This is a genomic window from Nitrosomonas communis (genome assembly GCF_001007935.1).
GTDB lineage: Bacteria > Pseudomonadota > Gammaproteobacteria > Burkholderiales > Nitrosomonadaceae > Nitrosomonas > Nitrosomonas communis.
In genome coordinates, this window is the sequence record NZ_CP011451.1 from 346,030 (window position 1) to 403,700 (window position 57,671).

Sequence of the window (57,671 nt, forward strand, 5' to 3'; positions counted from 1 at the left end):
ATCGCATACCACCTCCTCTGCAGTTTTGTTTGCCACTGGTAGGGCAAGGCGTAGCTTGGATTTGCGCTCATCCAATGGTCGAGTAAGCCGGAGGAGTTTCACCTCCAGCTCCTCACAGACTCCGTACGTGAACCTCTCGATTCATACGGCTCCTGTCGGCCATTCTATTAGCACCTCTCAATGCCAATACTACAGGCAAAGCATACGCTCTTCCCCGAGCCGGGTTGGCAAATGCTTAGTCTGAGCCAACACATCCCCTTCACTCCATTTCCATTACAGAAACTTCATCGCTAATACGGGATAATCCGCCCCTCATACATGCATCGATATTTTCCCCCTTCGCGGGTTTCGCTTATAAGGTTTTCTCTTAACATCACGTATAAGGTTCCCACGTTCCATACAAACGCCCAGACTAAGCTCATGCCCTCTCTACACCGGCAGCCATCCAAACAGTAAACAGGTATCCTTTGGACTTATCTCAGGAGCCAATTAAGGTGATTTCCGAGAAAGGCTATTCCCATTGAGGTAGAATTGGGCTTCCACTTGTTTAACCGCTGAGCTTGATCATGCTGTCCGCCTCTGCCCCGACTGTTGCGCCCCTGAGTACGTCCCAAATCGAAGACCTGAGACTGGCGAGTTCGAAAATGCTCGGACCGGAACGCCGATCCTTTCAGGCGACGATGACGTTGAAATATTGCCGGGGCAATCCCCGCCAGGCGGAGCGGGTGTTTGGCTGGAATCGCGACACGATCGAACTCGGGCTGAATGAATAGCGCACGGGCGTGATTTGCCTGGGGGCGCAAGCAGCGTACTGCGGAAACCGCCTCTGGGAGGAGAGGCACTCTGACGTGGCGCAGGTCCTATGGACATTAGCGGAATCGCACTGTCAGTAAGACCCGACCTTCCGTACGGCGCTATCGTATACTCGGCTGACCGTAGCGGTGGTGTTGGATCGATTACGTGCCCAAGGTTTTCCGGAGGGTGGCCTACCATCATCCAGCACGATGGCCGAAGTGCTGAACCGAAATGGCTACTGCCTACGCAAGGTAGTCAGGGCCAAACCCCAAAAAACTCCCGGAAACGAATGCCATCTTTGCCAATATCGCAGACAAGGGCGGAAAGCCCATAATGGACCCAGCGGTTTGGAAGTTAGGCAGGTCATGCGCCTGAGCATCGACTGCAAGGCCACTGTGAAGATCGGGGAATACTCACGGGGTGGGAAAACTCGCGGTGACACCCAAGCCGCCGATCACGATATGGGCTGCGAGGAAAAGCAGGTTCCGTTTGGGATCGTGGAAGAGGATAGTGGGCAGTTGCATCTGACGTTTGGAAGCTCCTTCAAGACCAGTGACTTCATCGTGGATGGCTTGGAGGACTGGTGGCAGGCTATCCCCAGGGAAAAGCAGGCCGTGATGACACACGTCCAACTCAAAGTGGACAATGGCCCGAAAAGCAGCGGGGTGCGTACCCAGTTCCTCAAGCGCATGGTGGAGTTCACCGATACGACCGGCAAAATCATCCAACTGCTGTACTATCCGCCATACCACAGCAAGTATCATCCCATCGAACGATGTTGGGGAATTTTGGAACAGCATTGGAATGGAGCCCAACTGGTGGATACCGCAACCATGCTGGCATGGGCGAAAAGCATGACCTGGAAAGGTAGCCACCCAGTGGTAAAATTGAGCCGTAGGCTCTACCAGAAAGGCGTTTCTCTATCCAGGAAAACCATGCGGGAGAGATCGAAACCAGATGGGAGCGCAACCCCTTTTGCCCAAATGGGACATTCTGATTCGGCCTACCTGATGGGGATGTTTACTTTCGGAAATCGCCTAAGCTCCTGATTTTGACTACACATACAGACGTTTCGATGCTTGCAAGGGTTCACTTATTGTTCATCTTTTTAATCCTCACCTGACACTTTCAAAAGTGCCTTTTCCTTAACGCTCACGACCCAGGCTTTTGACAAGAGCCGCTTAAGGTGGTTTGAAACCTCCTCCTGTAAGGTGATTCCGGAGGGCCTTCCTCCATCATTTGTATAGTTACGGACAGTTTCCTATCCTCGTGGCACGCTAACTCCTCACCCCATACTTAAATCTGAAACGAAAAGATGAGTGATTTATCTTAGCTGCTCCAGTCTCGAATCGGAATTGATATTTTCTTCAATATCAGCCAAATACCTGTTATACAGAGCTTCTCCAAGATTACCAGCTATCGGCATCATGTAAGATGGGATACAAAAAGCAATTATATTTTGTGAAAACCTACTCGCTAGTTGCCGCTGCAGGTTGATTCTAAACAAATCAGCAGGAACCGCTTGAAATGGTTTTTTATTGATTGGGTAACCATCCGTTTGACGAAAAATTTCAACAATAACGCCTATTTCCTTCTGATTATCAACAGCAGCTTGCTTAAAAGCGGCAAGATAATTAGGTAGCTTAGAGAAAGTTAATTTATTCACCCCAATTCCGTCCTGAAATAAAGCCAAATTAATTCTTGTTCGCTTAAATAATTGATCCCAAAATTTTTTAAATTCAGCAATCTTAATTTGCCCGTTACAAAATCCTGAAATTGCAATTTGATAGCCAGGTGTCAACTTCTCTAACGCACTACTTAATTGTCCCAAATAAGCAAACAGAAGTTCTTTTTTGTCAACTCGCCTCCAGTTTATATCATCCACTTCCTCGGTAATATACCATCCATTAAATGATTTATATTTTATGGCAATTGGGGCTATTTGCTCAGCAACGAATGTAGAACGATTCAGCAATTCGTCCAAATAGACCTTCACTTGATGTGGATTTTTAGTAATCTGATTCCAATATTTGTCATCGTAAACTAAACCGATATTAATTTTTATATCAAGCTGCTCGGCCAGTTTTAAAATGGTTTCTAGTGGAGGAAACTTAACAGACTGAAGCGAGCTACTGGAAAAAAAAGCGTGTGTATCTGCAACAGTCCATTGCAAGTATAAATCAGATATTTTTAGCTTTTTAAGATACGAAAAAAAAATCAACCAATCATTTTCTTTCCATTGTCCATGCGAGTTTTCAAGAAGCTGAATAAACGTCCCTCGAATTGGATAAATTGGTTCTGGTTCTTTTAAAAAAAGCGCTCGACTGAAAATAATCATTATTATTATCAAACAACCTATCCATACCCAGTAAAAACGTCTTACGCTGTAATTCTCCGATATACGGCTCAATATCTGAAAATCCCAATTGCATTAAAACCACTTTCAATATTTACAATACCAGCCTTATACTGAAATAAAAATTCAATATAAGATTTAGGAGCTGAGTATCTGGTTTGATTAAAGTAATATTTCAACGATAATCCACCGCCAGCTTCTAAATAGGATAGGTTACTCTGATCTTTTGTCTGAATTCGACCATCAATCACTGCGTGCGGCGTTAAAACTATGTTGTTCCATAAGTTATAACTGATTCCTTGACGAGCCTCACCGAAGAAACTCAATATATCAGGAGATTTAACAAAATAACCTAAGTCGCCAAATAATGTTGTGTAATTCCAGTATTTTTTCCCGAAATTGATGTCAAATCCATTTGTCCAGCCATACATTCCTCTAATCAACCAGTTATTTTGAGAACTATCTCCAATCTTGATTAGTTTTTCTACACTTAAATTAAAATTATGTGTTTTAAAGGGCTTATACCTGATTCCAACAGTAGACTGAAATGTTTCTGAATCTACCTTAAATGAATCAGGCTCCATAGACCAGAGCAAACGTGAAAACAATGTGAAGGTGCGCCCATCACGCAATCCGATAACAGGCGGTCGATAATTCAGTTCAACACCACCTTGGGAAGGAATAACACCACCAAGAATTCCCGGAGCTCCAGTTGGGTTTACGGTATTATTGTTTTGTCTATAGCCAGAATAAACAGTGAAATTAAAATTATCCTCTAACTCCCTCACTTCTCTTCTTAAACTGGCAAACTCACTATCCTTGTTTATTACATCGAGCTGATTACTGCCTAATTGTTCAGTCCTCACATCAATGGCTTGTTTAAACCAATACTTACTTGCTTCATTATCTGAATTTCTCAGACTAAGGTAAGCCAGATCTTTATTCAACCCAAGATTTTCAGGATCTTTCTCTACGACATTTTCAAGCATTTGTATGCTCTGATCAGGTTGCTCATTATTCGAATAAGCATAGCCTAATGCAGCTACAAAAAATTTATTATCAGGATCTTTATCAACAGCAAGCTTAAACTGTTCGAGAGCTTCTTTATTCTGCTTATTAGACTGAAAATAATTTCCCAACCTATAGTGCCGCTCTGCTGTTTTTATAAAATCAAGCGCTTTTATCTGAGCACTAATTGCGGTTGAAAACTGTTTTCTTTTTGCATACTGTTGGGCGATAAAATCATATCGTTCAGCATTCAGCTCCACAGATAAGCTATTTCTATCAATTGACTCTAATTCGCTTAAAGATTGATCATCATCAAATTCAGAACTAAGCAGCATAGCCAACCGCATTCTGATAACCGGATCGTCTTTGATTCGCAAAGATCGCCGCCATCTCTCTGCGGCCTGTTCATATTCTTTTTGATTCGCTAAAAAATAGCCAAATGTATCAAGAATTGTCTTTTTCTCCTCGGAGTTAACGCCATCTTTATCTGCTTGCTCCATCGCTCGTTGAAAATAATCAGTAGCAATGTCGTTTTTATTCAGCTTGCCATTAGCTTGGGCAAAGTTCAACAAATTTTCCAAATTGTTTTGTTTTGATAATGCAGACCGATACTGTACAAACGCTTCATCCCACCGATCAAAATGGGCATATGCGTTACCCAGGATTCGGTTGCTCACCCAGTTTTGCTCATCCATAGAAGCTGCTGCTTTTAGATAATCAAGTGCCGGTTGCTCTTGCCCTTGGTCGAGATACAATAACCCCAGATTTGTTAACGCATCGCTTTTTTGCTTTGAATTTAAATTATTAAGCTGAATTAAATGGCGATATATTTCAGCTGACTTCTCCCATTTTCCTAGATTTTTTTCAACTTCAGCCAGCATAAACAAGGTATGAACCGATTCCTTTATTTTCAGACTTTTCTTTAAAGTGTCTGAAGCTTCATCTAAGTGACCTGTTTTTAAACTTGTTATAGCCGATGAATTCATTAATTCCAGATCAGCTGAATCAATTTTTGCTGCTAACCCCAGATCAGCTGAATCAATTTTTACTGCTTTTTGAAAAGCAATTTTAGCCTGTGCATATTTTTTTTGCTGGTAAAGCAATTCACCTTGAGATCGATACACCATTTTTTGCTGTTCTTTAGATGCGCCAGACTGAAGTGCTAACTCTAATGATCGTAAAGCATTATTCATATCGCCAGAACTGATATAAAGATTACTTAATTTAATATATGCTTCTGGGCTTTTTTCTTTATTTAACCAATCGCGATAGACCTTAATTGCTTTGACAACATCACCTTTATTTTCCAATGCATTGGCTAAAGATTGCATAACTTCACTGGATTGGTTTATTTCAGCAGCATGCTGAAAAGCTTTAGCTGCCATATCATACTGCTTTGCATTACTATAGGCATGACCTATCAACATATAAGTACGATATAAACCAGAATCCTGTGTTTGTTTCAAGAGTAATGTTTCATATGATCTTGCTGCGGATAAATAATTTTGGTTTGCAAAAAAAAGATTGGCCAGAAATTCCTGATCATCATCATGATATCGCTGTTTCAAAAGCACATTCATCATATCAATGGCTTTATCCAGATGACCCAAATCGTAATATAGATAAGCTAATGACCGTAATATCTCAGGATTGCTTTTATCAATTGCTAATGCAGCTTGATATGCACTTTCTGCCAAATCAGGCCTTTTGCTTTTTTGATAAATGTTACCTAATGCCAAATAGACCTTTATAGATTCATTCTTAGTTTTAGAATGTAATAAAGCCTTATCAAGCATTTCCCTAGCCAAATCATATTTACCTAAACCTTCTTTTGCTATCGCATAACGCATAAAATAATTAAAATCTTTTTTTTGAGCAGGGTATTGATCAAAAAAAACCAAAGATTGTCGATATGCTTTTTGTTCTAGTAAGATAATTAATGACATTTCTAGTGCAAATAGTTTATCTTCCTCCAGAACATCATTACTTACGATTATTAAGTTAAAATCCTTAAGCGCTTGCTCATTATTTCCAGAGGCATTATGAGCTAAAGCACGATATAGAAGAAATGGTACACTATAGCCAATTTGTTTTAATGCTAAGCTCGCCTGTTGAATCACCTCCTGATATTCTTTGATTTTATATAACATGATGGCATAAGCCATTCTTGCTTTAATATCCAATGGATCGATTTCAAAAAATTTCTGAAACTCGATCTTGGATTCAGGATATTTATTTTCATCCATTAAACGATAGGCTTTATCCAAATGTGGAAAACTACGAAATTTTCGTATTACTGGCTCCAAATAACGCTCAGACCGTTCAATGACTATTTTATCTAAATAATAGTCTTGTTTATTTTGACTTAATGCTGGATCAGCAGCATGGCTGGTAAATATAACCAGTGTAGACATCAAGCTTCCTATTACAGCAAAAAATAACCTTAATTTTAATTTGAACATCCAGGTTAATACCATTTCTCAGCCTTATTTTTGACCTTTACCTGACAACATTTAATCAAGTAAAAATTGCTATATATTCCTTGCTTCCGCATTTCTATCATAAACTGCTGCGTATTTTATTTATGACAAAGCGCATAAAATTCTTTTAAAGTAGGACCATGCGTTAATCTCCCAGATTAAATGTCAAGCCTTTGTAAACATATTTCTCACTGAATTGAGCGCAATTTCAGATAGCCAACTGTTGGTCCTTTAATATGTGGCGTCACCATAAAACCTGTTTTTCTGTTCTTTCAGAATTCCTAATGATATGCCTTCTTTGAGGAGCATGTGCTTCATATAAACCTACTTTTTCTTGCTGACTTATTCGGGATAAAAAATTACTTATTTATTATTCATTTTACAAATAAAAAAACAATTTACGCTAAAAAATCAAACCAATAGCATAATCCTATAATTTAGCCATTATAGATCCTATTTTTTCATCATATTTTTTAATTTATAAGCAATAAAATTTACTACATATTTTCTATGATCAATTCCAGCTGGACTTTTTGTACATAACCCAGCTCACTCAAAATGTCACCTAATAAGCGAGGCTGTTCTATTTGTGTTGATAACGCATTATCTAGTTGTTCTTTTGTAATAATTCCTGCGCCAATCAAGAACTCTCCTAATTTCGGTTTAAATACATTCAGAGCATTATCTTCTGGATAAACATGATCAGTTTTATCCCAGCCAATTGTTTTTTTGGTTCTTAAATAGGTCATATATTGTGACAAAGCCCTGGTAGTCGCAAAAAAATTAATCACATTGCCCCACACCATTCTTGGGAATGAAAGAAAAGCCTGAGTCCAGCCATGGAGTTGCTTAACACAGTAGCCACGGTGAAAAATTCTAAGCCCTAGAAAAAAAGCATTGATTGCAATCAGGTACCATAAAAATGTCCCTTCCTCGACCAAAGGGGGATATTGGTAAGCATTGGGATCCAAACTGATTATTATCCAGATTGAGACAACAACGAAGACAATAATATAACCGAGCAAATTAATTAAATTAGTAATTAAAGCTTTCCGATCCCGATACAAAATATATTTAATAGATAGTGGTCCTTTCCACCCCAAATTCGCCCAGCCTTGCAAACCAATACCGAGTACCCATCGTGATTTTTGCCGCACCGAAGCCCAAAAAATATTTGGAAAGAATTCTTTGATACAAACCAGTTCCTTAACTTTAACTTGCTTCTTTTTCCCTGTAATAAGAGACTTCTTGGTTATTGTTCTATCTACAAATAAACGAACAAACATTTGTTTTAACTTATATTCTCTGAGCTTGAATCCAAAATCATAGTCCTCTGTTAGAGAATTGGTACTAAAAATCTGATTATTATTATTACTGGCAACAATACTGATAGCTTTTCGGCTAAAAGCAACACCAACGCCGGCTGCTGGAATACTTTTAGTAATGGATTCCCTTACCGGTAAATCTTTGTAGTGTAATTGAGCAAATTCGTCTTGATAGTGTGCACCAGTAAACTCATACCATTTACGAGGTAATGACAATACTGGCAGTTGCACCATATCTGCTTTTGGAAACAAATAATTAAACAGTTTGTAACATAATGGATGTATTACATCTTCACAATCCTGCATAATATAGCAGGCAAATTCAATATTATTTTTTTGCTCAAATTTTCTGATTCCATTACAAATCCAGTTAAGGCAATCCGCTTTGTTTGTCGGCCCATCATCTCCAGTGATGCAAAGATGAACATGATCACTTTCAACCATAACCTTCTCAACTTCTGCTCTAGTTTTCGGATCATTCGGGTAAACCCCAACAAAAATATGATAATTAGTGTAATTGATGGATTTGATCGTGTTCCTAAGCATCTGACCAATAACTGCCGATTCATCCCAGGCTGGCAGCATAATGGCAATAAACTGTTCCGGCTTATCTAATATCTGCTGTTCTGTTAATGGCTGATATTTTGTCATCACAAAAAATTTTCGATAAAAACGCCTAACCCAGAAATATAAATCAATGAACAGATCATCAAGACCACTGATAAAAAAAACAATACATACAAATGCCATCAAGATTTGCATGACTACCAAAAGATAAGGAATATTATCCATTTTTATAGAAAACCCAATATAAATATTAATTTATAGTTCAGCTTTTAAACTCATTTTCATATTGCAATAGAGGCTTTTGATTTTTTGCCCATCTGCAGACCAATTCAGCGATTCGCTCAGATGCTTTTCCATCACCAAAAGGATTATTGCCAATCATTGCCTGGTATGCCTTGTCATCAGTTAATAACAGGCTGATTTCATCGATAATTTTTTGTGTTGATGTACCGATAATTTTGGATAACCCTGCGTTAAATGCTTCTGGTCTTTCTGTCAGTTTCCGTAATACTAATAAAGGCTTTTTAAGAGTCGGTGCTTCTTCCTGCACACCACCAGAATCGGTAACAATCAGATGAGCATTTCGCATTAAATTCAAGAAACAGAGATAATCAACCGGTTCTGTCAATGCAATACGTTCAGCATCAGACAGAATTTCCATCACCGTTTTCCTGACATTCGGATTTAAATGAACGGGATAAACGATTATGACATCTGGAAAACGCTGAACGATTCCTTTTAATGCCAAGCAAGTATTTTTTAGATCTTCTCCGTGCGACTCTCTTCTATGCGACGTTACTAAAATGACACGGTGCTGACTCAGGGGTAAATTTTCGATGGGAGAACCTTGAAAAGAGAATGGTGCGTCAAGCAGTGTTGACATTGCATCAACAACTGTATTCCCCGTCACAAAAATATTTTCTTCATTGACACCTTCATTCAATAATTTCTCTTTTGCTAATGGAGTGGGTGCTAAATGAATTTGAGCCAATACAGAAGTTAATCGACGATTCGCTTCCTCCGGAAATGGGTTGTACAAATCATGACTGCGCAATCCTGCTTCAACATGTGCAACAGGTATTTTTAAATAAAATGCTGCCACTGAAGCTGCGAAGACTGTAGTTGTATCCCCTTGAACCATCAACAAATCCGGCTTTACATCTTCAAGAGTTTTTTGCATCAATTGCAGCACGCTGCAAGTCAAATCATTTAAACTTTGATTAGGCCTCATCAAATCAAGATCTATGTCCGGAACAATGTTAAACAACGATAAAACTTGATCAAGCATCTGCCGATGCTGGGCTGTTGCAATTACCACTGTATCAATATCACTGGATCGTTGTTTAAGAGCATATATGATAGAAGCCATTTTGATGGCTTCAGGGCGTGTACCCATAATTAATGCTATTTTCTTTTTATTCATTTATTCACCAAATAATTTTAATAAAATTTATGCTTAAAAACTTCTCGCAACTTTCCGTTAAATCGACTCCTAGATCCTTATCTCTGAAATCAGTGTCAGTGATACGACAAGGAAGACAAAGATAAGGTCGTTGAGCCTATGGCTTGAGGCTGTCTAATGTGACAAATGTGTAGCCTTGTTGCTTGAGCCCGTCCACCACTTGAATAAGCATATCTTTCCCCAAATATGGATGGTAGAAGAAGCTGGCAAATCCATCACGAATGACAAGGTTGGCTTGACCAGTAGCAAGCAGGTCTGCCGGAAGTCGAGCCGGATGATTGTTAAATGCTTCAGGTTCGATATTCCCCAGGTTCTCTGGTGCTACCCAACTTCCATATATATCTTTCACGGGATAGGGGAAAAACTGCCCAGCAAGCCGGCTGTAGTCAATGGGCTGTTGGCTGAGGTTACCCGGGAAATACAAACCACGATCGTAACGTATCCCAAACCGCTCCTGTACCGCCGTATAGTCAGCCACCGAACCGGCATAATGCGGAAACTCAAAAATTGTCGGAACTGCCAACCCGGCCGCTACAAACGCCGCTTCAGCCAGAGCGATACGGTTAGCGGCCCATGCTTGGGAATCACCTGGTACCGGTCCATCATAGATAACCGAATTATTGGCATCAACGTGGGCGGTATAGAATTCAAAGTCGTTCGCACTCACGCCATCGTAGGGATTGATCAAGTTTTCAAACTGATGGGTATAGCCGTGCATCAGCAGGGTGCCACCCTTGGATTGCATGAATTTTAAAGCATCTACCACATCGGGCCTGTCAGCAAGATTGTAGGCCTCAGGCACGCCGTTGTTGAATACACCATGAGGATCTTCGTAGCGGGAGTACACGGCCACCGCAAACGGAACGGTGCGATTAAATAGCTCCTCGGCAATCGTCCTTAGTTCCTGGGGATCGGAGTCAGGCCCAACATCTTCGATTCTAACCAGTGCTCGATGCCGTTCGGCCGTGGCAGGGGCCAGCAGGTCGAACAACAAGTCCGCGAGAACGAGATAGCGGTCATTATGATCCATGTATGCGAATGGAATCTCTCCGATGTAAGTCAGATTCAAGGAACGCACCGCCCAGGGGAAGCTGCTTCCATTCGTTTTAAACGCCAGTGCCGGAAATTGAACCCGAGCTGGATCGGCATTGGCGTAGGTCATCATCCCTGCCTGGTTTATTGTGTTTCGGGTCAGATCGGTCAGTTTATATTTGACGGTCCCAACCGGACTGAAATCGAACCCGGCCCAATTCCATCCGTAAGCCGCTTGGAAGTCACTGGAATATGCCGTTAATTGCCAGATGTTGCCATACATCCACAAGACTGGGATCGTACCAGCCAGTGTGTCAGTAAGGAAGGCAGCGGGCAGTGGTTCGTCATAGGTTGATCCGATGTAAACCACTGCGCTATAACTGTTCATCTCACCGGCAGTATATGCACTTACCGGATGAGCCTGCCATGTCCCGAAATGGGACACAAGGTTGGCAGTCATCTGAGCGTAGAGTTCACCCAGGAAGCCCCACGGTCCGCTAGTGTCATAGAGAATCAAGGTGTTAACTGAATCGTTCGGGACTTCGGCAAGACTAGTTACCAGTGACGCCTGGTTGCTTGGCAAATCCAGACCCAGAGACTGAGCACCCCTAATCGTATCTTGAGCCGGTACAACTTTTTTAGGTTTTTTAGGTTCGGTTGGTTTTGCCTTTGGTGGCCGCGGGGGAGAAGGCAATATCCCTAGATTCCGAATGTTTTCCAAATCGCGTTTGCCGCTAACTTTATTACTTTTAACTGGATGAGCAGAATTATCATCTTTACCTTTACCTTTACCTTGGTCTTGGCCTTTGGCTTGACCTTGACCAGGGTTAGTCACAGTTTGAGCATTGATGGAAGTAGCAGCCACAAAACAGAAAATGCTCACAATAACCACCCAAAACCATCCTGTGCGATACTGAAAATTTTGTTTTTTCATTATTAACTCCGATATATTTGATGCTGCAAAAAATCTAAAAGAAAAACCTTTAATTCTTTGAAGCTTTGGCAAATTTCTTTAATTACAAAAAATACAATCACACAATTTTTGTGCTCAATATTTAATCTGAATAAGTGATGATTTAATTGCATAAGGATGCTAAAGGAATATAACTAAAAATAATATACTGCGTTTGCATACATTCCTTATGGCTCTAATCGCGTTAAATGTGGCAAATTTTTGCTTAGGCAGGTCTCAATGCTTCAATCAGCTATAATTTTAAATTGGCAGTATCTTCAACATACCTTTAATCATATGTGATAGGAATTAACGTTTTGGATATGAAAGATTCGCCTCTGAATTGGTATCCAAAAACTGTACAGGTTGTTATGCTCTGGCAAAATTAAAAAGGAGCTTAATGAGGATGAGTAAAAAGCGCACACAATACTCGAGTGAATTTAAAGCAAAACTAGCGCCGGTAGCAGTGCGCGGTGATGAAACTATCCCACAATTAGCAGCACGCTATAATGTCCATCCCACGCAGATCAATAGTAGGAAACGGCAGCTCATTGAGCAGGCTGCCGAGCTATTTTCTAAAGATAATACTGTCTCTAATAAGGAGCGACATACAACAGATGACCTGCACTGAGTTATTGGTCAATTGACAGTTGAACGCGATTTTTTAGCAAGCAAGCTTAATCATGATAACTGATCCCCTATAAAATGATTCAAAATTCATAGGCGGCAAAGAGCTGCTCGATGGAACACCCTTCCCTTTTTCTGATGGCTTTGGCCTGGGCCCATTTTGGTTCAATGTCATTTAAGTCTGGGAAATAAGGCGGCAAATATTCAAGCGTATGCCCGGCATTGACAATAGCGGTTTGGATATCCAGCCGTTTATGAAAGGTTGCGTTGTCCATGACAATCACGCAAGCGGGCAGAAGTTTAGGCAAAAGGTCCTGCGTCACCCATGCATAGAAGATGTCAGCGGTGATATTGGCGATGAACAGACCTATGGTCAGGAGCGTCTTTCCGATCAGGGCGCCAATGACATTGGTTCGGCCTGTTGTATGCCAATCTTTTACGCCATGGGCGCGTTCACCCACTGGCGCATAGCCATGCGTGCGCGGCATGTCGTGTGCAAAGCCGCTTTCATCAAGCTAAACGATGACGCGGCCTTCGCGCTCATAGCCTTCAATTTTTTGCTGGAAGAGGCCCCGCTCTTCTTCGCTGGCTTTGGGGTGACGCAGGCTTTTTTTTATAAGTCACGCCCAGACGCTTTAAAGCGTGATTAATGCCTTGCTTGCTGACCCCCAGCCGTTTGGCGCGCTCGTACTGATACGCGTCGGATAATTCTTGATATCCTGCGCTAACATTTCCATGTTGATTTTGGTAGCAGGCTTGTTGCGGGTGGTCTTGGGATCGGGAGTCTTGATCCAACGCGTCACACTGGCCACACCTATGCAAAAACGCTTGGCCACTTGCGCGATAGTAAGATTCTCCTTCTCTCGAACGGATAATACTTTACGGCGAAATGATATCGGATAGGTCATCCGTAAATTATAATCAATCTATAGGGGATATGCTATACATTATCGACAAAATCTTTGCAGCCGGACCAAAAAATCTACCAGTTCTCGATTTGCCAACCTTTCATTTGGCTTCTAATTCGGGTTAAAAGAGGAATTTAGGTTTATAGCAAAACCAGTTAGCAATGATGCAAAGGTATTCTCATTGTCTTATAGAACACAAATGGGAGCAGGCCAAGGCACTGAGTAAACAATAAAACCAAACCTCGATATGTTCTTCAAATCCTAAACATTCTGAATCATTCTTAACTGGTTAGGCTATATGGTTTCAAGTTGCACCTGGTCATCAATGACCAAGCTGAATTGCTGAGAGTCAAAATCACGGCGAGCAATGTGGATGACCGTGATGTGGTGCCGGAACTGGCGCGCTCTTTGTTTGGAAAACTCTTTGGTGACCGGGGCTATATCTCGCAGCCATTCTTTGAGCAAGGCGTGCAGCTCGTCACTAAGGTACGCAAGAACATGAAAAACAAGCTGTTGCCATTGTTTGACAAGCTCTTGTTACGTAAACGCTCAATCATTGAAACCGCCAATGATCAATTAAAGAATATCTCGCAAATCGAGCATTCCCGTCATCGCAGCCCATTTAACTTTTTTGTTAATCTGATAGCCGGGCTGGTGACTTACACTTTTCGGGAGAAGAAACCCTCGCTTAACATTAGGTTTTCTCAAGCTCTGCCAACCGTTGGATTGTGACTTTTATGTCGAACTCACGTTATATTTAAATAATTCTAAGGTCAGAAATCAAATTCTTGATTAATTTTTGTGCAGTACCACTTAGTGATTCCGTACTCCAACCAGATCGCGCTCCGCTTGCAGACCATATAACTTTGCCAGAAGAGAGATCTATAATTCTAATGGTCAGACCAACAACTGGTTCACTGCCAACACCAAGCTTATATTGCCATTCATCAACGCTGCCTGTTACTGCATAAGAAACATTCTCTTTGATCGCAAGTGACATGGCCTTTTCCTGACGTTTGCGGTCATTAGATTCGGCCCAATCATTTTTGTTATCATCAAGTTGATACATTTCTATATTTGGGATGCCTCGAATTCTGAGCAAAGTAGATAGTATTTCTTCAACTTGTTCACCCGCGCGTGGTGTCTGTGAATAATTTTGAAAAGGTAAAATTAACCAACGTTCAGAAGAAGAAAGTGGAGCACTTTTTTGTATATCGATTACCGAACATGCTATTAACAAATTCAGCAAAATAATAAAAAAGAAAAATCTAAATTTTAGATGAGCAAATCGTAGGATTTTTTCGCTGCCAATCAACATAAACTTCTCCTTTTTCGATTGATTAATTTAATAGTTTCTTCCCTACTGCCCGGCTGATCGTAAATCCTTAAGAAATTGGATTTGGAAGGCTTGAAAATCGAGTAAAAAATTTGATAGAGATAAATTTTTAAACTCAATATTTTAAGTTTGCAATATATTAGCATTGTATAGCACCAGTTGCTCAAACACATCGCTTGCTAATGTATTATTGCATATTAATAAACACTACCATTACTAATCAATCTAGAAATTAAGAAAGTACTAAACAAAAAAATAGCAAAATAATTGTAAATGATCAATTTAAACAAAATATGCTTAAGGGTACTTCAATAAGTGTTTTATTGGAGTATTATTTATGCTGTATCTCTTGTTTCGCAAACAACATTCATTATTTTTAAGCGCAAATTTTAAGGAAATATTATCCTAAAAACCTGATAAAAACCATGAATGAAATTTAGTTATTGGGAGAATAGATTGGTTAAGATAATACTCGGTACTAGGTCACTGTTCTGTTTAAAAAACTTACCTAGTTCTTATCATTAACAAGATAAATTCCACTTTTTAAAAAGGAAGGCTCGAGCTGAGTTTCATAGCTGTAAACTATTATCTGAGGAGCTAAGAATGTATTTACACTTGCATACTTTTTACCGTAATCGCAATAGACAGAACCCACCCTATAGCGTTTCTATTATTACCCATATTTACCATTTGTGCGGTCAGGTCGCAATTAAGTTAGCATACGGATTTCTTAAGTATTCCACAATCTATGACTATCCTCAATTACTGATTAAGTTCCCACTGCACAGACTAGGTTATGGTGCTGAAAGGAACAATTACAGCTTGGAATCATGAGCACTGCATACGTCTATCGTGTAGCCACATTCAATGTTACTTCAAGATTGTTAAAAAACTCTGTCAATATAGCCGATGCTATAAAACTTTCCGCTTTTCAATAGATATATGCGAAACTTTTTTTATGGTAATCGATCAATAAAATTCAAAATGCATAATTTGTTGTTAAATATTAATTTCTAAAATTTTCGGTAGCCAGCCATAGCTGGCTTATATTAATGGCAGAAAATTGCGTAATGTTTGTGAATATTACTGATTTTAGTTATTGAGGCACATAATTTTAAAAAATTTAAGAATTGCAATAGAGTCCTTGCTTAAGAAGTCAAACTTATGACATATAAAGACATTTTCTAAATTTTTTCGTTAACCCCAATTATGATTACGTTATATGACATTTCGTTTGTCAACCTCAGCATGGATGTATTATTACTTATCGCTATTGGAGCCATTTCCACAGCATCAATGTACCCGGTTTTATCTCCGATTCTCTATTCGCTATATCTAGTTCAATTGCGGTTCTTAAGACCATGAATCAAAAATTGCCAGATAATTCTAAGAGAGCGATAGTTATATTTGCCATCACATTAGCTATTATTTTCTCGCTTTTCTTTTATGTTTATAAAGAGGAGCGGTTAAAAGAATTTCTGCAATTAGTCAAACCCGACAGTATTTCAGTACAATATTTAAAGCTGCTTTTGAATCTCAACCCTGATAACGCTGGTCTACGTCTTGAACTTGCCCGCCACTATATTAATTTAGGAGAAGACGATAAGGCTCACTTAGAGTTAGAATCATTAATAGGAGAAAATAGTCCCATAGCGTTAGAAGCCAAACTTTTAATGCTAGAAATTGATTTAAGGAAATATTTCTCATTAGCGGCAGAAGACCCAAATCGGAAAACAGAGCTAACTAAACTACAAAACATTATCACTGATATTAGTAAAAATCCGATCCCAGTAACTTTAATTTCTAAAGTTATTAAGCTTAGCCTGGAGCTTAATCAGCCAGTTATTGCTGCAAATTTGTATGACCAATGGTCCACCATGATTCTCAATCCTACCGAAAGAATTGAGAAATTAAATGAATCAGCGAGATGGTATCTTGCATCTGGCTTACATTATAAAGTAGCAGAAGCATATCATAAATGCTATGAATTATCGGAAGATATAGTCGAGGCCAAAAAATTTGCATTTCTAGCGCTTCAAGCATTACGAGCAGTTGGTGATAGCAACCTCGCTGCGGAATATTTTCGCACCTATCAGCAGAAGTTCCCAAAAGACCCAGCACTTCTTGATGAAATAATTACTCTTTATATGGCTAACAAGAACCCAAAAGATGCCTATGAATTGGGCATCTTGCGTTTGGCATTAGACCCTGACGATCCAGAGCAAATTAAAAAACAAATTGATCGTGCTCTTGCCGTTGGAGAAATTCAGCCAGCTCTGGACTTAGCGCAGCGGTTAACAGAAATTGCTCCAGATGATGATGAAGCTTATGAAAGTCTAGCTCGTATCGCAGAATGGGCAGATAAACCGGGGTTAGCATTAAAAGCCTGGTTATGGTTAGCTAGAAATAGACAAGATGATGCTGCAATGATCAATTCAATTGATCTTTCAAAAGCGCTCTATTTTTTCAATATCACCATAGAAATGCTAGAGCAACGAGCAAGCATGCGCGAACTAACCGATGAAGAAATAGAAAATTTATTGTTTGCTTTTAATGAGGCAGGCAATCTATCTGACCAAATTAATTTCTTGAAGTCCTATTTAAAGCGTTATCCGGAAAATATCCAGGTATGGGAAGCATTGGCTAAAGCACAAGAAAATGCAGGACAAATAGGCGAGGCCATAGCGACATGGCAAATTATTGGATCACAATTCAATCGTCTATCAGATGCTGTGGCCCATCAAGCTAGATTATTGTGGAAGAATGGCCAATCTGAGAAGGCATTTTCGCTATTGTTATCACATCAAGATAATACATCAGATAAAGATTCCTATTACTGGCAGATTTTTGGCGAGCTTTCCTGGGAGTTAGAACGGCCTGAGGATTCATTTTCAGCTTATAACATTCTTTGGAAAACGAAAAAAGCTAATACACTTGTTGCAGAACGATTAATTCAAAGATTACGAGACACAGGTAAAGCAGAAGAAGCTATTGCACTTGGTGAAGAGGCCTATGATCGTTTTAATGAACCTCGCTGGCTACTGCTTTCTATGGATATTGCTAATGAGGCCGGTTTGTCAGCTCAACTGAAGAAACTCTTACAAATAGCAATAAGTAATGAATCGAAATTTCAGGATTCAGAAATGTATTGGCTATTGCGTGCTCAGTTAGATATTCATGAGAATAATCCCAAAATAGCTATAAAGCACTATCAACAAGCATTGACAATTAATCCCGCGTCTGTTGTTGCCAAAGAAGGCATTTTATGGAGTCTTATTGAGCAAAATGACAGAAAATTACTTAAATCTTACCTTGAAAGGTGGCAATCAGAAGCGTTGGAAAATCCATTGTTATGGGGCAGTTATGGGGTAGCTTTAGCTAAAATTGGTCAGCACAAAAAAGCTTTGTCTTGGCTTGAGCGCAATTCACAAATCAGCCCTGATGATTATCTGTGGCAGCTTACCTATGCAGATGTCTTGAGCCAGGCTGGGTATGCAGACAAAGCCTGGCACTTGCGGAAACATGTTTTGTTTAACTTAAGATCTCGTTTTAACAAAATTGACAATGAACCAGGCACAAGGGTGAAGGATATTTTACGTACTGAATATTTAGCTTTAGTGCGGAATATGGAAGGCGCAAATACTGAAGTGTCTGTTTTGAAAAAATTTCTTGGAAAAGGATACGATGATCCTTTTGTTCAAGAGCTGCTTGTTGCTGCATATTTGTCTCAGAAGAATTATTCTGCTGCTCGGCATTGGCTACTACAAGAACATATTGCCAGGCAAGAAACACCAAGTTGGCAACGTCTTACCCTAGCTTTGGCGGAAAACAATCTTGCTACTGCTGAGCATATTCTTGAAAAAGAAAGCGATAAGCTTACGAAAATCAGCAAAATGGAAGTGCTTAAACGTTTAGATAGAAATAAAGAGGCCCTAGCATTAACTTATGACCTTCTTGAGGAAAATAAAGACCAATCACCTGTGTTGCAATCATATCTTTTTCATACCAGAGATGAATTGGCGGTGAAATCAAGCAGGCAGATAATAGGCAATGTTGATTTTAGAAGTCTTGGTGCTATAGATTTTATCGAAGGTCGGGCGCGTTTTAATACTCCCCTATTAGGAGGGGTACTTGGCATGGAACTGAAGAATACTTATTTGAATTCTACAGATCCCAACATCAGGTTACCTGCTGATACTGAAGTTGATCTTAGTACAGAATATAAACATCCTTTTAAAGAAGGAATGCTCCAGTTCAATCTGGGTGGCAATCTCAGAGAAGATGCCTCTCTGGTTTATGGCGCAGCTAGAGTCAACAAAGATATAACCAATAAAGTGAAAACAAGCTTGCGCATTGGAGTGAATGAAATACCGTTTGAAACAGGGCCATTACGAGCGCTTGGAGCAAAAGATATCCTTTTATTCAATGTTACAACGCAATTACCATCAAACTCATTTATGAGTATGGATATTGATGGTCATCGTTATCTGACGAGAGAAAGGGGTACTCTCGGTACAGGCTATAAATTGCAAGGAATTCTGGGAAAATCTCTACTTACGGGCATTCAAGATTGGCAAGTTAGATTACAAGGTACATGGGAAAGCAATGACTTAGTAGGAATACTCCCTTCTGAATTGAATGGGTTATTGGGAGCATCTGTAGCCAATGTGGAAACATTCATCACACAAAAATTCGGTACGATGGGTGCAGGAACGGCTTTTCGTTATGGAGGATCCGATCAAGGTGTATTGAGACAACCTTTTATTCTTGCAGATGCTTGGGCAGGATGGGTATGGCCAAATGATGTTTTTGGGTATAACGGCCGGCTAGCTATGGGGGTTTCATTATTTGGCCGAGACACACTTAGTGTCGGAGCATTTTATAGTAATATTCAAGGGGGTAAGACTGATCAAGCTTTTAAGGGAGTGGGTCTTCAATACTCTATTCGCTTCTAAGCCTTGGAGAACTTGACTCAAAAATTGGACCGGCTTTTCATTCGATTCCCAGTTTTTTTCTATAAAATTTCTGATCTGCTTAACCCATTTTGTAAGCTTAACAATGTTCTGATAAATGAATTATTCCAAATAAATATAATATTTTAAATATTTAAAACAAGACAGTTATCTATCAATTCGATAGTATAGCTTTATAACATCATCCTTTATAACCATTAGGGTTGTCACTTTGCCAGCGCCATGAATCTGCGCAGGCATCTTTAAGAGATTTTTGTGCTTGCCAGCCTAAGAGAGAGTGCGCTAGGCTTGGATCAGCATAACATGCTGCGATATCACCGGGCCGCCGGTCAGTAATTTTATAAGGTATTTTTACGCCACTTGCATGTTCGAATGCATTAACAAGCTCCAGCACGCTTGTGCCTTTGCCTGTACCAACATTTATTGCACGATACTCGTTCGGTGTAGCAGGTATGTTTAGAGCTGCTACGTGTGCTTTCGCAAGGTCGGTTACATGAATATAGTCTCGTACGCCTGTACCATCAGGGGTAGGATAGTCATTACCAAATACAGAAAGCTCCTTGAGTTTGCCAACTGCAACTTGACTGACATAGGGCATAAGGTTATTAGGTATATCGCTTGGATCTTCACCGATAGTTCCAGACTCGTGCGCACCTATTGGATTAAAATAGCGCAGTGCAGTAATTTGCCAATTATTATTGGTTATTGCAAGATCCATGAGCATAGTCTCAATAATAAGCTTTGTTTGACCATATGGGTTAGTAACTTTAGCGGGGAGTGTGGCAGATTCTTTGATCGGAACGATTACTGGGTCACCATAAACGGTGGCTGATGAGCTGAAAACCAATTGCCTGACCTCATGAGATTCCATAACCTCTAATAATGAGATTGTGGAAATAAGATTATTATTGTAATACTTGAGTGGCACTCTCACCGACTCGCCCACCGCTTTAAGACCAGCAAAATGAATAACACCGTCAATTTGATGCTTTGAAAATATTTCTTCAAGTGCTTGCTTATTACGGACGTCTTTTTCGTAAAATGTAAGCTTTTTTCCAACAATTTTCTCGATTCGATTTATCGCGACTTTACTACTATTTAATAGATTATCAATGATAATCACATCGTGTTTATTGTTAAGCAGCTCTATGATAGTGTGGCTACCAATATAGCCAGCACCACCTGTTACAAGAATAATCATTTGGTGTGCCTCAAAGTTATTTTCGGTTGAATCTCATATTTTCCGAGAACGAATTATAGTGCCGGATAATCATGAATAACAAGCTATCTGTGAAACACAGGTTTATTGTTTTAAACTAAGAATATTAAACATGATACCCATGCCACCGTATTCAGTTTAATAACTCAAATTTTTGCTTACAATCGGCTGGCTTCAAGTGTTTTAAAAAAAGATGAATATGAGTGAAAATTCACTATGCCTCACAAAAATTATGATACATCAATCCCATAGTCATATCTAAGCAGTAGGAAAGAAGGATTGCGGAAAGGGCTTAGTCATGTTCGATCTAAAAATGCTACAAGTAAGAGGATGCAGCGCTCATAGATAATTCAAATATTTTTCTGAATGACATATTCTAATTGACATTAAAAATTGAAGAAATGGAGCAATATAGCCATGTATTACCAGGAAAAAATCATGGCAGGAAAATCAAGTGGAACAGATCAATTGGTATCGGCCCGAAAATTGTTGAAAACAGCTAAAACAGCGGCTGAATTGAGGACAGCCCAAGCAGTATTGTTGCCATTGGAATTGAGCATGTCGCTAGAGCAAACGGCGAAGGTTATTAGCCGTTCAGTCTGATGAACGTGTAGCCAGCGCACACGTTACTGTAGGATCGCTCGCTCGTGGCGAAGAGAAGACGCCCCGAACGAAATGAGCGCTTCATAAGCGTGCTATTGCCACGCTTGAGCAGTAAACGCAAATTCTGGGTGGGTTTGGGAGGAGTCAGCGCAAGGCCGCGTGGTAGTTGTTCCTTCGCTTAAAGAGAAACTCGAGGAACGGCTAGGTGAGAGCGTAGCCCTATCAACATTTATCAAATGCTGGCACGCCATGGCTGGCGTAAACTTGTGCCAGATACTGCTCATCCTCAGGGAAATACTGCGTTGCGCGAAGATTGGAAAAAAAGAGCGACTAGATGAAATGATCGCTACGTAGGGTTATTATCGACCGCTACGCTTGATGTTTCAGGATGAAGCTCACTTTGAGCCGCATTGCAGACAGGTGCTATTGTTGGTGCCGCCGTCCAGATCGACCGGAGGTAAGTACCATGATGACGAAGAGTATACTTATGCTTATGGGGCACAGTCATAGTCCATTGATGGGGACCGTGACAGCTTGGTATTGCTCATGTCAGCAGCGATTACATGCAGATTTTCATCAATGAGGTTGCCAACCATTAGTCTGAGAATCTCTGCTAGTTATGCCTGCTATCGTATTCACCTGAGCTGAATCCGGAGGAGCATAACTGAGATGAGCTATAAGAAAAATATGTTCAAAATCGCGTGCTTGACAGTATTGATGCACATTGTTACTGCGTTAATCAAAGTATAATTGGCTAATGTAAGATTATTAATCTAGTTTTTATTACAAATGAACATTAGAGCTAATGGCAGATACATGCATCATTTTTTTGGCATATATCGCCGTATAGCTTATTTTTAGAAAGGGAAATAAACAAAGCAAGCCATTGCAGATTTACGTACCGAATACGACATAAAGGATACTTTGATATATCTACCGTATTTCTTTACTCCCCTTCTTTGAAAGAAGAAGGGGAGTAACAGGTAGTATCATGCGCAAAAGTTGAAAGAAAACCTAGGCTCTATTTATTCTACCTATGGCCATTCCAAGATGCCTCTATTTTCTAATGACCGCGATTTCTAAGTTTTTGAATGGCAGTAAGTTGTGCTGCAGCTTCAATTAATTCAGCTTGTGCACGCGCATATTCAATCTCAGATATTTTATTCTTCATAGCTTCTTCAGCTCTTCGCTTTGCTTCTAAAGCTTTAGCCTCGTCAAGATCGTTACCACGTATGGCAGTATCAGCTAGTATTGTTACCACGTCTGGTTGGACTTCTAACATACCACCTGATACATAAACTGCTTCTTCGTCTTTTAAAGGGGCCTTAATTCTCACCATACCTGATCGAATGCGAGTAAGCATTGGCGTGTGATTAGGAAAAATGCCCACTTCGCCCATAAGTGCAGGTGCCGCAATAAACTCTGCGGGTCCAGAATATATTGATTCTTCAGCACTTACAATATCCAGATGAAATATTGTTCCCATTTGGTTTATATATTATATTTGCTTTATTTATTGAATCGTCTTGGCTTTCTCAATCGCTTCTTCGATCCCACCAACCATATAAAAGGCCTGCTCTGGCACATCATCATATTCACCATTAACAATTCCTTTAAATCCTTTGATTGTTTCTTTCAATGGTACATATTTGCCGGGTGAGCCAGTAAATACTTCCGCAACAAAGAATGGCTGGGATAAGAATCTCTGAATCTTTCTTGCCCTGCTTACAGTTAATTTATCTTCAGGTGAAAGTTCATCCATGCCAAGAATTGCAATAATATCACGTAATTCCTTATAACGTTGTAAGGTTTGTTGTACTGCACGGGCAGTATTGTAATGATCCTCTCCAACAATCATTGGATCTAATTGTCGAGAAGTAGAGTCAAGTGGATCAACTGCAGGATAAATTCCCAGCGATGCGATATCACGCGATAATACGACTGTAGCATCAAGATGCCCGAAAGTAGTTGCTGGTGAAGGATCCGTTAAATCATCCGCGGGCACATAAACAGCTTGGATGGATGTAATAGAACCCGTTTTAGAAGACGTAATACGTTCTTGTAAACGTCCCATTTCTTCAGCAAGAGTAGGTTGATAGCCTACAGCAGAAGGCATCCGTCCCAGTAACGCAGATACTTCTGTTCCAGCAAGTGTGTAACGGTAGATATTGTCTACGAAAAACAAGACATCACGACCCTCATCACGGAATGATTCTGCCATGGTCAACCCAGTTAATGCTACACGCAAACGATTACCTGGTGGCTCATTCATCTGACCATAAACCAGAGCAACCTTATCCAATACCTTGGATTCCTTCATCTCATGGTAAAAATCATTACCTTCCCGAGTTCTTTCTCCAACACCCGCGAATACAGAGTAGCCACTATGCTCAATCGCAATATTACGGATCAACTCCATCATATTCACAGTTTTACCTACACCTGCCCCGCCAAACAAACCAATTTTCCCGCCTTTAGCGAATGGACAGACTAAATCAATAACTTTAATACCCGTTTCTAATAATTCAGTTGAAGCTGTCAGTTCATCAAAAGCAGGCGCAGCACGATGAATGGGCATGCTTTTATCGGCACCTATATCTCCCATTTCATCAATAGGTCTACCCAGCACATCCATAATACGTCCAAGCGTTTTTGTACCAACCGGCACTGTGATCTGCTTTTCCGTATTTTCAACGGTCATTCCACGACGCAATCCTTCAGACGACCCGAGAGCAATTGTCCTTACAATCCCATCTCCTAGCTGTTGCTGTACTTCAAGTGTTAAGTCCGTACCTTTCATTATCAGTGCGTCATAAACATTAGGAACACTTTCCCTCTGAAATTCAACATCAATCACTGCACCGATACATTGAACAATTTTACCCTGGCTCATTATTGTTCCCTAAAAACTAAAATATTGATTAAACAGCGGCTGCACCGCCAACAATTTCAGATAATTCTTTTGTAATAGCCGCTTGACGAGACTTATTGTAAATCAAGGTCAATTCATTAATTAAATTACCTGCATTATCTGAAGCAGCTTTCATAGCAACCATTCTAGCAGATTGCTCCGATGCCATATTTTCCGTAACGGCCTGATAGATTAATGCTTCAACATATCTAACCATAATATCGTCTATTATTGGTTTCGCTTCAGGCTCGTATAAATAATCCCATAATTTCTTCTGCTCGGTATCCTGCTTCCCTGCACGCATGCGCTCGTCGGATAATGGCAATAATTGCTCCATCGTGGGCTCTTGCTTCATCGTATTCACAAAGCGATTGTAAAAAAGATAAACCCTGTCAAAACGATCCGCTGTATATCCATCAAGTACAATTTTTATAGCACCTATCAGTTTCTCGATATTTGCTATATCACCAAGACCTGTTATCTGCGAAATGATATTTGCTCCAATACGACTCATAAAGCCCAGGCCTTTGTTACCAATACAACAGACTTCGATTTGCTCGCCTTCAGTTTCCCATGTACGCATCTGATTAACAGCTTTACGCAGCACATTAGTATTTAGTCCGCCGCACAAACCTTTGTCTGAGGTCACTACAATAATACCAATACGTTTTACCGTATCACGTTGGATCAAAAAAGGATGCCGATATTCCGTACTCGCACGACTCATATGAGCAGCGACATTGCGGATCTTTTCGCCATACGGTCGTGCTTTTCTCATGCGCTCCTGAGCTTTACGCATTTTTGACGCAGCAACCATTTCCATAGCACGAGTAATCTTCTGCGTATTCTTAACGCTTCGGATTTTATTGCGTATCTCCCTGCTTCCAGCCATCAGTTAATATGTCCCAGTTTTTTTAAATTCTTCGATTGCTGCGGATAACGCCTGCTCAGTCGCATCATCCAGATTTTTGGTTGTTTCAATCTTATCCATAATTTCAGCATGCTGATTACGCATATAGCTCCTCAAAGCTGCTTCAAATGCTAAACCTCGCTTGACTTCAACATCATCAAGGTATCCCTTATTCAACGCAAAAAGCGTCAATGCCATCTCTGACACACTCAAGGTAGCAAACTGCGACTGCTTCATCAGCTCGGTTGCCATTTTTCCGCGCTCAAGTTGCTTACGTGTTGCTTCATCCAGATCCGATGCAAACTGTGCAAAAGCAGCAAGTTCACGATATTGTGCTAATGCTAATCGTATACCACCACCTAGTTTTTTAATTACTTTTGTTTGTGCCGCCCCGCCGACGCGCGATACAGAAATACCGGCATTAATAGCAGGACGAATTCCAGCATTAAATAGATCTGTTTCTAGAAATATCTGCCCATCAGTAATGGAGATAACATTGGTGGGCACAAATGCAGTCACGTCACCTGCTTGCGTTTCAATTATTGGTAACGCTGTTAACGATCCTGTTTTTCCCTTAACCGCTCCCTTTGTATATTTTTCGACATAATCAGCACTTACCCTTGCTGCACGTTCCAACAAGCGAGAATGTAGATAAAACACGTCTCCTGGATAAGCTTCCCGACCGGGAGGTCGACGGAGCAATAACGATATTTGACGATATGCCCAAGCCTGTTTAGTCAAATCATCATATACGATAAGCGCATCTTGCCCTCTATCTCTAAAATATTCGCCCATCGTGCAACCTGAATAGGGTGCTATAAATTGCATCGCGGCGGATTCAGAAGCTGATGCTACAACGACAATGGTATATTCCATTGCGCCATGCTCCTCAAGTTTACGCACAACGTTCGCAATTGATGAAGCTTTTTGCCCAATTGCCACATAGATACAGATCATATTCTCACCTTTCTGATTAATGATTGCATCTATTGCTACAGCCGTTTTCCCGGTCTGGCGATCCCCAATGATCAATTCGCGCTGGCCTCGGCCAACTGGCACCATGGAGTCAACAGCCTTAAGCCCAGTTTGAACTGGTTGATCAACAGATTGTCGCCAAATAACGCCTGGTGCAATTTTCTCTATAGGCTCTGTTCCCTTAGCTGCGATAGGTCCTTTTCCATCTATGGGTTGTCCTAATGCGTTAACTACCCGTCCTAACAAACCTTCACCAACTGGTACTTCTAATATCCGTCCTGTACATTTGACAGTATCGCCTTCAGTGAGGTGTTCATAAGCACCCAGAATAACCGCACCGACTGAATCTCTTTCTAAATTCAATGCCAAACCAAAGGTATTGCCGGGAAACTCAAGCATTTCCCCTTGCATCACATCTGAAAGTCCGTGAATTCGAACAATGCCATCAGTTAATGATACGATGGTGCCTTGAGTACGAACCTCAGTCGATATAGAAAGTCCTTCAATCCTACTTTTAATCAGCTCACTAATTTCTGATGGGTTTAACTGCATTTTAATAACTCCTAGCTTTTGAGGGCAACAGACATGGTCTCGAGTTTACCGCGTACGGAGCTATCAATAACTTCATCGCCAATTACTATCTTTACTCCGCCTATTAACTCTGGATCTATGTTTACTTTTGCTTTAATTTTACATTTAAATTTATTTTCAAGCACCGACACTAATTTCTCTAGTTGGCTATCTGAAATAGCGTACGCAGAAATAATATTTGCCTCCAGTATTTCTTCAAACTGAGCTTTTAATTGTTCATACAGAGCACTCAATTGAGGGAGCACATCTAATCGATTATTTTCAATCAATAAATTAACTAAATTTCTTCCATCACTATCGAGCTTATTTTCACAAACCTCCAAAATTATTTCAGCTAACTTGTTGGCTGGTACGCCTGGATCTGAAATAAGAGTTCGTATTTGCTCTATCGTTGTCACCTCTGTAAGCGCATTGAGCATATCCGACCAAGACGATAATGCATTCTTTTCCTTTGCTAATTTAAATACGGCCTCAGCATAAGGTCTAGCAATTGTTATTTCCTCAGCCATTACTTTAACTCTTCTTGAATTGATGCAAGCAGATCAGCATGGACTTTGGCATTCACCTCACGCCGCAATATTTTCGTTGCCCCTGCTAATGCTAAATTGGCAATTTGCTGGCGTAAAGCTTCTTTTGCTCCAAATATTTCATGCTCAATTTCAGCTTTAGCGGCTGTCAATATCCGCTCTCCTTCGATCCTTGCATTATCCTTGGCTTCTTCAACAATCTCCGCTGCTCGCTTCTCAGCTTGTGTAATAATTTCTGTGGCGCGCTGCTTAGCTTCTTTTAACGCTTCCGAAGATCTTTGACTTGCAAGCTCCAGCTCTTTTTTACCACGCTCGCCAGCAGCTAAACCATCGGCAATTTGCTTTTGACGCTCTTCAATTGCACGCAACAAAGGTGGCCAGACAAATTTGACCGTAAACCATACGAATATCGAAAAGGCTACTGCTTGAGAGATGAGAGTGAAATTAATATTCATAGCCAGCTTCGTGTAAGTTTTATTAATTACAAATAAATATTATTGAATTACTGCTAATAAGGGATTACCAAAAGCAAATAGCATGGCCAAGCCAACGGCAATAATGAATGATGCGTCAGTCAATCCTAATAATAAGAAAACTTTACCTTGTAAAGTAGGAATCATTTCTGGTTGGCGTGCAGCACCCTCCAGAAAGCGACTACACATAACGCCCACCCCGATACATGCTCCTGCTGCGCCCAACCCAATCATCAAGCCAATTCCTATTCCTGTGTAAGCTTGAATCATTGCGAGAAATTGCAAATTTTCCATTGTTTTTTTCCTTCCTTTAAAAAATTTATGTTAAGAAACTTATATTTATATTTAATGTGACTCATGCGCCATTGATAAATAAACCACAGCGAGCATCATAAAAATGAATGCTTGGAGTGTTACTATCAGAATATGAAAAATTAACCATCCCACGCCCAGAATCACGCTAAAAAAGGAGCCTGTAACGCCAGTAGCTGCCCACATCCCCAGAAGGAGGAAAATGATCTCTCCTGCGTAGATATTCCCAAAGAGCCGCAGAGAATGAGACAGTGGCTTTGATACATACTCAATCATGTTGAACAATAAATTCAGCGGCCAAAGTATTGGATTTTTTCCAAATGGCGTACAAAACAGCTCATACGTCCATCCCCCTACTCCCTTGACTTGAACGTTAAAGAATATCATTAAGAACCATATGGAGAGCGCCAATGCAAACGTGGTATTCACATCGGTAGTTGGAACAGTGCGCCAATTATGCAGCCCAAATACATGCTCATAAACCCATGCCATAATATCAATCGGCAACAAATCCATTGTATTAAGCAACAATACCCATACGAAAATAGTCAAGGCTGCTGGCGCGACAAATTTATGCCTGTCACCATGAAATGTATTTTTTACTTGTGTATCGATAAATTCCACAAGTAGCTCTACAAAAGCCTGCCGTTTAGTAGGTACACCAGGTGTAGCTCTACGGACGATTAGCCACAAAAAACCCATTCCCAGGATGCCGAGAATGATAGACATCAGCAATGTATCCACATGCAGTGTCCAAAACGGCTCTTCTCCCAGAGATACAGTTAAGTTAGTAAGATGATGGTTTATGTATGAGGTTGGAGTAAGCTCAAGATCTGATGCCATTATTAATTTATCTGCTATTTAATTTTGTTATTTACTATTTTTAGTATTATCAGGCACAAATAAAGCCATACTGAAGATGATGACTGTTATGATAAATACCCCGATAAATGCACTAGCATTAACTTCTTTATACACTGCAAACACTGTCCAAAGCAGAACTATTATAACGATTATTTTTATTGCTTCTGCTCTGAGAGCAGTACGTATTGCCCCGCCAGCTGTATAACCCTTATGATGAGAAATTATGAATGCATAAACTGTAGAAGAAACCACATTGACCATTCCACCAAGAAATCCTGAAATAGCCCCATGTAACCCCAATACTCCCCAAAATACTAGCGCAATAAATACTGTAAATAATACTTGCCAGCGTATCACCACGTGCAGTGGCTTATTCCGTATCCAAGGCATAATTGTTCTCGCTTAGAACCGAAAACTTCCAGCTACACGCATATATAAAAGTACGAGATTTTAACTCGCTTAGACCTATCAGTCAACGCAGACTGATCCAAAAATTATAAAAAATGCAGGCATCATAGGATGATTACAAATTGATTTGTGAAAGAGATCATGTGTTTTATTTTATAAAGACTGAAGAAGTATGCTTGGGAAACAAAATTCTTCTATATATCTAGATTGGTTACTCGCAATGCATTTTTTTCTATGAATTCTCTACGCGGCTCTACGACATCTCCCATGAGGGTGGTGAAAATTTCATCTGTAAGAATAGTATCTTCAATTTGTGCACGTAACAAGCAACGGTTAACAGGATCCATAGTGGTTTCCCATAATTGTTCCGGGTTCATTTCTCCCAATCCTTTATAACGCTGAATATTGACTCCTTTTTTTGCTTCTTCCAATAACCAATCGAGCACTTCCTTAAATTCTTTGACAGACTGCTTTTCCTCACCACGCTTGATGATTGCATTTTCTCCTATTAAACCATCAAGGACTTGTGCAGTTTTTTGAATTTGTAAGAAATCAGAGCTTTGTACAAAATCTTGATCCAGATAACTAATCTGAACATTACCGTGATATACATGAATGATCTTTAGACGGAAATGTTCAGATACATCATTGAATTCAGCTGTAATTTCAATATTATGAAGTAATGAAGTTAGGCTAGCTGCACTATTCAATGCCGCTATCTCATTACTTAAATCGATATGAGGATGCTTAAGCAAAGCGTATAAAACATCTCTGTCAATAAATCTGCTTATACGCTCAATAACGGCTTCTGCCAATAAATATTCACGAGCAATATTTGCCAGAGTTTCACCGGTGAGAGGTGGTTTATTTTCATGAGCATAAAGTTCAGCTTTGGTCAGAGCTAAACCAAGCATATATTGTTTTAGTTCATAATCATCCTTGACATAACGCTCCTCTTTACCATTTTTAATTTTGTAAAGCGGTGGCTGAGCGATGTAGATATGTCCACGCTCGATCAATTCAGGCATTTGCCGATAAAAGAATGTCAACAAAAGCGTGCGAATATGTGAGCCATCGACATCTGCATCAGTCATGATGATGATGCGATGGTAGCGTAGTTTATCAGGATTAAACTCATCTTTACCAATGCCTGTTCCCAGCGCAGTGATGAGTGAAATAATTTCCTGGGAAGAAATCAATTTATCAAAGCGAGATTTTTCCACATTCAGTATTTTTCCCTTAAGCGGCATGATTGCTTGAAATTTTCGATCCCGCCCCTGTTTAGCAGATCCCCCAGCTGAATCACCTTCTACCAGATAAAGTTCACATAATGCCGGATCTTTTTCTTGGCAATCAGCAAGTTTTCCTGGCAGCCCCATACTGTCCAATACGCCTTTACGACGAGTTAATTCACGTGCCTTTCTAGCTGCTTCACGTGCTTTAGCTGCATCAATGATTTTGTTGCAGACCATTTTTGCATCACTTGGATGCTCTAGTAAAAATTCCGTAAGCTTTTGTGCCACAATTTCTTCCACTACAGGACGAACTTCGGATGACACAAGCTTTTCTTTTGTTTGGGATGAAAATTTAGGCTCAAACAGCTTAACCGATAAAACACAGGTCAATCCCTCACGCATATCATCACCTGTTGTATCCACCTTAGCTTTTTTAGCTAATTCATTTTTTTCGATATAGCTATTAAGCGTGCGCGTCATTGCAGCTCGCAATCCAGTCAAGTGAGTACCCCCATCTTTTTGCGGAATGTTATTGGTAAAACACAAAACTTGTTCTGTGTAACTATCATTCCACTGCATCGAGACTTCTACCGCTATATTATCTTTCATACCATTAGCGTAAAAAATGACAGGATGCAATACTGTCTTTGTTCGATTGATATATTCAACAAAATTACGAATACCGCCTGAGAAAGCAAACACTTCTTCTTTGTCATTACGCTGATCAATCAGCTTAATTTTGATACCATTATTCAGAAAAGAAAGCTCACGTAATCGCTTTGCAAAGATGTCAAAATGAAAAGTTATATCACCAAAAATTTCCTTACTCGCCAAAAAGTGTACTTCGGTTCCATGTTTTTCAGTTTCCCCAATCACACTCAACGGTGAAAGCGGCACACCTTCTTGAAATTCAATATAATGAATTTTTCCATCCCGTCGAATGGTTAAGTGCAACCACTCTGACAGAGCGTTTACGACGGATACACCGACTCCATGCAAACCTCCAGATACTTTGTAAGAATTATCATCAAACTTTCCACCGGCATGTAATTCGGTCATAACAATTTCAGCAGCAGATCGTTTCAGCTCATCGTCTTGCTTTATTCCAGTAGGAATGCCACGGCCATTGTCGTGCACACTAATAGAGTTGTCAGGGTGGATAATCACGGAAATTTCGTCACAGTGGCCGGCCAAAGCCTCGTCAATAGCATTATCGACCACTTCAAATACCATATGATGCAGCCCGGTGCCATCACTGGTATCGCCGATATACATACCAGGACGCTTTCGAACAGCATCAAGTCCTTTTAGAATTTTAATGCTATCTGAATTATATTCAGGAGATTTACTGATTTTTTTTTCGTTCAGGTTCATTATGCTTGCATTTTTATTAATACTTGTTAAAAAAATATTTTGCCTACCTAAGTAATTTGGGAATGCTTTTCTTTTTTACAATCGCATCGGCATCACAACATATTTAAAATGATCATTCTTTGGAATAGTTATTAAAGTACTACTATTAGCATTTTCAAAAGCACATTGAACGCTATCACTATTGAGATTATTTAATACATCTAATAAGTAATTAATATTAAAGCTGATATCGATAGTATCTTGCTGATAGTCAATTTCAAGATCTTCTTGGGCTTCCTCTTGCTCACTATTTTTACAAACAATACTTAACATGCCATTCGAAATCACTAGCCTTACGCCGCGAAACTTCTCATTCGCATTGGATAGAATGGCAACTCGCTGCAATCCTTGCAAAAAACTTTGACGATTTATACTAAATTGCTTGGTATTGTTCACGGGAATCGCACGATTGAAGTCTGGAAATTTTCCTTCGATGACTTTGGAAGTTAATACAATATCTGAAAAAGCAAAGCGTATTTTTTTTGGAAAGACTTCTATAATAACGGGTTCTTCAGTTTCATTAAGTAATTTTGAAAGTTCCTGCACAGTTTTCCGGGGAATGATAGTTTCTTTTCTTTCCCATTCATCTTCCAATTCAATTGAAGCATAGCTGAGACGATGACTATCCGTAGCTATAAACTTTAGATGTTTGCCTTCGATTAAAAGCAATAATCCATTCAGATAATAGCGAATGTCCTGCTGTGCCACAGCATATTGTACTAAGTGAAGAAGATCCTTTAAATTTTGTTGCGAGAGCGTAAGCGTGCTCTCTGGCATTTCTTCCTTTGGCATTCTCGGAAAATCATCTGCAGGAAGTATTTGCAAGCTGAAACGGCTTTTAATCGCGTTAATTTGTAGTCGATTATCAACTTTTGCTAGGGTAACTTCTGTATCGGAAGAAAAAGTACGCAATATCTCCAGCATCTTTTTTGATGAAACGGTAAGAGCAGAAAATTCCTTTGAGATTACTGTCTCAGAAGTTTGCAAATACGTTTCAATTTCTATTTCAAGATCAGTGGTTACAAAAACGATTTTCCCGTTCTCTTGCTTAATAAAGACGTTGGAAAGTATTGGTAGAGTATGACGCCGCTCAACAATGCCATTAACAATTTGCAAAGGCTTAAGTAAAAAATCCCGGCTAGCTTTTATTAAATTCATATTATTTAAACTTTAATAAGAGTATATAAATATAATTCAATTCCGGTATATCTATTAAAATATAATAAATATCAAATCCTTAAATAGAATTTCAGGCTTGTATAAAATAAAAGTTTTAATTGGATAATTTGTGGATAAATTTGAGAAATTAATTTTCTATCAAATTATCCTCAAACTATTCAGATTTTATATACAAATTATCCACATCAACCCCGTAGAATATGTAATAAAGCATTATAATCCCGGCTTACGATGGGATCAGATGAGCGTAATTCTGCAATTTTTCGGTGAGCATGCAAGACAGTTGTGTGATCTCGTCCCCCAAATGCTTCCCCAATATCAGGTAAGCTTAATTGCGTGAGTTCTTTGGCAATGGCCATAGCAACCTGCCTGGGTCTTGCCACGATGCGCGTACGTTTTTTAGAGTACATCTCAGCTACTTTAATTTTGTAGTAATCAGCGACAGTTTTTTGAATATTTTCGATGGAGATTTGCCGGTTCTGGACAGCTAACAAATCTTTCAACGCTTCTTTTGCTAACTCCAAGGAAAGGGGATGGCCTGTAAAACGAGAATAAGCCAGCATCCGCTTCAGAGCGCCTTCCAATTCACGAACATTGGAGCGGATATGCTTCGCAACAAAAAAAGCAACATTCTCATCTAGAACGATTTTTTCTATCAATGCCTTTTTCAGGAGAATAGCGACCCGCATTTCTAGCTCTGGTGGCTCAACCGCAACTGTTAATCCCCAACCAAATCTTGATACCAGACGCTCTTCTAAGCCCGATATTTCTTTGGGATAACTATCGCAAGTAATAATGACTTGTTTATGCGCTTCAACAAGGGTATTGAAAGCATAGAAAAATTCTTCTTGAGTACGATTCTTGCCTCCAAAAAACTGAACATCATCAACAAGTAACACATCTAGTGAATGATAATACAATTTGAATTTATCAAATGACTTGTGTTGATAAGCACTGACTACATCAGAAACATATTTTTCAGCATGAACATAGCGTATTTTGGCTTCATGATTATTTTCAAAAATATAATTACCAATAGCTTGAATTAGATGCGTTTTGCCTAAACCAACTCCACCATAAATGAATAAAGGGTTGTAAGCGATCCCGGGACGTTCGGCAACTTGAATTGCACCAGCCCGAGCGAGTTGATTGGCTTTTCCAGTAACGAAGCTATCAAAAGTAAAATTGGGATTTAGATGACTAGCGTTTCTTTTTTTGGGTACAGGTTTAGTAATTAATGATTGAACAGGAGAATTGTTGTTTACATGGTGTGAGCTTTCATCATTAGAAATTTTTGTATCAAATGTATTTCCAAGTATTAATTGAAAGTGAATTTTCTTAGAAAAATGTTGTTGAGCCATTACCTCAATATGAGGTATAAAATTGTCTTTAACCCATTGTAAGACGAACCGATTCGGTGCAATCAATACAGGTTGATCATTACAATTTTCAGAAATATCTAATTGTAATGGTTTAATCCAGGTATTAAATTGTTGGGCATTTAGCTCTTTCTTGAAATGCTTAAGACAAGAGTACCAGAAAGTTTCTATTGCCTGCATAAGTGGAGATTCTAGTTAATCTGAAATTTATCTTAAACTGCTATTTTTACATAGTGTATTCTACACTGATGTTTGAATATGCGTGGAAATCTCATTTCCAAAAACTCTAAAAGTGCTTGATCATTAGAACAAAGTTTGCACTTTTAAAGAGGAGAATTGATACCAAATTTTGAGAGGTCGTCGTTTTGTAGTCGACAATAGTATAATAGATAGCTTTCGATTTAATATTTTTCTTGAAGAAATAAGTTTACTTTTTCTATGTTGGCGCCGTGTTTATCAAACTGAAACTACTTCTCAATCGTTGCTGCAAGTGTTTATAGCGGATGCACAAAATTCTTAATAAAAAAAACATATAAGGAATTGTGGATGAATTTGGATATCAGCCAAATATCAGCGTCCCTACAGCCCGCCGTCTATACACATGATCTTGGTAAATGTTATCAGCTTTACGCACAACCTAAAGATCGTCTAAAACAGTTTTTATGGCGTGGTAGACGCCGATATTACCGGGAATTATGGGCCTTACAGAAAATCAATCTAGAAATAATGCCTGGTGAAGTGATAGGAATTATTGGGCGCAACGGCTCAGGTAAGTCAACCTTATTACAACTCATTTGTGGCACATTGACGCCCACCTGTGGCAAAGTAGAGGTAAATGGCCATTTGGCAGCCTTACTGGAGTTAGGAGCTGGATTTAATCCAGATTTTACTGGGCGTGAAAATATCTGGTTAAATGCTGCCATTCTGGGTCTAACTCAAGAAGAAATCGCAGATCGAATTGAGTACATTATTGATTTTTCAGAAATTCGGGATTTTATTGATCAGCCAGTCAAAACTTATTCAAGTGGAATGTATGTACGGCTGGCATTCTCGGTAGCAATAAGCATTGATCCTGATATTCTGATTATTGATGAAGCATTATCAGTAGGCGATGGTTCATTTGCACGAAAATCTTTTAATCGCATCATGCAATTAAAGGAAAGGGGCAAGACTATCTTATTTTGTTCTCATTCTCTTTTCCAAATCGAGTCAATGTGTTCACGAGCGCTTTGGATCAATCAGGGTCAGTTGATGGCAGAAGGGGATGTAAAGCACGTGGTATCTGCTTATCAGACGTTTTTAGACAGAAGTGTACTAGCTACATCTGAGCAAGCTACTGCACCTTGTGAGGATGTCATGCCGGCGGATACGCCTTCTGCTGGCGGGTATGTAAGTGGACATGCGCGTTTAGATAAAGTAGATGTGGAGATCGAGGGGAAAAGTTCTCGTGACGCTATTGTCAAAAGTGGTCAATCCACGGTTAGAGTGAAAGTATCATTTGTTTCTGATCCTGCGATTCCCTGTCCGACTGTTGCGGTTACACTGCATGCCATGGATGGACGTATGCTTACAAGCGCAGCTACCTGGGAAGATCAGGTTACACTGGAGCGTACTCCCAATGGGGCCGGGCAGATTAGTGCTGTTTTTGAGTGTTTGCCCTTACTCAAAGGGGAGTATTTGATCAGTGTTTATCTACTTTGCGAGCAGGGCATACACCTGTATGATTCAGCAAGCGGGGTATCTACACTGCGCGTGCAGCAGGAAGGAAGGTTGCAAGGTTATTTTGCTGTGCCGCATATCTGGAGAATTGATGATGGAAAATAGAGTGTTCCAGCTTGATCAATTGTCCCGTTTCGATCCAAACAGAACCCTTCCTTTTTCTCACCATGATAATGATGGCCGTATAAACTCTAATACGGCTTCTTCCTATAAGAATCTAGCTTTTCCACTTAATGTGTATGCGCATGCTTTGTTCCTCCAAGAGGGTCGAGTAAATTATTTACATTACGGGTTGTTTCAGAAAAATCAAACTGATCTTGAAGCAGCACAGCAATATTCAACTGATCTGCTTTTGAATCGCTTACCTGCTGCGCCCTGCCGTATTCTGGAAGTGGGGATAGGTCTCGGAACAACATTTTCTGTACTCATTCAGAAGGGATACCAGGTCTACGGTATCACGCCGGATGCCCAACAAATCGCGTTGATACACAAACGCTTAGGCTCCCAAGTTATGGTGGCTTGCCAACGTTTGGAGGACTTTGAAGCGGCACAAGATAGTTTTGATGTTATCCTGTTTCAGGAGTCTGCTCAATATATCGAGCCATTGGTCATTTTTAACAAAGGATTGGATCTAATAACTGAAGGTGGAAGCTTGCTTATAGTTGACGAATTTGCTTTGCGTCGAGACGAGGTTGGTGAAGAAGGTCTGCATTTGCTGAGTGATATGCTGGCATTAGCCAATCGCTTGGGGTTTGAATTGGTTGAACAGCTGGATTTGTCGACTATGGCTGCACCTACACTGGATTATTTGCTCCAAGTGACGACGCGCCAGCGGCAGCGGTTGATGAATGACCTTTCCATGAATGCTGAGTGTCTTGAGCTACTGGAAGAATCCAACCGGCTATATCAAGAAAAATATGCGTGTGGACGATTTGGTTATGCATTACTGCATTTCAGAAAAAAACAGCCGCCGCGGTGGCGGTTACGTTTGCTCGAAAAAAATCAGGCCCCTGATATGCTAGCCTTATTCAAGCAAACTTTTGGTCATAGTATGACGCCTTCTATGTGGCAGTGGAAATATGGTGCAGGGCGAGGCCGTGCAATCGGGGTATGGCATGGGGATCAATTGATTGCTCATTATGGCGGTATGGGACGCAATATTTTGTATTTTGGTCAGCCGCAAGCAGCTGTACAGATTGGTGATGTTATGGTCGATTCAGCAGAACGCGGTATTTTGACAAAAAAAGGGCCCTTTTTCCTGATGGCAGCAACGTTTCTGGAACGCTATATAGGCTATGGTAAGCCTTATTTGCTAGGATTTGGCTTTCCCAACGAGCGGGCCATGAAAGTAGCCGAGCGACAAGGATTGTATGCTGAAACGGCGCATATGAGCGAGATCGAGTGGCAGCCACTAGCCAGAACACCGCAGTGGTTAACGCGATTACATGTTGTGGATAGTTCAAATATCAATGACGTCTGGATTGCTACGGCGATTGCTCAATGTTGGCGAAGTATGGCTGCGGATTTGGAGGAAGCATTAGTCGGCGTGCGCGATTGGACGTACTTACGCGATCGCTATCTCAGTCATCCTCACCAGCATTATCAGGTTGTATTGGTAATCAATCGATTTGGCAGGAAAGTACGCGGAGTGTTAGTGTTGCGACATACTGCAGAAGGTTGTGAAATCACCGATCTTGTTTCACCATTAAAGGAGATTCCGTTACTAATAACACATGCAAGAAGGATAGCGGGGATGAGCGGTCATCATCGGTTAAGTTGCCAAATTACCGAAAATTTTGCTTCGTATTTTGTTGCGACAGGCGGCACTAAGCAAGCATTACCTATCTGTATTCCAGCCAATGCTTGGAGTGCCGGTCCAATGGTAGAGACACTACGTAATCGCTGGTGGCTGATGAGCGGGGATATGGACTTCAGGTAAAAGCAGTTTGGCTGTTTTTCATCATTTTGAGTATTTATTCATTGAGCGAGAAGAAGTAATTGGAAAATTTGCTTATTCCCTATCAAGCGACGACCTGCATTTCCTCTAAAAGCGCGTTAGTATTGGCGCCCCATCCTGATGATGAAGTTTTTGGCTGCGGCGGTGCCATTATGCGCCATGTTGCGCACCATGAACCTGTTCATGTCATCATCGTAACGGATGGCGCCCACGGCGTCAGTCAAAATGAAAGATCTGCCTATATCCAGCTCCGGCAAAACGAAAGCATTGCCGCCGCCGCTATCCTAAAGTATGGAAAGCCTGTTTTCTGGCAGTATCCTGACCGCGAACTATTCTATGGCGAAAAACTGATCTCAGATATTTCTTCAGCGATTCGCGATACTGAAGCCGATCTTATATATGCTCCCTCGGTCTACGAAGTACACCCTGATCATCGGACACTTGGCATGGCAGCGCTGGAAGCTGTTCGCCGAAGCGGCCATCCGATACAACTGGCGCTATATGAAATCGGTCAACCGATACAGCCCAATCTGCTGCTCGATATCAGCGATTTGGCTGCACGCAAGATGGAAGCAATGCACTGTTTTATCTCACAAAATGTCAAACAGCGCTATGACCTGCATATTGCCGCACTCAACCACTATCGCACTTACACTTTACCTGCCGAAGTTACCGCAGCTGAGGCCTATATTCTGACCAGCACAGAAGAATTGGCAGGCGATCCCTTAAAGCTTTACCAGTCCGAACATACACGTCAGCAAAAAGCAGGGTTGGTTCTGGACACAAACGATATACCTCTGGTCAGCGTCATTATCCGCAGTATGGATCGCGACACCTTATCTGATACCTTGGATTCGGTCGCGTTGCAGACTTATCCCAATATCGAGGTTGTTTTAGTCAATGCGAAAGGAGACGGACATCGCGCGTTAGATAAATGGTGCGGGCGTTTTCCGCTGTGCTTTTCAAATAATACCGAATCGCTTCACCGCAGTCAGGCCGCAAACCTGGGATTGGAAATCGCAAAAGGAAAATATCTGATCTTTTTGGATGATGATGATTTATTTTATCCGGAACATATCGCGGATCTGGTAGCTGCTCTGCGAGCGCACAACACTTTTCGCTGCGCATACGCCGGCGTACGCGTCGAATATTATGTTAACGGACAGTTTGAAACATCGGGTGTATTCAGTGCGCCGTTTGACCAGCGCAGACTCTGGGGTAGAAATTTTATTCCGATACATGCCATGCTGTTTGAGCGCGCATTGGTTGCCGAAGGCTGCAGGTTTGACGAACAGCTCGAATTCTTTGAAGACTGGGATTTCTGGCTGCAGCTGGCGCAACATACATCGTTATTGCACGTCGATAAAATTGGCGCGGTTTACAGGAATTTCGGTCATTCCGGCTTAGGACTCGAGCAGGACAAAAATACTATAAGAGCATTGAGAGGAAAATGTTTCGAGAAATGGATGACTCGGTTCAGCGGAGAGCAACTGGATGATTTGATTGAATACCGGGAGGAAGTCATCACCGGCCTGCACAATGATTTAGCCGGAATGCACGGTCAACTCACCGAAGCTCAGGACAGACTGGCCTCCAGCGAGCGCCAGAGCGAGCGCCAGATCAATGCGCTGGAGTGTCAGATCAATGCGCTGGAGCGTGAGATTACTGCGCTGTTAAAACAACAAAACGACCTGGAGCAGGAAGCGCTGAAAGGCCATGCACGTGAAGCTGCTTTGCACAAAACGGTTAACGATCTGACCCAGTCGACTTCGTGGAAAATTACCGCACCCCTGCGTTTTCTCTCCCGCATCATCTGCGGACAACATCATGAAGCGCTGGACGGCCTGCGCCGCCGCCTGATGCCTTGCCTGAGAGCGGTTTACTGGCGGCTTCCGGCTTCATGGCGTAACACAGCATTAACCCTGGCATATCGGACCGCAGGCCCTTTTTTTGCGAATACAAATCATTATGAAGCTTGGCGTTTAAATTCAAAATATCATTTTCATTACCTTCCCACCACTGCCACAGGTTTTCTGGCAAGCATGGTGAATTTACCCGATTTTGCGCCATTGGTAACTCAACCTGCCGGACGCATCGCCATTCATGCGCATATTTTTTATCCCGACCTGGCTGCTGAATTTGCAAAATTTTTCCGCAATATGCCGTTTTCATATGATCTGTTTGTCTCCACGACCAACGAAATCGCCAGCAATATATGCAAACAGCACTTTACCGGTTTACCACGCATGGAACAGCTGACTGTCTCAATGGTTCCCAACCGGGGGCGCGATATCGCGCCGATGTTCTGCACATTCGGTGATTCCTTGAAAGCTTATGACTTTATCGCGCATATTCACAGCAAGAAATCACTATACAATAATGGTGCCACCAACGGGTGGCGGGAATATCTGTTAACAAATCTATTCGGCAGCGAGCAGCAGATCGCCAGAATCTTCACACTGCTTGACGGCGAACACAAAACCGGACTGGTTTATCCACAAAATTTCGCAGGACTGCCCTATTCTGCATACACCTGGTTATCCAATCAGCCCATGGGTCGCGTTTGGTGTAATAAGCTCGGCATCACTACATTTCCCACGGGTTATTTTGATTTTCCTGCCGGGTCAATGTTCTGGGCTCGAACAGAAGCGCTGCGGCCATTATTCGAAGCAGGCATCACAATTCAAGATTTCCCTGAAGAAACGGGGCAGACTGATGCAACCCTGGCTCACTGTCTGGAACGATTGCTGGTCCTGGTCACCCGGAAATTAGGGTTTAATGCCGTCGTTCTCAGGGACATCCCATCAAACAGCTGGTCCCGCTGGCGTTTTGAACAGTACCTCGCGCGCAATTCGGAAAATCTGCAGGCCATGCTGGCAGATGCTTCTGTGCAGGTGGTCGTTTTTGATATTTTTGACACCCTGCTGACCCGGCCGCTGCTCTACCCTGAAAAAATCAAATCTATTATTGCACAGCGTGCCGGTGGAGAAGCGGGAAAACGCTATCTCGAATTACGCGCAGAAGCAGAGTCCCGGGCACGCCAGAAAGCCGGAAAAGACATCGGTCTGGACGCGATTTTCGACGAATTATCAGTTTTGTCCGGTTTACCGGCCGACAGTATCACCAGGCTGCGCCAGCTGGAAGAATCGATTGAAACGGAGACTGTGGCGCCCAGACCGGAAGTGGTCGCGTTACTGCAACTGGCTATTACTCTGCACAAACGCGTGGTACTAGCCAGCGACATGTATCTACCCAAAGCAACTATCGAGGCTATTCTCAGGAAAAACGGCATAACCGGCTGGCATCGGCTGTATGTGTCTTCCGATCTCGGTCTACGAAAAGATACGGGGGAATTGTACCGCCATTTGCTGTCTGAAGAACAGGTCACTCCGGATGCAGTCATGGTCGTTGGCGATAATGAACATTCTGATATACAAATTCCCGGCAACATGAAAATGAAATTACTTCATGTGCTGCGACCTGTCGAATTGGCACGAGCAACCCCCCGCCTCGGTCCTCTGGTTGAAAAATCTATTTACCAGGATGATCTGAACGTACAGCTCACACTGGGATCCCTGGTTCAGGAAAACTTTCAATCCCTGTCTTTTCCGTATTTCGATCCATCGGATCTTGTTCCGGCATCACCCTGGTCCATAGGATATTCCGTGGCTGGACCGCTGATTCTGTCCTTTGTCCAGTGGCTCAAAGAAAAAGCAGCAGCAGATGGCATTCAGCATTTATTTTTTCTGTCACGCGAAGGCCAGATTTTAAAAACGGTTTACGACCGGTGGGTATCCCATGATGCCTATGCCATACCGTCCGATTATTTGGTGCTATCCCGCCGCACAGTCGCGGTCCCGATGATTTCGAATCTTGACGATATTTTCGAAATAGCACGCGTTCAGTTTTCGCCCAATCTGCTTTCCATCTTTATGCAAGAGCGCTTTGGCATCACTTTATCACCAGAGGTGTACGATGAATTTGCATATCGCAAGTTATGGCCGAAAAACAAATTGGTATCTGTGGAGGATCGGAATATTGATCATCTGATCCCGCTTCTTCAGGCGCTTGAAGAAAGAATTCTTGCCCAGGCGCAGGAAGAACGTCCTGGACTGCTGGCCTATCTGGATAAACTGGGATTCAATACGATCGATTCACCAGCAATCATTGATATCGGTTATGCCGCCACAATTCAGGGTCGCCTGAATCGCCTCATGAATAAAGTAATTCATGGTTACTATATGATCACCGAAGAACGCGCACAGAAAGTAGCCGCACAACACGACGCCATTACGCAGGGCTGTTTTGGCCATTTTGTCAATGCCTTCAATGACCCGCCGCTGATCTTCAAAAACAGCTTTTCCATGGAAAAATTACTCAGCTCGGATGATGCACAAATTGTTCGCTATCGCCTCGAAAACACGGGTAACGCTCTTCCCGAATTTCGAGAATTGACTGAAGCGGAACACCGAACCAGGGCAACACGCGCTGAAATTCAACGCGGCATTCTGGATTTTGTAGATTGCAGCATAGCAGTCCGGGATAAGTTAATCAGTGATTTTATTGTGCCGCCTGGTACTGCAAAAAGCTTGTTCGAAGCATTTGTCGAACACCCTTCCGAATCTGAGCTGAAAATTCTCGGAAAACTGACGCTGGACGACTATTATTGTGGCCGGGGTCTGGTCAGTTAGTTTATGATTAGTAAATAATCTATTCCATAAAGTACATAGATGGTCAAACCTCTCATATCCATTATCGTCGTCAACTATAATTCCGGTGAAATGCTCTCTAAAGTCATGGACGCCTTATCAGAGCAGACTTACCAGAATTTTGAGGCCATTGTGATCGATAACCACAGCACAGATAGCTCCTGGCTGGCGGCTAAGGATACCACTTTCCCATGCCATCTTATCCGCCTTGATAAAAATATTGGCTTTGCAGCTGCTAATAATCTGGCTGCAACAAGTTATATTCAAGGCAATTGGTTATTTCTGCTGAATCCTGACGCCTATCCTGAACCGGATTGCCTGGAAATAATCACAAAAAATATTACTGCAACACCTGAGATTGACTGCTTTGCATGCACCCTGATCAAGGCAGAACAGCCGTCACTGCTTGACGGCATAGGTGATACCTATCATATATCAGGGTTGCACTGGCGCAGCGGGCATAATGCACCTTGTACAATCACACCCGTAAAACCAGTGGAGGTTTTTTCAGCATGCGCTGCCGCCGCCGTTTATCGCACCAAAACTTTCCTTCAACTTGGAGGTTTTGATGAATCATATTTTGCTTACTCAGAAGATGTTGATCTTGGTTTTCGATTACGTCTTTCGGGCGGGACATGTATTTTATTGCCCGATGCCAAAGTAAATCATGTGGGTTCGGGAATAACCGGTCGATCAAGCGCTTTTTCAATATATTATGGACACCGTAATCTTACCTGGACTTTTATTAAAAACATGCCCATAGCTTTGATGGTTCTATTTTTACCGGTTCATCTGATCATGACGCTCTATGTTGGTTTTGTATTCGCGCTATCCGGCCGCTTCCATCCCTATGTACGCGCCAAATGGGATGCATTTAGCCAACTAGCTCCTCACTTGATTAAACGGAGAAAAATTCAGCATCAGCGTGTCTGTTCGTCACTCGAGCTATTGCGCCTGATGTGCTGGCTATCCCGCGACCGTTATTAATACATGATCACGCTGCAAAAGGACTCTTCCAATCAATGCGATGATGCGAGGCTGCCAGTTTCGGTCATTATTGTGAATTATAATGCGGGTTCGTTTCTCACAGCCTGCGTTTCAGCCATTGCAGGAGAAGTTGAAGAAATAGTAATTGTTGATAATGCATCAACCGATGCCAGCATTACAACATTAGCGTCAAGATTTCCAGCACAGTCACGTATTAAACTGATACAAAATACTGCTAATCTGGGATTTGCTGCTGCCTGCAATATTGGCTTTAGGGCCTCAACAGCACCTTACATCCTGTTTCTCAATCCGGATTGCGAACCTCAAAAGCAGTCGCTGCAACACATGCTTTCCGTACTTGAATCAGACCCTGGCTTTGGTATGGTTGGTGGCCAGCTTATCAATCCAGATGGTACGGAACAAGGTGGCGCACGCCGTGATATCCCCACCCCCTGGCGCGCTTTTGTACGCGTTTCCGGCTTGTATCGCCTGGAAAAATTCTGGCCGAAATTATTTCCCGACTTTCATCTGCACAAAAAACCGCTGCCTGACAAACTGGTGGAAGTGGAGGCCACATCAGGTGCGATGATGCTTGTTAGACGCGAGGCACTGGAAGCTGTCGACGGATGGGACGAAGGTTACTTTCTGCATTGCGAAGATCTCGACTTATGCATGCGTTTCCGGCAAAAAGGCTGGAAGATCCTGTTTGTTCCCGATGTACAGGTATTGCACTATAAGGGCGTATGCAGCCAGCCCCGCCCGATTTTTGTTGCTTGGCATAAACACAGAGGGATGATGCTTTTTTACCGAAAATTTTTTCATGATCAATATCCCAGAATTTTAATGTGGCTGATTTTTGGAGGTGTATGGATGCGTTTTGCAGCAGTCGTAACCTTTCACTCGATCAGCTATCTTGGTAGTTTAGCGAGATTGCGTCGTGGCTGATCAATACATGGGGGTATTTGGCGCGACCAGCTCTGTTGGGCAGTGCGTATTATCGTTGTTAAAGCAATATGGCTGGCAGACAGCGGCGTTTTCCCGCCACCAGGTTGAAGCTGAAATTATGCAACAAAATCCGACGGTAACTTGGTGCCAGCTTAATCATGAGTCCATAATAAAAAAGATGGGACAATCTGGGTCAAAAGGTAAAAAGATTACTTCGTGGTTGTATCTGGCACCGATCTGGACATTGCCGACTTATTTTGATTTTCTGATAGCATATGGGGTACGAAGAATTGTGGTATTGTCTTCAACAAGTCTCTTTACCAAAGATGATTCTTCTGATAAAAGAGAAAAGGAAATTGCACAACATCTCGCTGAAGGAGAAACAAATTTACGTGCATGGGCTGAAAAGTATGGGATAGAATGGATTATTCTGCGTCCGACACTTATTTACGGACAAGGTCGCGATAAAAATGTCTCCGAAATAGCCCGATTTATTCGCCGCTTTAAATTCTTCCCGTTACTTGGCGATGCATATGGTTTGCGCCAGCCGGTTCATGTAGAAGATGTTGCTGCTGCCTGCTTAGCCGCTTTTTTAGCAAGTAAAGTGGTCAATCGAGCCTATAATATCAGCGGGGGAGAGAAACTTACTTATCGTGAAATGATCAAACGAGTTTTCGCAGCTTTGGACCAGCCTCCTTATTTACTAACGATACCTCACTGGATTTATCGAGTAGCAGTAAGTATTTTGCAAAAATTACCGCGTTATCGTCATTGGACAGTAGCAATGGCTGAGCGAATGAATCGTGATTTGGTTTTTGAGTGTGTAGAAGCAGCACGTGATTTTGGCTATACTCCTCGGCCGTTCATGCTGGCGAAAGAGGATTTACCTTAATGGCTGATATAAAAAACATTCTTTTACGAGAGAGAAACATCGTCAATTACCCTATCATTGCTCTGCTAAAAAATAATAGTAAATTTGCTTTTTAGTCAAGCTAAGAAATATTCCAAAATGTATTCCTTTTTTCATAACAGAGCAGCTGATTTTTCTGGCATATTGTTAGTCCTGGAAATTTTGGCACTCATTGGCCTATTTTAGATGAAAGCAAAAAATACTCCTTATAGCGAACTTGCTGAGGTTTTAATCAGTTTTAAGCGCACATTTCGTACCGTTGGTGTTTTCAGTGCAGTAATTAATTTGCTGATGCTGATGCAGCCTTTATATATGCTGCAACTTTATGACAGTGTATTGACAAGCCACAACGAAATGACATTGTTGATGCTAACATTGATCATGCTGGGCGCTTTTATATTCATGGGTGCGTTGGAGTATATTCGCAGCTTGGTTCTGATACGAGTGGGGGCACAGTTTGATATGAAATTGAACAAACGTGTCTATACCGCAGCTTTTGAGCAAAGTTTACGCCAAGGGAATAGTAATGCGGGTCAGTCCTTACAGGATTTAACCAATTTACGCCAATTTCTGACAGGCCAGGCCTTATTTGCTTTTTTTGATGCGCCCTGGTTTCCAATCTATCTGCTGGTCATTTTTCTGTTTCACCCCTGGTTGGGTGTGCTTGCTCTGTTCGGCACGGCTGTGTTAGTGTTGCTCGCCTATATTAACGAGCAGGTATCACGAAAACCCCTTTCGGAAGCCAGCACCATGGCAGTAGCATCGACCTCATTGGCCACCAATAATTTGCGTAATGCAGAGGTAATTGAAGCCATGGGCATGCTGCCCAACTTGCAGGCGCGCTGGTACAAACTGCATGGTAAATTTCTGAACTTACAGGCAGAAGCAAGTGAAAAGTCAGGTTTAGTCAGTGCCTTAACTAAAACGGCTTCGGTTACATTACAATCACTGATGCTGGGAGCAGGTGCGCTGTTGGTCCTGGATAACAGCATTTCTCCCGGCATGATGATTGCTGGCTCGATTTTAATGGGAAAGGCAATTGCTCCGGTACAGCAACTGATCGGTGTCTGGCGGCAATTCGGGAGTACGCGTAATGCCTATGAACGGCTGACAAAATTACTCGAAGAGAATCCTCTCCGTCAGCCTGGTATGTCATTGCCCCAACCAACTGGTGTAGTTTCAGTTGAAAATGTCATGGCGGCTCCGCCAGGATCGAAAGTGGCAGTTATCAAGGGATTAGCATTTAGTATTGCCGCTGGAGAGGTATTGGGTGTTATTGGTCCAAGCGGCTCAGGTAAATCAACTCTTGCGCGATTGCTGGTGGGGGTATGGCCTGCTGCAGCAGGTAAAGTGCGACTCGATGGCGCAGATGTATATCAGTGGAATAAGGATGAACTGGGGCCCCATATTGGTTATTTGCCGCAGGATATAGAGTTATTTGCTGGCACCATTAGTGAAAATATTGCACGTTTCGGTGAGGTCGACTCTGAAAAAGTGATCCTGGCAGCTAAGCGAGCAGGAGTTCATGAAATGATCCTGAGCATGCCTAAGGGATATGACACCTTGCTGGGCGATGGTGGAAGTGGCCTTTCAGGTGGACAGAAGCAGCGTATTGGCTTGGCGCGCTCGATGTATGGTGATCCCTCACTGATTGTGCTGGATGAACCTAATTCAAATCTGGATGATGTCGGTGAGCAAGCATTATTGGCAGCGATTGTCGACTTACGTAAACGTGGTAAAACAATCATTCTAATTACTCATCGGACGAGTATTATTGCTGCCACTACCAAGCTACTGTTATTACGCGATGGTGTGCGCCAGATGTTTGGGCCAACTGACCAGATTCTGGCCGAATTGAGCAAACAGCAACAGGCACAAAAAGCACTGTTAGCGCAACGACAGGCTAAGGAGCAAGGTAGTCAAAGTGCTCAGATTGCTTGATAAAGAGTAAATGCATGAGCGATGAGTCTGGTTTTAGTTTGATCATAATCATACATGACTGGTAAGCAGCGAAATAATAAACCCTCACGAAAGTTTGAACACTTTCTCAAATGACGTGACTGTGCAGGAAATAGAGAGATATGAAGCTCATTAGTCAGAAAGATAAAGCAGTGACTGACTCTGCGGTAATAGATATGGCAAACCCAGTCAAGACGGATGAAACAAGCCATGCTCGTTTTGGTTGGTGGATCGTACTGGTTGGGGTGGGCGGCTTTTTTCTTTGGGCAACATTTGCGCCTTTAGATAAAGGGGTGCCGCTATCCGGTTCGGTAATGGTAGCCACGAATCGTAAAGCAGTTCAACATCAGACTGGCGGTATCGTGGATGATATTCTGGTAAAAGAAGGCGATGTCGTCAAGGCTGGACAGATACTCGTGAAAATGAATGAAGTGCAAGTTAAAGCACAGGCAGAAATAACACGCGCCCAGCTCATCACCGCCAGAGCAGTGGAAGCACGACTAATTGCCGAGCGGGATAATAAAGCTGAGATCGATTTCCCCCCCTCTCTGCTTTCAGCAGCTGATGACACTCGTGTAAGCAGTAATATCGCTTTGCAGAAGCAGTTGTTTAGTTCGAGACAATCTGCACTGAAGCATGAACTGGCCGCACTGGATGAAAATATCGCGGGCTTGAGCGTCCAGTTGCGCAATCTGGAATCTTCGCGCGCAAGTAAACAACAACAGCTGAAGTTTTTGAAAGAGCAGCTCGAGAATATGCGAGAACTAGCGCAGGATGGCTATGTCCCACGCAATCGTGTACTTGAACTAGAGGGTACACATGCACAATTAATGAGTGATATTTTTGCTGATACTGGTAATATCGGTCGCACTCAGCGTCAAATTTCAGAATTCAATCTCCGTCGAATCCAGCGTCTGGAGGAGTACCAAAAAGAAGTTCGGCAGCAGTTGACGGATATTCAACAAGAGGCCGAATCACTTAATAGCCGACTCTCGGCGCAAGATTTTGAATTGGCGAATGTGTTAGTGAAAGCCCCAGTAGATGGGGTTGTTGTTGGAATCAATATATTCACGCGTGGAGGTGTTATCGCCCCAGGATTTAATATGATGGATATTGTTCCGACAGAAGATTTGCTAGTCATCGAAGGGCAAGTACCCGTTCATCTTATTGATAGGGTGCATGCAGGTCTTGACGTAGATTTCATATTTACTGCTTTTAATCAAAATAAAATTCCACGCATACCTGGGTTTGTGACGCATGTATCGGCAGATCGTTTAACCGAAGAAAAAACGGGTAATCCTTATTATCAATTAAAAGCCAAGGTCAAACCGGAAGGAATGAAACTGCTTGCTGAGTTTCAAATACGGGCCGGGATGCCTGTAGAAATTTTTGTAAAAACCGGGGAACGTTCGCTGATGAATTACATGTTGAAACCTTTTCTCGATCGACTTCATAAAACGCTTGTGGAAGATTAGCCGTGCCGCCGCGTGTGTTTAAGCCATCCTTATTATCAATTGTTGCGCTTACCTTAGCGTGGCAGGCAGGGAGCGTTCAGGCAATGGGTTTATTAGAGGCTTATGAGGCAGCATTGATGAATGACCCGACCTTTCGTTCAGCAATTCACGAAAATGAAGCTGGTCAGCAATCAATCGCGCTTGGACGGTCTGGGTTGTTGCCGACCTTGTCTATTTCTCATTTACAGTCATGGAGTCGGGGATCGCAAAGCACAGGTAATGCACCTACATCTTCTCTGAATTTTGATAGTCAGGTCACTACACTAACGTTGCGGCAACCGCTTTTTAATATGGAAGCAGTAGCTGGTTACGATCAAGGTTATGCACGTGCAAATTCAAGCGAGGCTAAATTAATCAGTCAGAGCCATCAACTTATCGTACGATTAGTCGAAGCCTATGCCAATACGCTGCTTGCTCAAGATCGACTGAATCTAGCCAAAGCAGAGCATAATGCATTAGAAGAGTTAAAACATGTCAATGAAAATATGTTGAGGCGAGGCGAAGGTACTCAGACAGACTTAATTGAAACGAAATCCAGACATGCTTTATCACAGGCCAGAATGATTGAAGCACAAGATGAACTGGAAGTTGCGCGACTTGCTTTGGAAGCAATAATAGGCAAACAAGCGGCGCAGCTTGATTCATTAGCAGGTGATTTTAAAGTACAGCCTATTTACCCGGCTGATTTTGAGAGTTGGCGTGAGATAGCTATGGAGCGAAATGCTGAGTTAGTTAGCCAGCGGCATCTCGTGACATCCAATCAACTTGAGGTAAAGAAAAGTCGTGCTGGCCATGCACCTCGTGTTGACTTGGTTGCAAGCTTGAACAGGCAGAATTCTGCTTCATTTCTTTTCCCTAATCGGGATGCGGAATTTGGGACGGTAGGTGTGGAAGTCAATTTACCGTTGTATGCAGGTGGGCGAGTGGTGGCGACCACTAATCAGGCACAAGCAAACAAAGCGCGTGCAGAGGCTGATCTGGATGCATTGAGTGATAGGGTTCTTGTGGAATTGCGTAGACAATATCAGTTACTGCAAAGTAGTATTCGGCGAATAGAATCATTGGATTTAGCCGTTGATTCAGCGCTTTTATTGGTTCAAGCCACTGAGAAAAGCATCAAGGGAGGAATACGCATCAATCTTGATTTGTTGAATGCGCAAAGCCAGCTTTTTTCCGCACAGATAGATTTGGCAGAAGCACGGTATAATTATCTGCTTGCCTATCTAAGATTGCGTCTAGCGGCAGGTACGCTGGTTCTGGAAGATATAGAAAAGATTGCTACCTATTTTGTTGCAAAAAATTGATCATTATCATTTTGCTTGCCTCAAAAATTCAGGATGAGCTGTTACTAACTGCTACTGATTGTCAGTAGCGCTACTTCGTAACCGATTAGCGTGAGGTAACCGAACAATATCAAGTAGAGCAAATGCCTGACTTGGAGTTTCGCAATCAGCTGGTGGTTATGATGAATAATAAGAAAAATCAGCGCCAATGAAGTAAGTGCGAGCTTGAAGTGAACAAATTTTTCTGTGCTGTCTTCCATCAATATTGCCATGAAGATATTAAGCTCTGTCCCTCCCCTAGCTAGAATATTAAGCGTTAATAAGGCATCCATCGCACTTAGTAAAACAATTGCAATTGTACATAACACAAGATGGGGCGCATATGAATCAACATAAGCGGCCCCTGCACCTGAGCGTCGCTTATTAATACGCCGTCCTTTCTTGATCCCCACATGATAAAGGCAAAAAAAAGGGATACTACCTCGACGATCCCGCGACCGCTGATCAATTATTATCTTATGTTAATCAAAAAGTATGCACTCTCAACAACAAGCACAAAATTATGCTCCGCTGCAAATGGCTAAAATGGTAGCAAAATGATCATGAATGGAGATTATTTGTGTAATGTTGAGCCAGTTCAAGTGTACTGATGTACAGGTATTATTCCATTTCTAAATCAAAACTGACTTTGTCGGTTTCTCCTTGCCGTATTATTTATACTGTCTGCGGTTCACCTTCGTGTCATTTTTGATTTAGAAATGGAATTACAAAAAGTTAGCATTATCAGTCAAGTCTTTATGGTGTTTATCATGAAAATAAAGTTGACATCAATGCCCATAACAGGTTGTAATATGCGGTTCTATTGAGTAAGTAATTATCAAATTAATTAATAACCTATAAAACATAATGAAACGTACATACCAACCATCTGTTATTCGCAGGAAACGTACACACGGTTTCCTTGTGCGCATGAGAACCCGCGGTGGCGCAGCGGTCATTCGTGCGCGTAGAGCCAAAGGCCGAGCTCGTTTGAGTGTCTAGAAGACAATTCATAAAAAGATGCGCACACCTTTATCGAATGGATAGGTGAGGAATTATTCTTTCTCTAAGAAACGGCGGTTGCATAAAGCGACGGAGTTTCAGGCTGTTATTCGTTTTAGGTGCACGGTTAGTGGTGAATTTCTCCAGTTCTGTGTAAAACCGAACAATTTGGCTCATCCCCGACTAGGACTGATCGTTGCAAAGAAGCTGGAGCGACATGCAATCAAGCGGAATCGTATAAAACGATTGCTTCGAGAGGTATTTCGTAGAAACCAGCAAGAATTGGACAAAATGGACTGTGTTTTTCGGCTACAGCGCTCATTAACTCAGATTGACTCTGTTCGCATCTGGCAGGAAGCTGAAATGCTAATACATAAACTTAGGACGAAACAATGTTACGATTGATGATAGGTCTTATCAAGCTATATCAATATTGCATTAGTCCTTTTTTTCCACCTTCCTGTCGCTTTAGCCCAACTTGTTCAAATTATGCAAGCGAGGCACTGACAAAATATGGGCTTATCAAAGGAATGAGATTGAGCATAGGTCGTATTTTACGTTGTCATCCGTGGAATCATGGTGGTTATGATCCTATTCCCTAAAAACTTTAAAAAAGATTATCGCTATAACTAGTTTGACTAGATTAAGATGGAAACAAAAAAAATTGTATTGATCATCATTTTTAGCACATCGTTGCTATTTCTTTGGGATGCATGGGTAAAGGAGCGGGAGAGACTAGATCAATTGGCAGCTGGCCCAGCAGCCAGTACAGTCACCACTGAGAATGCACAGTCTCAGCAGAGCCATGATGCGTTACCTGTTCCGGGTGATACACTCACTTCTTCTCAATCAGATACTGCACAGGTACCAGGAGCTGAAGAGGCACCATCAACTGTGACACCACGTTTATTGGCAACAGGCGAGCAAGTTAAAGTCGTTACTGATATGGTGATAGCAGAGATTGATACCGTTGGAGGAGATCTTCGCCGTCTGGAATTACTCAAGCACCCATCCCGTGAAAATAAAGAAATCCCTTATGCATTGCTGCAAAGTCAAGGCTCCCGCATTAGCGTGGCACAATCAGGCCTGATTGGAGATGGTCTGCCCAATCATAAGACGGAATACAAGCTAGCTTCAGATACGCATAATTACAGCTTGGCAGCTGATCAAGACAAGGTAGTCATTCGTCTTATTGCTCAAGAAGTAAACGGCGTACAAGTTGCTAAAATCTATACTTTTCATCGTGGTAGCTATGTCATCGATGTTCAATTTGAAGTGAAAAATCTGGGAGAGGCAACCATCTGGCCATTTGCTTATTTCCAGATATTGCGGGATAACGTACCACCTGCAGGCGAGACAATGATGATTCCTACTTATCTAGGTGCTGCTATTTATACCGAGGATGAGAAGTTTCAAAAAATTCAGTTTTCTGATTTAGATAAAAATAAAGCAGATTACCCACAAAATGCAGATAATGGCTGGATCGCTATGCTGGAGCACTATTTCGTTTCAGCCTGGCTACCAGAACAAACAATCCCTCGAGAGTATTTTGCAAAACGGATAAGTGATAACTTATACACCGCTGGTGTGATCGCACCGGTTGGTGCCATTGCGCCCGGTCAAACAACAAGCATAACGATGCCACTGTATGAAGGGCCGCAGGAGCAGGACAAACTGGCAGAATTGGCACCTGGTTTGGAGCTGACAGTGGATTATGGTTGGCTTACGGTGATTGCTGTTCCATTATTCTGGCTACTTTCGTTTTACCATGAATGGGTTGGTAACTGGGGGGTTGCTATCATCCTTCTGACGATGACGGTCAAGTTTTTATTTTTCCCGTTGTCAGCGGCAGGTTATCGGTCCATGGCTAAATTGCGTTTAGTGACACCGAAGCTACAACGTATCCAGGAACAATACAAAGGCGATCGCCAACAAATGCACCAGGCAATGATGCAGCTTTACAAAGAAGAAAAAATTAATCCGATGGGCGGGTGCCTTCCTATTCTAGTGCAAATTCCTGTGTTTATTGCTCTGTTCTGGACGCTGCTTGCTGCTGTTGAGCTACGCTATGCACCGTTCGCATTGTGGATTACGGATTTGTCTTCACCTGATCCTTACTACGTATTGCCTGTGTTAATGGGGATTTCAATGTTCGTTCAATTTAAATTGAACCCCAAGCCGACTGATCCAATACAGGCTAAAGTCATGCAGATCATGCCACTCATGTTTAGTATATTTTTCTTCTTCTTCCCGGCTGGTCTGGTATTGTATTCATTAGTGAACAATGTGCTATCAATTGCCCAACAGTGGCAGATAACACGAATGTATGGACAACCTGCTGCACCAGTAGCAGACAAAAAGAAAGTAAGAGAAAAAAGAAAATCTTAAAAAGTTGTTCTATAGAAGTGAGCGTATTATGTATTATGTTGCATAAGCGCTCACTCTATCTTTAGAAAAGCTTCGTTATTACAAACATTAAGTATCAAGTCACATTTATTTCCTTAAACAGTAAAGTTTAAAGCCTTACCTAGAAGAATCATATGCTTAGCAATGACATCATTGCTGCCATTGCCACTCCGCCTGGAAGAGGAGGTATTGGTGTAATACGTATTTCCGGTAGAAATTTGCAATCTCTTGCTAAAGCCATTCTCGATTCAATTCCTCATCCCCGTAATGCGCATTTAAGTTATTTTCTTGATGAGAATGGCCATACGATCGACCAAGGTATCGCCATTTATTATCCATCTCCGCATTCTTATACCGGTGAAGATGTACTTGAATTACAAGGTCATGGTGGTCCGGCTGTTATCAACTTACTCTTGTCGCGTTGCCTTCAATTGGGTGCCAGATTAGCTGAACCAGGCGAATTTACACTACGTGCCTTTCTTAACAATAAGCTTGATCTAGTCCAAGCTGAAAGCATAGGGGATCTAATTGACGCGACTACGGCAGATGCCGCACGCTGCGCCATGCGCTCCTTGCAAGGAGAGTTTTCTGCCACTATTCAAACATTGGTGCGAGCATTAATCGATTTGCGCATGCTGGTCGAAGCCACGCTCGATTTTCCAGAAGAAGAGATCGATTTCCTGAAATCGGTCCATGCAGCAACGCGATTGCAGGATATTCGTGGAAAACTGGAACGCGTTCTAGTTTCATCCCGCCAGGGCAGTCTGCTACAAGAAGGAGTAAAGGTCGTGCTGGTTGGGCAGCCTAATGTCGGTAAATCTAGTCTGATGAATCGGTTGTCCGGGGATGAAGTGGCCATTGTGACAGAAATACCTGGCACAACGCGCGATACCATTCAACAATTGATTCAGATTGAAGGCATACCGGTGCACATTATCGATACCGCTGGATTGAGAGAAACTACCGATATAGTTGAGAAAAGTGGCATCGCTCGCACTCATGCTGCGATCAAGAAAGCAGACCTGACACTATTGCTGATCGATAGCCGCTATGGCCTGACAGATGCAGATCAGCAAATATTGCAAAGCTTACCGGCTGACTTGCCGCTACTCACGGTCTTTAATAAAATCGATTTATTAAGTGAAAGTGCTCGAATCGAGAAGGAGCCAGGCAAACCTATTGTTCATCTCTCAGCTAAAACAGGCGCTGGCCTAGAATCATTGCGCATGAAAATGCTTGAGATAATCGGTTGGCAATCCAATATCGCAGGTGAAGGCATATTCCTGGCACGACAACGGCATCTGCAAGCGCTGAACAAAGCTAAAACACATCTTGATAATGCAATCCCATGGGTGGAAAACGGAAGACAATTAGAGTTATTGGCGGAAGAATTACGGTTGGCACAAACCGCATTGTCATCAATTACAGGAGAATTTACTGCTGATGATTTATTGGGTGAGATTTTTTCACGATTTTGCATTGGAAAATAATTACTCTTCCGATCGATTCTAACTTATTCCACAAAACTACTGATATATCATCCTATAGTTAGTGTCAGCCCGAAACCCTCTTCTCCGATAAGAAACATGGGGTTGCGCCTAATTTAAGAAATGAAGATTTCTGAGGAATTGAGTTAAAGTGACGTTATTAGGTGGTTTTGGCGCATTTTCAAGCAAAACAATTCCAAATTTCGATAGTGGATTCAAATCAGCGAAAATATTGTCCTCAAAGACAAACAGTTCATGATTTTCATTTTCTTGCTCATCCTGTTTAGATGTGAATGACGAAAATAGCGTCATCCATATTGATCGCGTTTTCTGCCGTAGATAGTAACCACGAATGGTCTTCTACAGAATACGCTGAAGCAACGGTAGCAATTCCTCAGGTGATTTGTCTGCATATTTCTCGGTCAGTTTCATCATTGAATCCTGCACAATGTCCAACGCCGCATGTTCGTCCTGTACAGCAAACAACGCCTGCTTATACGCACGCAGTTCAACCTTGCTCAAAAAATCAGAAAACTCTCGTCGAGTAGCCAGAATGGTTTATCTTAATGAAGAATTCGAACCATTTCCTGGAGGACACGAAAAGCTGCAAAAATTTCTGATTCTATTGAGAAGTGAAGAGGCAAGCCCAGGACAGGCCTAAATTGACAAAAGTGAGAGAATAACTTGCATGCTCACTTTAACTTTAATGTTGATGGCTCTGTAAAATACCGGTATGAAAAAATAAGCTGATTTCATTTGCTAGTTCCTAGCTACCAAAAATTACTCCAATAAAACTGTAGCCATTCTTATTCTACGCACCGAACATCTCAAAGCATGCTGTTTTTTCAAGAACGCTGCTGCATGACCTACTTCAAATGGGATCAGATTGTCTGATCCCATTGTAGGGTTTGGTATTTTAAGGTTATGTTCCATTCTTTGTCCAATCATCGATTATTAGGCACCAGCGATGGCCCATAGGCACGCTCCACAATGACATTGTGCCCCTCTTGGTGCCAATGTAACTTTGACCGTATTGGCCAGTATATTCATCCATGCGATAATTTTAGCGCTTACCGCTTGCCGGAACAGAATCTGTTTTGCGGGCAATGTTGCCTCCTGAGTGAATGTCAAGTGATATTGCCTGGGTTACCTTACTCCATCATGCCAAAGATTATCGACTAGCCTGCAAGCAGGCCATTTATATTAGATTATCAATAAGAGGACTAAATAAGTAAAAATCCTTAGTTTTTCATGAAGAAAACTACGGCTACTTTACGTCATTTCTTATCCGCCTATCCTGCAATCAGGCGTTGGCAGCTTGACAACAAAAGGACGACCATGCATATGAACACGATCAGAGATCTTGCGACATAACCAGGATACCAATAACATAAGCGAATCCATATGTTTATTGTGCTCTCGATTTTGTAGTCTGGACATCACTTTTTAACATTCCTAATCATGAGTAAACATCATCAACAACCTTTTTTTAGAACAGAAGATTTCTGGGCTATAATCCTCGGCAGCTTTTTACTACTTGCGGGACTCGCTTTTTATTTCAGCCTTCTTTCTGCAGATCTGACACAAAAAATGGCTGAAACAACGGCAATCCTGGAAAATGAAGCAGCCAAACCGATCAAAACCGTAGCTTGGCACGAAGCCAGCAGCAAGCTGGCGAAACTGAAACTGTCCGATCAGCCGTTGGGTCAATTCCTGAAAAGCTTGAGCACACTGCCTAACAAATGGATCGACAATCCTGCTCAAGCGATCTACAAACCTGCCACTGAAGCCGATCTGACTGCTGAAAACCAGGCAATTGATCTTGCCCGCCAACAGGCCATAGCACTTGAACTGGCAGCGCAAGCGGTAGATTTTAAGGTAGAAAATCTCAATCTGTCAGCGCAAGCTGCGATTGAGGAGTGGCAACAACTCGT

Annotated in this window: 44 protein-coding genes and 3 pseudogenes (2 of these 47 only partly in view); 21 read left to right on the plus strand and 26 right to left on the minus strand. The window is 41.7% G+C overall.

What is annotated here, in order from left to right; translation table 11 throughout:
• Both AAW31_RS18590 and AAW31_RS21055 read right to left on the minus strand, forming a co-directional pair.
• Positions 1 to 102, minus strand: partial view of a hypothetical protein gene (locus AAW31_RS18590; protein ID WP_144412806.1) — the start only. The gene continues 213 nt to the left of window position 1, outside the view; the window shows 102 of its 315 coding nt (coding positions 1-102); its start codon is at positions 100 to 102; its stop codon lies beyond the left edge, outside the window.
• Between the two features lie 371 nt (positions 103 to 473).
• On the minus strand, positions 474 to 842 hold the full coding sequence (locus AAW31_RS21055; protein ID WP_158441329.1) for a hypothetical protein: 369 nt from the start codon (positions 840 to 842) through the stop codon (positions 474 to 476).
• Between the two features lie 102 nt (positions 843 to 944).
• Between AAW31_RS21055 and AAW31_RS21060 the strand changes: the two genes are divergently transcribed.
• Positions 945 to 1,844, plus strand: a complete 900-nt coding sequence (locus AAW31_RS21060) for an ISAzo13-like element transposase-related protein (RefSeq protein WP_235264453.1) — start codon at positions 945 to 947, stop codon at positions 1,842 to 1,844.
• Between the two features lie 275 nt (positions 1,845 to 2,119).
• Here AAW31_RS21060 and AAW31_RS01545 read toward each other — a convergent pair whose 3' ends face one another.
• From AAW31_RS01545 to AAW31_RS01565, 5 genes are all read right to left on the minus strand, one after another.
• Entirely contained in the window at positions 2,120 to 3,133 is a 1,014-nt protein-coding gene (locus AAW31_RS01545; protein WP_046848892.1) for a DUF4434 domain-containing protein, read from the minus strand.
• 68 nt (positions 3,134 to 3,201) lie between these two features.
• Positions 3,202 to 6,636 (minus strand): tetratricopeptide repeat protein, encoded by a 3,435-nt coding sequence (locus AAW31_RS01550; protein ID WP_082110307.1) that lies wholly within the window; start codon positions 6,634 to 6,636, stop codon positions 3,202 to 3,204.
• A 500-nt stretch (positions 6,637 to 7,136) separates the two neighbouring features.
• Positions 7,137 to 8,756: a glycosyl transferase family protein gene (locus tag AAW31_RS01555; protein WP_046848894.1), complete on the minus strand. Its 1,620-nt coding sequence runs from the start codon at positions 8,754 to 8,756 to the stop codon at positions 7,137 to 7,139.
• A gap of 37 nt (positions 8,757 to 8,793) precedes the next feature.
• Positions 8,794 to 9,954, minus strand: a complete 1,161-nt coding sequence (wecB, locus tag AAW31_RS01560) for a non-hydrolyzing UDP-N-acetylglucosamine 2-epimerase (protein WP_046848895.1) — start codon at positions 9,952 to 9,954, stop codon at positions 8,794 to 8,796.
• A 136-nt stretch (positions 9,955 to 10,090) separates the two neighbouring features.
• Positions 10,091 to 11,959, minus strand: coding sequence for a DUF2334 domain-containing protein (locus AAW31_RS01565; RefSeq protein ID WP_082110308.1), 1,869 nt, complete (start codon positions 11,957 to 11,959; stop codon positions 10,091 to 10,093).
• A 424-nt stretch (positions 11,960 to 12,383) separates the two neighbouring features.
• On the opposite strand from AAW31_RS01565, the gene AAW31_RS01570 reads away from it, so the two are divergent.
• A complete protein-coding gene (locus tag AAW31_RS01570; protein ID WP_046848896.1) occupies positions 12,384 to 12,608 on the plus strand; it encodes a transposase in 225 nt (74 codons plus the stop codon).
• 79 nt (positions 12,609 to 12,687) lie between these two features.
• Here AAW31_RS01570 and AAW31_RS01575 read toward each other — a convergent pair.
• Together AAW31_RS01575 and AAW31_RS01580 are read right to left on the minus strand one after the other, a co-directional pair.
• Positions 12,688 to 13,107: pseudogene (locus AAW31_RS01575) on the minus strand (transposase); the annotation flags it as partial.
• A 46-nt stretch (positions 13,108 to 13,153) separates the two neighbouring features.
• Positions 13,154 to 13,512, minus strand: a pseudogene (locus tag AAW31_RS01580) (IS630 transposase-related protein).
• A gap of 297 nt (positions 13,513 to 13,809) precedes the next feature.
• Here AAW31_RS01580 and AAW31_RS01585 point away from each other — a divergent pair.
• Positions 13,810 to 14,244, plus strand: a pseudogene (locus tag AAW31_RS01585) (IS982 family transposase); the annotation flags it as partial.
• Between the two features lie 25 nt (positions 14,245 to 14,269).
• On the opposite strand, the gene AAW31_RS01590 reads toward AAW31_RS01585, so the two are convergent.
• On the minus strand, positions 14,270 to 14,830 hold the full coding sequence (locus tag AAW31_RS01590) for a hypothetical protein (RefSeq protein ID WP_052752001.1): 561 nt from the start codon (positions 14,828 to 14,830) through the stop codon (positions 14,270 to 14,272).
• A gap of 1,379 nt (positions 14,831 to 16,209) precedes the next feature.
• On the opposite strand from AAW31_RS01590, the gene AAW31_RS01595 reads away from it, so the two are divergent.
• Positions 16,210 to 19,803 (plus strand): tetratricopeptide repeat protein, encoded by a 3,594-nt coding sequence (locus AAW31_RS01595; RefSeq protein ID WP_046848898.1) that lies wholly within the window; start codon positions 16,210 to 16,212, stop codon positions 19,801 to 19,803.
• 199 nt (positions 19,804 to 20,002) lie between these two features.
• On the opposite strand, the gene galE is transcribed toward AAW31_RS01595, so the two are convergent.
• Positions 20,003 to 21,022: a UDP-glucose 4-epimerase GalE gene (gene galE / locus AAW31_RS01600; protein WP_046848899.1), complete on the minus strand. Its 1,020-nt coding sequence runs from the start codon at positions 21,020 to 21,022 to the stop codon at positions 20,003 to 20,005.
• Between the two features lie 435 nt (positions 21,023 to 21,457).
• On the opposite strand from galE, the gene AAW31_RS21650 reads away from it, so the two are divergent.
• A complete protein-coding gene (locus tag AAW31_RS21650) occupies positions 21,458 to 21,643 on the plus strand; it encodes a ubiquitin family protein (protein WP_200899683.1) in 186 nt (61 codons plus the stop codon).
• A 159-nt stretch (positions 21,644 to 21,802) separates the two neighbouring features.
• Positions 21,803 to 21,997: a hypothetical protein gene (locus AAW31_RS23835; protein ID WP_235264459.1), complete on the plus strand. Its 195-nt coding sequence runs from the start codon at positions 21,803 to 21,805 to the stop codon at positions 21,995 to 21,997.
• Between the two features lie 709 nt (positions 21,998 to 22,706).
• Here the strand turns inward: AAW31_RS23835 and AAW31_RS01610 are convergent.
• The 12 genes from AAW31_RS01610 to dnaA form a co-directional block, all read right to left on the minus strand.
• Positions 22,707 to 23,129: a F0F1 ATP synthase subunit epsilon gene (locus tag AAW31_RS01610; RefSeq protein ID WP_046848900.1), complete on the minus strand. Its 423-nt coding sequence runs from the start codon at positions 23,127 to 23,129 to the stop codon at positions 22,707 to 22,709.
• A 27-nt stretch (positions 23,130 to 23,156) separates the two neighbouring features.
• Positions 23,157 to 24,536 (minus strand): F0F1 ATP synthase subunit beta, encoded by a 1,380-nt coding sequence (gene atpD / locus AAW31_RS01615; protein WP_046848901.1) that lies wholly within the window; start codon positions 24,534 to 24,536, stop codon positions 23,157 to 23,159.
• Between the two features lie 28 nt (positions 24,537 to 24,564).
• Entirely contained in the window at positions 24,565 to 25,446 is an 882-nt protein-coding gene (atpG, locus tag AAW31_RS01620) for a F0F1 ATP synthase subunit gamma (protein WP_046848902.1), read from the minus strand.
• 3 nt (positions 25,447 to 25,449) lie between these two features.
• Complete coding sequence (gene atpA / locus AAW31_RS01625; RefSeq protein ID WP_046848903.1) at positions 25,450 to 26,991, minus strand: F0F1 ATP synthase subunit alpha; 1,542 nt, start codon at positions 26,989 to 26,991, stop codon at positions 25,450 to 25,452.
• An 11-nt stretch (positions 26,992 to 27,002) separates the two neighbouring features.
• Positions 27,003 to 27,539 (minus strand): F0F1 ATP synthase subunit delta, encoded by a 537-nt coding sequence (locus AAW31_RS01630; RefSeq protein WP_046848904.1) that lies wholly within the window; start codon positions 27,537 to 27,539, stop codon positions 27,003 to 27,005.
• Positions 27,539 to 28,012: a F0F1 ATP synthase subunit B gene (locus AAW31_RS01635; RefSeq protein ID WP_046848905.1), complete on the minus strand. Its 474-nt coding sequence runs from the start codon at positions 28,010 to 28,012 to the stop codon at positions 27,539 to 27,541. The genes AAW31_RS01630 and AAW31_RS01635 overlap by 1 nt, the downstream gene beginning before the upstream one ends.
• 39 nt (positions 28,013 to 28,051) lie before the next feature.
• Positions 28,052 to 28,324 carry a F0F1 ATP synthase subunit C gene (gene atpE / locus AAW31_RS01640; RefSeq protein ID WP_046848906.1) on the minus strand — a complete coding sequence of 91 codons (273 nt, stop codon included), beginning with the start codon at positions 28,322 to 28,324 and terminating at the stop codon, positions 28,052 to 28,054.
• A 51-nt stretch (positions 28,325 to 28,375) separates the two neighbouring features.
• Positions 28,376 to 29,185, minus strand: a complete 810-nt coding sequence (gene atpB, locus AAW31_RS01645; RefSeq protein ID WP_046848907.1) for a F0F1 ATP synthase subunit A — start codon at positions 29,183 to 29,185, stop codon at positions 28,376 to 28,378.
• A gap of 27 nt (positions 29,186 to 29,212) precedes the next feature.
• On the minus strand, positions 29,213 to 29,566 hold the full coding sequence (locus AAW31_RS01650; RefSeq protein WP_235264461.1) for an ATP synthase subunit I: 354 nt from the start codon (positions 29,564 to 29,566) through the stop codon (positions 29,213 to 29,215).
• 242 nt (positions 29,567 to 29,808) lie between these two features.
• Complete coding sequence (gene gyrB / locus AAW31_RS01655; protein ID WP_046848909.1) at positions 29,809 to 32,223, minus strand: DNA topoisomerase (ATP-hydrolyzing) subunit B; 2,415 nt, start codon at positions 32,221 to 32,223, stop codon at positions 29,809 to 29,811.
• A 75-nt stretch (positions 32,224 to 32,298) separates the two neighbouring features.
• A complete protein-coding gene (dnaN, locus tag AAW31_RS01660) occupies positions 32,299 to 33,420 on the minus strand; it encodes a DNA polymerase III subunit beta (RefSeq protein ID WP_046848910.1) in 1,122 nt (373 codons plus the stop codon).
• 206 nt (positions 33,421 to 33,626) lie between these two features.
• Entirely contained in the window at positions 33,627 to 35,000 is a 1,374-nt protein-coding gene (gene dnaA, locus AAW31_RS01665) for a chromosomal replication initiator protein DnaA (RefSeq protein ID WP_046848911.1), read from the minus strand.
• A gap of 366 nt (positions 35,001 to 35,366) precedes the next feature.
• Between dnaA and AAW31_RS01670 the strand changes: the two genes are divergently transcribed.
• The 9 genes from AAW31_RS01670 to AAW31_RS01710 all read left to right on the plus strand — a co-directional run bounded on the left by AAW31_RS01670 (position 35,367) and on the right by AAW31_RS01710 (position 50,824).
• Positions 35,367 to 36,644 carry an ABC transporter ATP-binding protein gene (locus tag AAW31_RS01670; RefSeq protein ID WP_046848912.1) on the plus strand — a complete coding sequence of 426 codons (1,278 nt, stop codon included), beginning with the start codon at positions 35,367 to 35,369 and terminating at the stop codon, positions 36,642 to 36,644.
• Positions 36,631 to 38,478 carry a GNAT family N-acetyltransferase gene (locus tag AAW31_RS01675; protein WP_052752002.1) on the plus strand — a complete coding sequence of 616 codons (1,848 nt, stop codon included), beginning with the start codon at positions 36,631 to 36,633 and terminating at the stop codon, positions 38,476 to 38,478. Before AAW31_RS01670 ends, AAW31_RS01675 begins: the two co-directional genes overlap by 14 nt.
• 59 nt (positions 38,479 to 38,537) lie before the next feature.
• Positions 38,538 to 43,187 carry a rhamnan synthesis F family protein gene (locus AAW31_RS18595; protein WP_052752003.1) on the plus strand — a complete coding sequence of 1,550 codons (4,650 nt, stop codon included), beginning with the start codon at positions 38,538 to 38,540 and terminating at the stop codon, positions 43,185 to 43,187.
• A 39-nt stretch (positions 43,188 to 43,226) separates the two neighbouring features.
• Entirely contained in the window at positions 43,227 to 44,192 is a 966-nt protein-coding gene (locus AAW31_RS01685) for a glycosyltransferase family 2 protein (protein WP_046848913.1), read from the plus strand.
• 3 nt (positions 44,193 to 44,195) lie between these two features.
• On the plus strand, positions 44,196 to 45,137 hold the full coding sequence (locus AAW31_RS01690; RefSeq protein WP_046848914.1) for a glycosyltransferase family 2 protein: 942 nt from the start codon (positions 44,196 to 44,198) through the stop codon (positions 45,135 to 45,137).
• On the plus strand, positions 45,130 to 46,029 hold the full coding sequence (locus AAW31_RS01695; protein ID WP_046848915.1) for an NAD-dependent epimerase/dehydratase family protein: 900 nt from the start codon (positions 45,130 to 45,132) through the stop codon (positions 46,027 to 46,029). Before AAW31_RS01690 ends, AAW31_RS01695 begins: the two co-directional genes overlap by 8 nt.
• Positions 46,030 to 46,233: 204 nt before the next feature.
• Positions 46,234 to 47,988, plus strand: coding sequence for a type I secretion system permease/ATPase (locus AAW31_RS01700; protein WP_046848916.1), 1,755 nt, complete (start codon positions 46,234 to 46,236; stop codon positions 47,986 to 47,988).
• Positions 47,989 to 48,128: 140 nt separating this feature from the next.
• The gene (locus AAW31_RS01705) at positions 48,129 to 49,481 is read left to right on the plus strand and encodes an HlyD family type I secretion periplasmic adaptor subunit (protein WP_046848917.1); all 1,353 of its coding nucleotides are present in this window, start codon (positions 48,129 to 48,131) and stop codon (positions 49,479 to 49,481) included.
• 14 nt (positions 49,482 to 49,495) lie between these two features.
• Positions 49,496 to 50,824, plus strand: a complete 1,329-nt coding sequence (locus tag AAW31_RS01710) for a TolC family outer membrane protein (protein ID WP_052752361.1) — start codon at positions 49,496 to 49,498, stop codon at positions 50,822 to 50,824.
• Between the two features lie 44 nt (positions 50,825 to 50,868).
• Here the strand turns inward: AAW31_RS01710 and AAW31_RS01715 are convergent, their stop codons facing one another.
• Complete coding sequence (locus AAW31_RS01715) at positions 50,869 to 51,255, minus strand: DUF5658 family protein (protein ID WP_235264463.1); 387 nt, start codon at positions 51,253 to 51,255, stop codon at positions 50,869 to 50,871.
• Between the two features lie 454 nt (positions 51,256 to 51,709).
• Between AAW31_RS01715 and rpmH the strand changes: the two genes are divergently transcribed.
• The 5 genes from rpmH to mnmE all read left to right on the plus strand — a co-directional run bounded on the left by rpmH (position 51,710) and on the right by mnmE (position 55,740).
• Positions 51,710 to 51,844 carry a 50S ribosomal protein L34 gene (gene rpmH / locus AAW31_RS19430; RefSeq protein ID WP_074667074.1) on the plus strand — a complete coding sequence of 45 codons (135 nt, stop codon included), beginning with the start codon at positions 51,710 to 51,712 and terminating at the stop codon, positions 51,842 to 51,844.
• 45 nt (positions 51,845 to 51,889) lie between these two features.
• Positions 51,890 to 52,249, plus strand: coding sequence for a ribonuclease P protein component (rnpA, locus tag AAW31_RS01720; protein ID WP_046848919.1), 360 nt, complete (start codon positions 51,890 to 51,892; stop codon positions 52,247 to 52,249).
• Positions 52,249 to 52,446, plus strand: coding sequence for a membrane protein insertion efficiency factor YidD (gene yidD, locus AAW31_RS19435; RefSeq protein ID WP_392390532.1), 198 nt, complete (start codon positions 52,249 to 52,251; stop codon positions 52,444 to 52,446). The genes rnpA and yidD overlap by 1 nt, the downstream gene beginning before the upstream one ends.
• A 46-nt stretch (positions 52,447 to 52,492) precedes the next feature.
• A complete protein-coding gene (gene yidC, locus AAW31_RS01725) occupies positions 52,493 to 54,232 on the plus strand; it encodes a membrane protein insertase YidC (protein ID WP_046848920.1) in 1,740 nt (579 codons plus the stop codon).
• A 152-nt stretch (positions 54,233 to 54,384) separates the two neighbouring features.
• Positions 54,385 to 55,740, plus strand: a complete 1,356-nt coding sequence (mnmE, locus tag AAW31_RS01730) for a tRNA uridine-5-carboxymethylaminomethyl(34) synthesis GTPase MnmE (RefSeq protein ID WP_046848921.1) — start codon at positions 54,385 to 54,387, stop codon at positions 55,738 to 55,740.
• 357 nt (positions 55,741 to 56,097) lie between these two features.
• Here mnmE and AAW31_RS21660 read toward each other — a convergent pair whose 3' ends face one another.
• Complete coding sequence (locus tag AAW31_RS21660) at positions 56,098 to 56,259, minus strand: hypothetical protein (protein WP_187426880.1); 162 nt, start codon at positions 56,257 to 56,259, stop codon at positions 56,098 to 56,100.
• A gap of 432 nt (positions 56,260 to 56,691) precedes the next feature.
• Positions 56,692 to 56,844, minus strand: a complete 153-nt coding sequence (locus tag AAW31_RS21065) for a hypothetical protein (RefSeq protein WP_158441333.1) — start codon at positions 56,842 to 56,844, stop codon at positions 56,692 to 56,694.
• Between the two features lie 354 nt (positions 56,845 to 57,198).
• Between AAW31_RS21065 and AAW31_RS01740 the strand changes: the two genes are divergently transcribed.
• Positions 57,199 to 57,671, plus strand: the 5' portion of a protein-coding gene (locus AAW31_RS01740) for a YeiH family protein (RefSeq protein WP_046848922.1). 1,204 nt of this gene lie beyond the right edge of the window; the window shows 473 of its 1,677 coding nt (coding positions 1-473); its start codon is at positions 57,199 to 57,201; its stop codon lies beyond the right edge, outside the window.

Excerpts from the sequence above, each read along its gene's own strand:
- AAW31_RS01545 (WP_046848892.1), bottom strand. The coding sequence starts at position 3,133 with ATGATTATTTTCAGTCGAGCGCTTTTTTTAAAAGAACCAGAACCAATT.
- AAW31_RS01550 (WP_082110307.1), bottom strand. The coding sequence starts at position 6,636 with ATGGTATTAACCTGGATGTTCAAATTAAAATTAAGGTTATTTTTTGCT.
- AAW31_RS01555 (WP_046848894.1), bottom strand. The coding sequence starts at position 8,756 with ATGGATAATATTCCTTATCTTTTGGTAGTCATGCAAATCTTGATGGCA.
- wecB (WP_046848895.1), bottom strand. The coding sequence starts at position 9,954 with ATGAATAAAAAGAAAATAGCATTAATTATGGGTACACGCCCTGAAGCC.
- AAW31_RS01565 (WP_082110308.1), bottom strand. The coding sequence starts at position 11,959 with ATGAAAAAACAAAATTTTCAGTATCGCACAGGATGGTTTTGGGTGGTT.
- AAW31_RS01570 (WP_046848896.1), top strand. The coding sequence starts at position 12,384 with ATGAGTAAAAAGCGCACACAATACTCGAGTGAATTTAAAGCAAAACTA.
- AAW31_RS01590 (WP_052752001.1), bottom strand. The coding sequence starts at position 14,830 with ATGTTGATTGGCAGCGAAAAAATCCTACGATTTGCTCATCTAAAATTT.
- AAW31_RS01595 (WP_046848898.1), top strand. The coding sequence starts at position 16,210 with ATGAATCAAAAATTGCCAGATAATTCTAAGAGAGCGATAGTTATATTT.
- galE (WP_046848899.1), bottom strand. The coding sequence starts at position 21,022 with ATGATTATTCTTGTAACAGGTGGTGCTGGCTATATTGGTAGCCACACT.
- AAW31_RS21650 (WP_200899683.1), top strand. The coding sequence starts at position 21,458 with ATGTATTACCAGGAAAAAATCATGGCAGGAAAATCAAGTGGAACAGAT.
- AAW31_RS01610 (WP_046848900.1), bottom strand. The coding sequence starts at position 23,129 with ATGGGAACAATATTTCATCTGGATATTGTAAGTGCTGAAGAATCAATA.
- atpD (WP_046848901.1), bottom strand. The coding sequence starts at position 24,536 with ATGAGCCAGGGTAAAATTGTTCAATGTATCGGTGCAGTGATTGATGTT.
- atpG (WP_046848902.1), bottom strand. The coding sequence starts at position 25,446 with ATGGCTGGAAGCAGGGAGATACGCAATAAAATCCGAAGCGTTAAGAAT.
- atpA (WP_046848903.1), bottom strand. The coding sequence starts at position 26,991 with ATGCAGTTAAACCCATCAGAAATTAGTGAGCTGATTAAAAGTAGGATT.
- AAW31_RS01630 (WP_046848904.1), bottom strand. The coding sequence starts at position 27,539 with ATGGCTGAGGAAATAACAATTGCTAGACCTTATGCTGAGGCCGTATTT.
- AAW31_RS01635 (WP_046848905.1), bottom strand. The coding sequence starts at position 28,012 with ATGAATATTAATTTCACTCTCATCTCTCAAGCAGTAGCCTTTTCGATA.
- atpE (WP_046848906.1), bottom strand. The coding sequence starts at position 28,324 with ATGGAAAATTTGCAATTTCTCGCAATGATTCAAGCTTACACAGGAATA.
- atpB (WP_046848907.1), bottom strand. The coding sequence starts at position 29,185 with ATGGCATCAGATCTTGAGCTTACTCCAACCTCATACATAAACCATCAT.
- gyrB (WP_046848909.1), bottom strand. The coding sequence starts at position 32,223 with ATGAACCTGAACGAAAAAAAAATCAGTAAATCTCCTGAATATAATTCA.
- dnaN (WP_046848910.1), bottom strand. The coding sequence starts at position 33,420 with ATGAATTTAATAAAAGCTAGCCGGGATTTTTTACTTAAGCCTTTGCAA.
- dnaA (WP_046848911.1), bottom strand. The coding sequence starts at position 35,000 with ATGCAGGCAATAGAAACTTTCTGGTACTCTTGTCTTAAGCATTTCAAG.
- AAW31_RS01670 (WP_046848912.1), top strand. The coding sequence starts at position 35,367 with ATGAATTTGGATATCAGCCAAATATCAGCGTCCCTACAGCCCGCCGTC.
- AAW31_RS01675 (WP_052752002.1), top strand. The coding sequence starts at position 36,631 with ATGATGGAAAATAGAGTGTTCCAGCTTGATCAATTGTCCCGTTTCGAT.
- AAW31_RS01685 (WP_046848913.1), top strand. The coding sequence starts at position 43,227 with ATGGTCAAACCTCTCATATCCATTATCGTCGTCAACTATAATTCCGGT.
- AAW31_RS01690 (WP_046848914.1), top strand. The coding sequence starts at position 44,196 with ATGATCACGCTGCAAAAGGACTCTTCCAATCAATGCGATGATGCGAGG.
- AAW31_RS01700 (WP_046848916.1), top strand. The coding sequence starts at position 46,234 with ATGAAAGCAAAAAATACTCCTTATAGCGAACTTGCTGAGGTTTTAATC.
- AAW31_RS01705 (WP_046848917.1), top strand. The coding sequence starts at position 48,129 with ATGAAGCTCATTAGTCAGAAAGATAAAGCAGTGACTGACTCTGCGGTA.
- rpmH (WP_074667074.1), top strand. The coding sequence starts at position 51,710 with ATGAAACGTACATACCAACCATCTGTTATTCGCAGGAAACGTACACAC.
- yidD (WP_392390532.1), top strand. The coding sequence starts at position 52,249 with ATGATAGGTCTTATCAAGCTATATCAATATTGCATTAGTCCTTTTTTT.
- yidC (WP_046848920.1), top strand. The coding sequence starts at position 52,493 with ATGGAAACAAAAAAAATTGTATTGATCATCATTTTTAGCACATCGTTG.
- mnmE (WP_046848921.1), top strand. The coding sequence starts at position 54,385 with ATGCTTAGCAATGACATCATTGCTGCCATTGCCACTCCGCCTGGAAGA.